This is a genomic window from Methylotenera sp. (genome assembly GCF_030653755.1).
Classification (GTDB): domain Bacteria; phylum Pseudomonadota; class Gammaproteobacteria; order Burkholderiales; family Methylophilaceae; genus Methylotenera.
Genome location: NZ_JAURYU010000028.1, coordinates 1 through 57671, shown reverse-complemented (window position 1 = coordinate 57671; position 57671 = coordinate 1). Strand labels below are relative to the sequence as shown.

The window sequence follows — 57671 nt, the reverse complement described above, 5'->3', positions numbered from 1 at the left end:
AACGGTTGGTTCACAAGATACGACTGGCGGCATGACGCGTGATGAGCTTAAAGAGTTGGCGTGTTTAGGTTTCAGTGCTGATTTAGTGATGCAAAGCTTCTGCCACACAGCCGCTTATCCAAAACCAGTGGACATTAAACTACAACACAGCTTGCCAGAGTTTATGAGCAGCCGTGGTGGCGTTAGCTTGCGCCCAGGTGATGGTGTGATTCACTCATGGTTAAATCGCATGGTGTTGCCTGATACTGTTGGCACTGGCGGTGACTCACATACACGTTTCCCAATCGGTATTTCATTCCCTGCTGGTTCTGGCTTAGTGGCTTTTGCCGCCGCCATGGGTGTAATGCCGCTTGATATGCCAGAATCTGTCTTAGTGCGTTTTAAAGGTGAAATGCAACCCGGCATTACCTTGCGTGACTTAGTAAATGCAATTCCTTACGCTGCTATCCAAGAAGGTACTTTAACCGTTGGTAAACAAGGTAAAAAGAACGTATTTAACGGTCGAATCCTAGAGATTGAAGGCTTGCCAGATTTAAAAGTAGAGCAAGCGTTTGAATTTGCAGATGCTTCAGCTGAGCGCTCCGCTAACGGCTGTACTGTAAAATTGAATAAAGAGCCAGTGATTGAGTTCCTAACTTCAAATATCGTGTTGTTACAAAACATGATTGATAACGGCTACCAAGATCCACGCACATTGCAACGCCGTATCGCCAGCATGCAAGCTTGGTTGGCTAAGCCTGAGTTATTAGAGGCTGATAAAGATGCTGAGTACGCACATGTGATTGAAATTGATCTCAATACGATTACTGAGCCATTAGTCGCTTGCCCGAATGACCCAGATGACATCAAACCATTAACAGCAGTGGTGGGCGATAAAATTGACGAAGTATTTATCGGCAGTTGTATGACGAATATCGGCCATTATCGCGCAGCAGCTAAAGTGTTAGAGGGTTCTGGTGGCATTCCAACACGTTTATGGATTGCACCACCGACCCGTATGGATGAAGCGCAATTGCGTGATGAAGGTGTCTATTCTGTATTCGGCGTAGCTGGTGCCAGAACAGAAGTGCCAGGTTGCTCACTATGCATGGGTAACCAAGCGCGTGTGGCAGATAAGGCGACCGTGTTTTCAACCAGTACGCGTAACTTTGATAACCGTATGGGTAAAGATGCGCGCGTTTATTTGGGCTCAGCTGAGTTGGCGGCGGTTTGTGCTAAATTGGGTCGTATGCCGACGCATGCAGAGTATTTGGAGACTGTAGGCAATAAACTTGCTAATACGGCTGAAATCTACAAATACCTGAATTTTGATCAAATGACGGATTACACGCCATCTTTGGAAGCACTTTCTAATGGTAAAAAAGTCATTCCGATTGCTGAGGCTGTTTGAAGTATTAATCTTTAATTACATTTGAAATCATTAGCCATGCTAGTTTGACACAAGGATATTGGTCAAATAGTATGGCCGATTTACGTTAGGCTCAAATAAAGTAACGGTATGATTTGGTTGATTTCAGCAAATGGAAAAATGTACGACCACGCAGGCTCATTCGCTCATTACGGGTCGATTGATTGGCGTCAAGGCAATTCCAAATACAGCATTGGCGATATTGTTTACATATACTGTACATCGCCAATTCAAAGAGTTAGATACAAGTGCCGAGTAACGGCAATTGACAAAAACTCATCAGAAATTCGAGATGATAAAGACTATTGGATTAACAAAGAAGAATATGAAAAGTCCTTAGATGGTAAGTTTCTCAATCTTGAACTAATTGAAGAGGTGGACTCAGAAAAGTTATCTCTTCCTTTTCTCCAAGAACATGGCCTAAAAGCTGCGCCTCAAGGCCCGATAAAGGTAAATGAAGCTCTTGAGTCATATATTTCATCAATTTTTAGCACAGCAAACGATGAATTTTTCCCAGAAACAATTGAATCTTCTCCCGAAATATTTGAAGGAATAAAAAAGCAAGTTTCTGTCAACAAATACGAACGCAGTTCTATTGCAAGAGCAAAGTGTATAGAGGCACACGGTCATTCATGCAAAATATGTAATTTTAGTTTTGAAGAAATTTATGGAGAACTTGGTAAAGATTTCATACACGTACACCATATCACCCCGATTCACAGTATTGGAAAAAACTACAAAATTGACTATGTGAATGACTTAATACCAGTTTGTACAAATTGCCATGCAATGCTTCACAGGCAAATTAATGGCAAATATCTCACCATTCAAGAACTCATCAAACTGATTAGCTAACAAGCCCCGTAGCCTTGTAGAGTGGCAACTTTTTTGCCCACGTACCCCCTCGCTAGCCCTGTAGGGTGGGCAAGTTGTTTGCCCACGCAACTCTAATCCGCACTAGCTAGCTTGTCGGTCTCGCCCGACAGGCGAGTTTCTTTCTTTTGTGTAGCCAAAAGAAAGAAACCAAAGAAAAGGCTACCCCATGCAGCTTGATTCCTTCGTTGCTTAGATTTAATGGGCAGCAAGCGGAAACTCGCTTTGCTCAAACAGCCGCTAGCTGAAAACCCCCATTAAACCTAAGCAACGAAGGCGCTGCAACAGGGGAATGGCTGGGGTAAGCCTGTAGCCCTGTAGGGTCTGTCACTTGTGACCCACGCGGTTGCACCGTAAATTATCTAGTCATAAGTGAATTACCACTATCGCATCACAAGCTATTTCGATTTGCTATTGCTAACGCACTTGCAAAGTCGTAGGTGAGCATGGCTGATTACTTTGGGTTTAGCAATTATCGAAAACACGGTTCAATGCTAAAATCATTCCATCCTAAACTACCTTGATTATCTCATGGACGAAAAACACATTTTTGATAGTGATATCATTAAGCCGCCGAAGCGTGACGCATGGAAATGGATGCTGCCGCTTAGCATTGTGTTGGTCGTGGTGGTTTTCGCCGCTTGGCACTTCGGCTGGGATGCAAAAGCAGTTACCGCGGGCATTTTGTTATTTGGCGTTGTCTCTAATGTATTTGTCTGGTTGCTAGGTGTGATTGGCTTAGTGCCTGTCATCGGTCCATTGGTAGTGAAGGTGCTAAGCCTATCCATCATTTGGTTGTTAAATGCGATAGGTTACATTGTTTCATTTGTCGCCATTAAGCGCGGTTATTCAAAAGATGTGCTCACCTACCGTGGGCTTACCATTGCATTAATTATCGGCATTATCATCGGTTATGTGCTTGGCCATTTTTTATAGGCTTGATTGTTAATCGTATGAACATATTAATGAATGCGTCTTGGATGCAAGCAGGGCTACAACGCGTACGCAGACTCACTGACTTTTTACCTGCGGTGTTCTTTGTGGCAGGTTTTGTGTGGGATGCTTTGACGATAGGTCGCAACGTTGCCGCCTTGGATTTATGGATATTTGCTGGGTACTTACTTTGCGCGGCATTGATTCTCTATTTAATCGGCCGACCTATAGCAATCGTAAATAGTGAGCGTAAGTTAGTGTCGGTTCTTAAAAGGCATTACACACCACGGCTACCTTATTTTTTACTTCAGTTCTTGTTTGGTAGCCTTTTCAGCGCCTTATTTATCTTATATTTTAAGAGTTCCAGCCATTGGCTTGCATGGATAATGTCTCTGTTTTTGGCGATGTTGCTGGTCGCCAATGAGTTTTTAGAGAGTGAATATAAGCGCTTTACGCTAAGTTGGTCTATGTTCGGTTTGTGTGCAATGTTACTGTTTAACTTTGCATTGCCATTCATACTCGGTAGCATTCATCCCGTATGGTTTTATTTAAGCACTTTGCTCGGAGCTAGCCTCGCTTTTTGGCTCTATAAAAAAACGCCTAATCATTTAGGTAGTATTAAACCTGTGGCGGTAATTGCGGCATTTCTCATGATCGCTTATGCGGTTGATATGATTCCGCCTGTGCCTTTGGTCAAGCGTGATGTGGTGGTCGCATTTGAATTAGAAAAAGCTAATGGACAATATCGGTTAACGCAGCAAGCATCACCTTGGTGGATGGTTTGGCGTAACACCAGTAATCATTTGGCAATGGTGACGGGTCAGCGAGTCTATTGTTTTTCTTCGATATTCGCACCACCTGGCCTTGAAGCAAAACTGTATCATCGCTGGCAGTATTACAATAAAAAGCAAGGCTGGGTAACGCAATCACGCATTGGTTTTGATTTATCTGGTGGCCGTTATGCTGGGTTTAGAGGATACACTTACAAAAATAATTTAGCTGAGGGTGATTGGCGCGTCAGTGTAGAAACTGAAAACGAAAAGACGATTACCGTGCACAAGTTCACTGTTCAATATGTAGAAACAGCACCACAGCGTGTGGTGCTGCTTTATTAGTGAGTTAGTGCTCTCTTGGCTGAGAAGAGTGTGACATAAGCTTATCAATATAAGCAATGGCCACAGCAGAAAGCACAAAGGTCATATGAATGATTGTTTGCCAAATCAATACTTTATCGGACAAGTTTTGTGCATTAATAAAAGTTTTCAGCAAATGAATTGAAGAGATGCCGATAATAGCTGTAGCAAGCTTTACTTTCAACAGGTTGGCATTAACGTGAGAGAGCCAATCTGGTTCATCAGGGTGGCCTTCTAAGTTCAAGCGTGAAACAAAGGTCTCATACCCGCCAACTATCACCATAATCAGCAAGTTTGAAATCATCACTACGTCAATTAAGCCTAATACAATCAGCATAATATCCGCTTCAACAATCTTGTGTGCAGTTGATACTAAATGAATTAGTTCAACGCCAAAAAAGAACACATAGACAGCCTGCGCTACAATCAAGCCTAAATAAAGCGGTAGTTGTAACCAGCGGCTACCAAATAAAATATTGGTCATAATGCTACCTTGTTTATACACGGTCGCATGTTGTTTAGTTTTTTCTTGCATAGTATGTAAAAGCCTTTAAATAAATAACATAATTCCAATTCTAAACCATTCGTACGTTGTTACCTTCGGCTTGCCTTGGTACAGCAGTGTCTTCGCCTCGTCGCCTAGACACGAATGATTTAGAATTTGGAATAAAACGTGTGTATTGTAGCAGTTTGAATGCGTATTTTTTTATTCAATCTGGCTGTCTAAAGTGAAATTTGCCGTTTCATCAAGCGCAAGTAGGTCTGTTAAAATTGGCATCGCTTCAGCTAAGGTTTTAGGTAAGGTCCATGGCGGGTTGATGATAAATAATCCGCTGCCATACATGCCAAAGCCTTCTTCTGAAGGCGCTTCAATAGATAAGGTCACATGTAGCCAGTCTGCTACACCTAGTGCTAATAAGTCATCTAACATTTCAGCTGGTTCTGGGCGCTGTAGTAACGGATACCAAACGATATAGGTGCCAGTAGAAAATCGTTTTAAACTATCTTTAATGGCTTCTACTACATATAGATAATCTTGTTTATCTTCATAAGGTGGGTCTATCAATACCACTGCACGCCGCGGTGGTGGAGGTAAGCACGACTTTAGACCTTTAAAGCCATTTTGCATTTCAACTTTAACTTGTTTGCCAAAGCCCTCAAAGTTTTCTGATAGCAGTGTGTGATCGTTAGGGTGCAACTCAAATAGGCGCATTCTGTCATCTGCACGCATATATGATTCAGCAACCATAGGTGAGCCAGGGTACAAACTCAGCGCACTAGCAGTGTTAAATGACTGAATCTGTGCAACGTAATCTGCTAAAGATTGTGGTAAGTTTTTAGCCGATAATAGTTTGCTAATCCCTTCTTCAAACTCTTGGTTTTGTGTCGCGTAGCCATCTTGCAGGCTATACATGCCAGCACCAGCATGTGTATCAATGTACCAGAATGGTTTGTCTTTTTGTTTGGTGTGGGCAAGCACTAGGCCTAATACGTAGTGCTTAAGCACATCGGCATGGTTGCCTGCATGAAATGCGTGGCGATAACTGAGCATAGAATGATTAAAAATAGTGATAAGCCGACATTATCCCAGATTTTTGGGTTAGCATTTAGCTTATGAATACATCCACTCAAAACAACCATGATGATCACGATCATTATTTTATTCCATTTTTACTCATTCTGATTTTTGCTATTGTAGAAGCCGTTGGTAGTTGGTACACGGGTTCGCTAGCACTTTTAAGTGATGCTGGGCATATGTTCTCTGATGTTGCCGCGCTAGGGCTGGCATGGATGGCATCTGTCATGAGCAAAAAGCCTAACGTTGCGCGACATCACTCTGGAGTCAGTTATGCTGAGTTGGTCGTTTCAGTCATCAATGCGATGACCATGTTGCTGGTGATTATTTTTATCGTGATAGAGGCAATTTCTAGGTTTAAACAGCCTCATCATGTGCAAGGCTTTGGTTTAATTGTTATCGCAAGTATCGGGCTAATTGTTAATCTAGTTGTTGCTAAGCAATTACATCACCAAGCACATGAGCATGGTGAAAGCTTAAATAATAGTGCGGCTTTTCTCCATGTGTTAGGTGATTTATTGGGTTCTGTAGCCGCAGTAGTGGCTGGATTAGTGATTTACTTTACAGGCTGGATGCTGATTGATCCTATTTTGTCATTATTCATTTCATTATTGTTATTGATGCTGACATTTAATTTAATGCGCGACATTTTGTTAACACTAAAAGGTCAACTGACTAAATATCACCAACATGCGCACGACCATCACCACGAGCATGGTCATCAGCACGACCATGTTCATTAGGCTGATTAATTGCAGATAGTCGGCTGGTTGGCTTTGTAAGCAGCGTTGGGTATCGCACTTATAGTAGACTGGATGAAGTGATCATTAAGAAAATCTGTGGTGCGTATCAAGTGTCTGAGAGATGCACTAAATTTTTGTAAACTAAAGGAGAATAAACCATGCCATACGTGAATATTAAATTAGCAGGGGAAGTAAGCCGCGAGCAAAAAGCGCAAATCGCTAAAGAAATTACCGAGACATTAGAGCGTGTTGCACATAAACCAAAATCTTACACCTACATCACCTTTGAAGAAGTTGCTTATGAAGATTGGGCGATAGCAGGCGAGTTGTTGGATGCCTAGATTTTAAGCCAAGATATTAGAGGTTTATTGAGAAATGTACTTTAGTTTGCATACATCTTGTTTAAATTATCATGTATATTCTTACCCGCTCAAATGAAATGGGCATATTTTTTTAATGATTAACATTTTGAGGTTTTTATGAGTAAATTTTTTACAGCAATGTTGGTTTCATTGTTTGCGTTTACCAACCAAGCATCTGCTGCGATTGACGAAACAATCCGTTTGAAAGAAACCATTGAAATTAATGCGCCAGCTGACAAAGTATGGGAAAAAATTGGTAGTTTTGCCGATATGAGCTGGCACCCAGCGATTGCTAAAACTGAAATCACTAGCGGTAAAGCCGATGAAGTTGGCGCTACGCGTGTATTAACTACACAAGATGGTGGCAAAATTAATGAAGTGCTCACTAGTTTTGATGCTGGAAGTAAAACAATGAAATACGAAATCACAGAGAGCGTATTACCAGTGCGTGAGTATGGTGCTACTTTAAAGATTAAAGAAAGTGCTGACGGTAAAACGAGCGTTGTTTGGAGCGCAAACTTTAAACGTAAAGACCCAGCTAACCCAGGCGCGGCTGGTCAAGATGATGCTGCAGCTAAAGCGGCAATTTTGGGTATTTTCAAATCAGGTTTAGAAAATATTAAAAAAATCTCAGAATAACTCGCTTCAGTAGTAACAGTGACGGTTAATATTCATCTTGTTATATATACCGTCACTGGTTTAAGCCAATTCAATTAATGGGCTGTTAAAATACGCTCATGTTCGACCCTAAACCCATCTTAAAGAACTTACCTAATTTGCCGGGCGTTTATCGCATGATTAACGCGAGTGACGAGGTCATTTACGTCGGTAAAGCCAAAGATATCAAGAAACGCGTTTCCTCTTATTTTAATAAGAACCTGCCAAGCCCGCGTACGCGGATGATGGTCAGCAATATCGTACGCATAGAAACAACAGTGACGCGCAGTGAAGCTGAAGCTCTGCTACTAGAAAACAACCTGATTAAGGGCTTGATGCCACGGTACAACGTGTTGTTTCGTGATGATAAATCGTACCCCTACATTACCCTGACAGGAGATGAGTATTCACGGTTAGCATTTCATCGTGGCTCGCAACGAAAGGGTAATCAGTATTTCGGACCATTTCCCAACTCAGTCGCCGTGCGTGAAAGTATTCAACTACTGCAAAAGGTGTTTAAGTTACGCACTTGTGAAAATACCGTATTTGCCAATCGTAGCCGTCCATGTCTACAGCATCAGATAGAGCGTTGCACGGCCCCCTGTGTAGGTTTTATCTCGGCAGATGATTATCGCAATGATGTGCATCAGGCCGCGATGTTCTTGCAGGGTAAAACAACAGAAGTAATGGATACCATCGCAGAACAAATGAATGTAGCCGCAACTAATCAAGATTATGAGCTAGCTGCCGTGTTTAGAGATCGTATTCAGGCGTTACGTCAAGTGCAGGCTAAACAGTTTGTCAGTGATTTTAATGTATCAGATGCTGATGTGATTGCTTGTACTGAGCTTCAAGGGCAGCATTGTATTAATTTGGTGATGATACGTGGCGGGCGGCATTTGGGTGATAGAAGCTATATGCCAAAGAATTCCGAAGGTGAAACTTTGGAAACCAGCATGGAAGCCTTTTTAACGCAGCATTATGTTGCGCAAAATACACCGCCACTTATTGTGGTTGGCATTAAAATTGAAACAGACCTGATTGAAGAAGTGTTGAGCGAGCAAGCGGAGCGTAAAGTAAAAATCAATACTAATCCGATTGGCGATAAACGCGTATGGCTGAAAATGGCACAAACAAATGCAGAGTTAGCACTAAGTCAACGCGCTGCAACCTCTGCTAATCAGGCTGCTAAGCTGATTGCGTTGCGAGAGGCACTGAACCTGCCTGACAGTACAGAGCGTATGGAATGTTTTGATATTAGCCACACCATGGGTGAAGCCACCGTCGCCAGTTGCGTTGTATTTGACCGTGGAGATATGCAGAATAGTGAATATCGACGCTATAACATCACAGGCATCACCCCTGGTGATGATTACGCAGCGATGCGAGACGTACTGACTAGACGTTATAAGAAAGTAGCGGCGGGTGAAGGTAAGCGTCCAGACTTGGTGTTTATCGATGGTGGTAAAGGTCAGCTAGGCGTGGCGATTGACGTCATGGCTGAAGTCGGGCTGGATGATATTTTACTAGTAGGTATTGCTAAAGGTGAAGATCGTAAACCAGGTTTAGAAACCATGATATTTTCAGATACTGGTGAAATGATTAACTTGGAAAAAGACAACAAAGGTTTACATTTGTTGCAACAGATACGAGATGAAGCTCATCGATTTGCCATTACAGGCCACCGTGCTAAGCGCGCTAAAGCGAGATTGCACTCGAGCTTAGAAGATATTGAAGGGATTGGTGCTAAGCGCCGTAAAGCGCTTTTAACGCGTTTTGGCGGTTTAGATGGCGTAAAAAATGCTAGTATTGACGAACTTGCCAATGTTGAAGGTATTAGCCAAAGTTTGGCTGAGAAAATATATGGTGAATTGCATTAAAGTAGTTGGTAATTAGTAATTGGCAATTGATGAGAATTAGTATTTTTTGAGATTAACTATATGACTTGTAATATCCCAACAATGCTGACATGGCTTCGTATCTTGTTGATACCAGTATTTGTCATTATTTTTTATTTACCCACAAATCCGCAAGATTTTGGCGCTATACCCGCACATTGGGTTAATTTAACGGCGACTGTTATTTTTGCAGTCGCTGCGTTCACGGATTGGCTTGATGGCTACTTGGCGCGGAAACTAAACCAAACCTCTTCGTTCGGGGCTTTTTTAGACCCAGTTGCTGATAAGTTAATGGTAGCGGCGGCATTGATAGTATTGGTCGAGTTTGAGCGCGTAGGTGCTGTTATCGCCTTAATTATTATTGGCCGTGAAATTGCGATTAGTGCATTGCGTGAGTGGATGGCAGGTGAAGGGCAGCGTAGCAGCGTAGGTGTTGCCATGATCGGTAAAGTGAAAACAGCCGTGCAAATGATAGCAATTTTATTTCTATTGTATTGGGATGGTATTGTGGTGGCGAATGTCGGCACGTTCCCCACAAAATTATTTGGGCAGGTGTTAATTGTCATCGCTGCATTTTTAACATTGCTATCAATGGCTTATTATTTGCGCGCCGCAATGCCAAAAATAAACCGACAATAATTTAATGAAAAATGCGCATCAAGTACTTGACGATATCCTCAAACCCTCTATAATGGCGCCTGTCTTAACGACACGCGGGAATAGCTCAGCTGGTAGAGCGCAACCTTGCCAAGGTTGAGGTCGCGAGTTCGAGTCTCGTTTCCCGCTCCAAATAATAAACGGCGAATGCTTAAATGCTTCGCCGTTTTAGTTTTAAAAAGTATGCCTCTTTGGTTTTATCATCAATGAATGTACTTCTGTTGTATGGTATATAATGCCAATATTGGCGCGATAGCAAAGCGGTTATGCCGCGGCCTGCAAAGCCGTTTAGGCCGGTTCGACTCCGGCTCGCGCCTCCAGTGTTTTGTAGTGGTTTTTGTATTAATTTGGCAGTTTTAATTGGTTTTAGTCAGGCGGGAATAGCTCAGCTGGTAGAGCGCAACCTTGCCAAGGTTGAGGTCGCGAGTTCGAGTCTCGTTTCCCGCTCCAAATATTAAAAAACGGCGAATACAGTGATGTGTTCGCCGTTTTTTTATGCAGTTAAACATTAGGTTTTTTTTTAATGTTTTTATTATAAATAATGACTGTTAAAGCCTATTAGGCGTTATTCAAATTCGCGATATTTCAGTCACAACATTTTTTTGATTGATGTATTTAGTGCTACGTCGATATGCATTAAAAATGGCTAATGTTAAACTACGAACAGTCTTAACGTTAAACTCCTCCTCTATGAATGAAAAACATATCAACCCAGCAGATGAAGTGATGTGCCATTGTAGTGGAACGACGCGTGCTGAAATGCAACGCCTATTCGAACAAGGCATGGACATGGACGCTATCTCCAGATGGACTGGGGCACTCTCAGGCTGTGGTGGCTGTGAGTGGGATGTCGCAGCATTTTTAAAGGAATTGTCTGAGCAAGGTGAGCGTAGTATTTGAAGTTTGCTGAAACAGATTTAAAGTTGATTTTAATCATTACGCCTTCATTAGTTAACACCTTTATCGATTCGTCTGTTTGCAAATAAAGTGCCGATTACTCTTATTGTAATGGCACGATGACGACACTGTGTATCGTCCAATGCTGGTCACCACCTGATTTTGCTTTTGAGCATCCTAGTGGGGTTGCTTCTGAATTAGGTAGTAGTATTTGTTTAGTATGATCGGGTGTCTGAACACTCATAAACCATCGATCAATCCATACATGTAAAGTGTAGTTTGTATTTGTATTTTTAATAGAAATTAGTTTGCCATCACTGATTGAACAATCGGCAGTTTCTGTTGCTAGAAATTGCACCTCTTGAGTCAGCGTGGTTTTATTTTCTTCACCAGCAATTAACTGTGTTGTATGAATAATACTTAAACAGCTAATCAGGATAGCCGTTGCTTTTGTTAACATGCTGATCACCCCAACTAAAATCTTATGAACTCTGCCGAGCTTAAATCTATAGGATTAGTTTTTTTTCTTATTGAGCTGGTATATCCAATACTTTGCACATATTGATCAGTACGGTTAATGATGTGTGTAAACGTAGTGTCAATTTCATTTATTTGCTCGCTTGTGCAATTGGCGTTGAAGTGATGAGTATCATTTGATGGGTTGATGAGTTTAAATCGTGCCATTTCAATATTGTGAGCGGCATCATATAAATGCTTTGGTGAGATGGTTTTTGTGAACTTGAACTCGTTCTCACCCCCATACGCGCTAACAAGCATAGTGTGCAAGCTCGTGATTAAGGGAAGGATACGGTCGCCTTGATATTGTTCATTGAAGCTTAATGATAATGCATCGACAGATTGTGATTGTCTGATTGCATCGAATTTCCAGCCAAAAGGACCTTCAAATACCCATTGGACTAGCTCCTCTGCGCTTACTTGTGTGCTTTTTAATAAGTCTTTTTGATTGCATTGATATAGCTGTAACATCAATTTTTTGAGGTCATCACTTTGTAGTTTGAATGCATCGCTAGCCTTTGGTGCGATAGGCAATAAATGATGTACTTTAGCTTTTTTAGCGGTGTTTTCCTGTTTTGTGTGTTCTGCAGCTAGGCATACCTGACTAGTCAGACATAGTGTGGTGAGTGCAGCTAAGCAGCGTATGGTCATGGTGAGTATTTTCAAGCATCTTGTTCTGCGAAATGTCGATTGATTTCCGTTGTGTCGAAATCTCTCCATTGTTGCAGGCTTTCTTCAAATGATTGGCTAGGCATGACACCAACAATGCCATCAATCACGATTTGATTTTTAATGGCAAGTACGCATGGTATTTGTTCAATATTAAAGTAAGAAGCAATTTCCTCATTGGTGTCTGTTTCCAACATGCAGAACATCACATCTGGATGTTTTAAAGCTACATTTTCAAAAGTATTTCTGAACATTAAACATGGTTCGCACCATTGTGCCCAGAAGTCGATAACGACAAAATAGTTGGATTCAATCACTGTTTTGAAGTTATCTTGTGTCAGATTAGTAATTGCCATGTTGATAGGCTGCCTAATTGGTTAGTGTTGGGGAACTCAATGTTTAGTTGAGAAACATCATATTGGTTGCAGCATCATTGATGAAGGTAATTTCAGCTTGTTTATAAGTGTTTTTTGAGTTGTATTTGACTAGGTTAAAGTAGTACCACATCTCAATTTCATCCTTCTTTAAATTAGCTGGGCCATTTGATTGGCCAACAATACTGTCTGCATTAGATGGTTTGACAGGTTTACTTTTTTTAGTTGGTTGGCCTAGTGTTTGCAGTACAAACGCTTTATTTTTACCCTTGAATGTTTGAATAAACTCCATTTCTTGGTAGGTGTTATTTGGTTTAGTGTTTTCTGCAAAGCTTACGTTGCTGAAAAAAATGCCGATAATCAGACTGGTCATTGCCAGCGTTAAAGATGTTTTTGTGTTTTTCAAAATGGTGGTCCTTTGATGGTTAATAATTAGGTTTTACTTTGCGTGACACCAAACTGAATGGCGAGATGAACAAGGTTTGCTGTTGTATGTACGTTAAGTTTTTGTCTAATTTGGGTTTGAATGTTAGCAACGGTTTTATAGCTGATGTTTAAACTATCGGAAATGATGCTGAGTGAGTTACCAGCCGCTAGTTGCCTAAATACCTCAAACTCTCTAGGGGAAAGCTTTTCTAAAGGCTTGTTAGCTTCATTGATTAAATCGATGGCGAGATGTTGTGCTAGTTTTTGCTCTATAAATTTGCCACCTTTCATGATTTTATCAACCGCTTCTAATAAAATATTGACGTCATCCGTTTTAACCACGTAGCCTTTTGCGCCAGCTTGGATTGCACGCATTGCATAGATGTTGTCATCATGCATACTGTAGATGAGTACTTTTGCATCTTTGCTACGCGCTAAAATTCTTTGTAATGCCTCTAGGCCACCTAGTCCTGGCATGTCTAGGTCCATGAGCACTAAGTTTGGCTGGTGTTCTTGCCATAACAATATTGCGGACTCACCGCTGGACGCTTCTGCCACCACGCGATAGCCCCATTGTCCGAGTAAGCTTTTTAAGCCTTGTCTTACTACTGCGTGGTCATCCACTAATAAAATTGTTTTATTCATTCATTTACCCCAAGTAATTCCTGTGACATTGATTTTTAATCGCTGTATTCATTTTTAAAAATTCTAAATAGGGATTTGCGCGCTGATGGTTACACCTTTGCTGATATTGTTTTTTGCAATAAAGGTACCATTCAGTGCATCTATACGTTCGCGCATCCCGATGATTCCCATTCCATGTGAAGTTTCTTCAGCTTTGAACCCAACGCCATCGTCGATGATTTCTATACATAGCAACTGACCACGTTCATTTGAGATTGATTTGAGCGAGATGCTTACATTTAGTGCGTCAGCATGTTTTGAAATATTGGTGAGTGCTTCTTGGATGAATCTATAAATAGTGATGTTAATTTGTTCTGTAAATAACGATGAACACGCTTCAACATTAATATCTAAGTGAATGTTAGGTTGTTGTTCGTGCCACTCTTTAATCAGTATGCTGATAGCTTCAGTGCAGTCTTGGCTACTGGTTGGGGCGGGCCTTAAGCGACGCATCAATGCTCTTGTCATTGCTTGGATATGGTCGGCATTGGCTAAAATTCTTTTTGCATAAAGGGACGTGGATGCATGCAGATTTTGATCTTTTTTACTTAAATTTAATGCAGATGCATCTAAACGAATCGCTAATAGGTATTGGCCAATATCATCATGTAAATCTCTAGCAAGATGTAGGCGTTCAACTTCTTGTATTCTTAATACATGTCTAGTGAGTGCTTTGTTTTGTACTAGTAATTGCATTATTTTTTCTTCTGCTAATGCGCGTAAGTGAATTTCCTTATTGAGTTCTACCATTCTTCGTCTTGAGAACCATGCCATCCCTAGCGCAATTAGCAAAAGTAAGAATGGGATTTCATCTAGTTGCAGATCTTCGTATTGTGCAAACCAATTGGTAAGTGTTTCTGCCAAGTTAACCCACAGTATGAGTACATATATCAGTGCAATCACGACTGCGGTAGCTACTGCATCACGTTGAGAGTCTTTACGCATTTTCCAAAATTCATTGATTTTCATAAGGGAGTTATTGTTCTGTAAATAGAGAATCTTGAATAGGGGAATAATTCCCGATGATATGTAATGAAGTAAATAACTAGTTACAAGATGTAACTGTAATGAGTAATTTCATTTTTCATCGGGAATGTTTCATCTTATTTGGAAGATAGCCAAGGCACATAATGCACCTCGCCAAATTGATAATCATGATGGCTTCGGATTTATGCGGTTTAACCAATTTATAGGGAGACGATCAATATGAAACGCAAAGTTGCTAACGTCAGCGTTAGTGCAGCAATCGGCGGTTTACTTGTTCTTGCAGCAGTGCAAACTGCTTTTGCAGATGAGGATTTAACCAAACGTGTGAATGACCCAAACCAATGGGCAACGCAAACTGGTGGATACAACAGCCAGCATAATAGTACGCTAGATCAAATTAATAAAAATAACGTCAAGAATGTAAAGGCTGCATGGTCGTTCTCAACCGGCGTGTTGCATGGTCATGAAGGTGCGCCACTTGTGATTGGTGACATGATGTATATCCATTCTGCATTCCCAAACAATACGTTCGCTGTTAATTTAAATGACCCGGGCAAAATTGTTTGGTCTCATAAGCCAAAACAAGATGCCTCTACTAAAGCGGTCATGTGTTGCGATATTGTTGACCGCGGCGTGGCTTATGGTGCTGGTCAAATTGTTAAAAAACAAGCAGATGGTCACTTGTTAGCTTTAGATGCTAAAACTGGTAAGGTGAACTGGAAAGTTGAACTTTGCGACCCTAAAGTTGGTATGACGTTTACGCAAGCGCCATATGTGGTTAAAGATACCGTGTTGATTGGTTGTTCAGGTGCTGAATTGGGTGTGCGTGGTGCTGTGAATGCGGTTGATTTGAAAACTGGTGCATTGAAATGGCGTGCATTTGCTACAGGTCCTGATAATGAAATTCGCTTAGCTAAAAACTTTAACGAACATAACCCTCACTATGGTCAATTTGGTTTAGGTACTAAAACATGGGAAGGTGACGCTTGGAAAATTGGTGGCGGTACTAACTGGGGTTGGTATGCATATGACCCTAAATTGAATTTGTTCTACTATGGATCAGGTAACCCTGCACCTTGGAACGAAACCATGCGCCCTGGTGATAATAAGTGGACGATGACTATTTGGGCTCGTGATGTCGATACAGGCGAAGCAAAATGGGGCTACCAAAAAACACCTCATGATGAGTGGGACTTTGCAGGTGTAAACCAAATGGTGCTGACTGATCAACCTGTTCAAGGAAAAATGACACCGCTTCTTACGCACATTGACCGTAACGGCATTATGTACACACTCAATCGTGATACAGGTAAATTAATTTTAGCTGACAAGGTTGATCCAGCGGTTAACGTGTTTAAGAAAGTTGATCTAAAAACTGGTTTGCCAGTGCGTGACCCAGAGTTTTCAACACGTATGGATCATAAAGGTACCAATATCTGTCCATCAGCGATGGGTTTCCACAACCAAGGTGTCGATTCATATGACCCAGAATCACGTACCTTGTACGCTGGTTTGAATCATATTTGTATGGATTGGGAGCCGTTCATGCTGCCATACCGTGCAGGCCAGTTCTTTGTTGGTGCAACGCTAGCAATGTATCCTGGACCTAGTGGACCGACTAAAACAGAGATGGGTACTGTTCGTGCCTTTGATACTGTGACAGGCAAGGTGAAATGGTCTAAGTGGGAAAAATTTGCGGCTTGGGGTGGTACTTTGTACACCAAAGGTGGCTTAGTTTGGTACAACACTTTAGACGGCCATATCAAAGCATTGGATAAAAACAACGGTAAAGAGTTGTGGAAATTCAAAATGCCTTCAGGTGGTATCGGATCTCCTATGACTTACGCATTTAAAGGAAAACAATACGTTGCAAGTATGTATGGCGTAGGTGGTTGGCCTGGTGTTGGTCTAGTGTTTGACTTGACTGATCCAAGTGCTGGCCTTGGTGCTGTAGGTGCTTTCAAAGAGCTACAAAATCACACCAACATGGGTGGCGGTTTGATGGTGTTTAGCCTTTAAACCAAAACGTTAGTTGAATTAGTCATTAGCTGAATCAGTAAGGTAGTGCAGGATGGGTGGTTGATACCTATCCTGCACTCACCCAAGGCTTATCCAAATGAGTTTCATGTATCACCTATCAGTTTATGTTTCATGATGTTTATTTGGATGTGTCCTGAATTTTTTAGCATGAGGAGTATTTTTTAGCATGAAAAATAAAAAGTTTTTGCGTTCTGGTTTTAAGTCTTTAGTACTTGGTGTTTTAAGTTTGTGGGCAGTGCAGGTGTATGCCGATGATTTGAACGTATGTGCAGGAAAAAATGAAATGCCTTTTTCTAATGATAAGAAAGAGGGTTTTGAGAATGATATTGCAGAAATAATCGCAAAGTCATTGAATAAAAAATTGAATTATGTGTACTGGGATGATCCGCGCTATGCCGTTGGTTTTTTCTTAGATAAGAAGAAATGCGATGTGGTACTTGGCGTAGATAGTACAGATCCACGCGTGCTTAAGACTAAACCTTATTACAAAACTGGTTACGTGTTTATTACTAGAGAAGATCGTGAAATTGATATTTCTTCGTGGAACGATGATTTATTGAAAGAGAGAAATTTCCGCATTGGTGTCATGCCAGATAGTCCAGGCAAGGTGATGTTGCTACAAATTAATCGATTTGATGACATGTTTGATTATTTTGCAGAGAAGCAAAAATACCAGTCTACACGTAATAAATATGTGAGGGTTGACCCACAAGAGGTTGTGAACGATGTGTCTAACAAATATATCCATGCAGCCATGCTGTGGGCGCCAGAGGCGGCACGCTATGTGAAGCAATCAAAAGAACCTTTGAAAGTACAGTTGGTGAAAGATGATGCAAAAAAATCTAATGGTGAATCTGTACAAATGCACTATGAGATTGTGATGGGGGTGCGTAAGGATGATGTGCAATTACAACAGGCACTTAATAAAGCCATAGACGAAAAACGCAGTGAGATTGAGTCAGTACTTAAGCGCGAAGGCATCCCGCTGTTGCCTATTTAACAAAGTTTCGCAGTTAATTAATACCATTTAGAAAATATGTAGAGGTCAAGATGTTAGTTTTATCTTTTAAACGTAGCCAAATTTCAGCATTCTGTACAGCCGCAGTGATGGCAAGTTTCTTATCAGCATGTCATGCCTCTCCACAATCTGCTGCGTCAGATGAGCAGAAGGGCACTGTAGCAAAAGAAGCGCTAGTTCACCCAAATCCAGAGTCCTTAGGTCCTGTTTTAGACTTTAGAGGGACTATTTCTGGAGAACCACTAGACTTTAATGATGGAAAGGGCGCTGACTCTCCAGCCGTTCAGGAGTTTAAAAGAACTGGAAAAAACCCATATAACCTGAATGAAAACGTGATTAAAAATGGTTACACATTGTTTTCAACAGCATGTTCAGGGTGTCATGGACATTTGGCTGAAGGAAAGCTTGGGCCTGCACTTGCCGACGATTATTGGACATACCCAGGCAATGCTTATGACAAAGGTTTTTTTGAGACGATTTATGGCGGCGGGCAAGGCATGATGGGACCACAAAAAGGATTGATTTCACAAGATGAGATTCTTCAAATCATGAGTTGGATTCGTAGTGTGTATGTCGGTGACCCAAAGAAAGCCAAGTGGAAAAAATAATTTAGATGGAAAAATTAAAGTGTAAAAGTAATTTTGTACAGGAAAGTAATCTTGATAGTTAGATTAAATGAACATAGCAAGACGCTCACTGGTGGCGTTTTGTTAATAGTGCAATTTCACCAGCGACCATATGACAAGGAGATTTGAATGAAACGAATTTTGACTTTAGTAGCAATCGCAAGTGCAATGGTTGCATCAGGCGCAGCTTTTGCATATGACGGCCATAACTGTAAAGAACCAGGCAATTGCTGGGAAGCTAAACCTGGCTACCCTGAAAAAATCGCTGGTTCTAAATACGACCCAAAACATGACCCTAAAGAAGTAGGTAAACAACAAGCATCTATTCAGGCAATGGATGCACGCAATGCCAAACGGATTGCTAATGCAAAAGCCACTGGTAAATTTGATTACGATGTAGATTAATCAATATTGATTGCGGGCCGATGTCTTATGGCATCGGCTTTTTTGAGGGTTATTTCAGTAGAGCCTGAGCAAACATACCAATGATAGAAGCTACCGAAATCACCTTTGCATTTATTCATAGCATTATTTAACTTTAGAGCGATATTCAATCAACATGATGCTTAACAATCATATTAATTTACCAGAGTGGCGTGAGCGCGCGATTCAATTTGAACAGTCACTTAATAGCGTTGTGCTCGGATTAGATAAACAAGTTAGAGCGTTGACGATTAGTATATTTTCCCGTGGTCATGTATTGCTAGAGGGGGATGTTGGTGTCGGTAAAACAACTTTATTACGCGCGGCGGCGCATTTGCTTGGTGGCGAGTATGAGCGGATTGAAGGCGCTATTGATTTAATGCCTAGTGACTTTTTATATCATGCGTATCTTGATGAAAAGGGGCAGCCAGCAGTTGCGCCAGGTCCTTTATTGCAGCATGAAGAGAATTTAGCTGTATTTTTCTTTAACGAAATTAACCGTGCTAGGCCACAAGCGCATAGCTTGTTATTGCGCTTAATGGCTGAGCGTAGCACGCAGGCATTTAATCGTGAATACTCATTTCCTCATCTCACTGTATTTGCCGATAGAAATCGCTTAGAGCGAGAAGAAACATTTGAGCTGCCTGCCGCTGCAAGAGATCGCTTCTTTATGGAAATCTCAGTTGAAGCGCCGAATGATAGAGACTTACAGCGTGAGTTGATGTTTAACGCACGTTTTCACAATGTAGATGTTTTGATTGATAGCTTACCTGCTGGGTTAGTGCCATATGCTGCACTTAATGAGGTGTCTGATGCAATTCAGTCTAGCGTTCGTGCGGAGTTAGCTTTGCAGGATTATGCCGTTAACTTGTGGCGTGCATTACGCGCGCCAAGTGAAGTAGGCATTGTTTTAGAAGATGTTGATGTTTCTAGATTAGTAGCTGGAGGTGCTAGCCCCAGAGGAATGGCGATGCTGATGCGTGCTGCGAGGTGCAGAGCATGGCTAGAGGGTCGAGACTACCTAACGCCTGATGATATTAGAGCGGTGTTTTATGAAACGGTAGCGCATCGCATATTTTTCACGCCAGCTTATGAGTTACGCCGTGAAAGTATCGCGCCACGCTTACTTAATTGCGTGTTAGATCAAGTATCTGCACCTTAAGTATTTTTTATTCATCAATCGGTTTCATCATTCAATTGAGTCATTTTTTATCCAGTGAATTTTACTATCGGCTAGTGTGGCGCTCTAGAAGCGTACAGCCAGGTAGCCATGCTACACGCACGTCTGGTGGAAGTGCTGATTTTCGTGGGTATGTACCATTTTTAGAAAATACTAATCCAAGGCGCATTGATTTACGTGCAAGTTTACGCACATTTCCTCAGCAACTGATGGTGCGTGCTTATTATGAGCGTGGTGCGATTGCTGTGTATGCCATACTTGATTTGTCTGCGTCCATACGGTTTTCAGGCAATTCCAATAAAACTCAGTTGATGGCTGATATCACAGCATCCATTGCATGGTCTGCACAACGCAATGGAGATGCATTTGGCATGGTTGCTTGTGATGATGAGATGAAAAGTGATTTGTTTGAAGCACCTTCGTATCGACGTGGCATTGCAGACGAGGTGTATGAAAAACTAATCAACATCAGTAGTTTAGCGCAGGTTGGAGCCAGTGCTCTGCCTCGCGCAATTACGCAGTTAAGAAGAAAACGGTCTCTAGTTTTTTTAATTTCAGACTTTCATTTAGATGAGCGCTTACTAAAAGAGACATTAGCCTCACTATCACCACATGATGTTGTGCCAGTCGTGCTATGGGATAGTGCAGAGTATCGTGATATTCCAAACTGGGGGTGGGCACGCGTGCGTGACTTAGAGACAGGCAATGATCAATCGTTATTTCTTAGGCCAAGCTTGGTGAAGCGAATTAAGGAATCTTATGCAATCCGACGTGCAGAGATTATTTCTAGCTGTTTATTGGCAGGGACACGCATGCCATTTTTTATTGAAGATCACTTTGATGTAGAAGCTTTGACACGTCATATGTTGGAGGCTAGTTAACAATGTCGAACGCTTGTATGCCTTTATATGGCTCACTTTTTATTTTAATCACTTCATTCGCTAATGCCTCAGATGAGCAAGATCAAATTAAAAATATCGAACATCAAGATCGTGCGGTTTTAGTGAAGTCCAACGTTGAGGAACTTGGCTACCGTGTTGGTGATATTGCGCATCAGACCGTTGAAGTGATTACACCAAAAGGGTATCGCTTAGATGAAACCTCAATACCAGCCATAGGTAAGGGGGCTGCCAATATAGAGTTACGGCATGCAGATTGGAAACAAACCGATTTTGCTAACGATACTCGTCACCACATTACTTTGGAATGGCAGGTATTTAGAGTGATGCAGGAGGCAAGATACTACGCTTTAAGACCATTGCATTTACAGTTTAAACAAAAGAAACGAGCTATCGCGATTGATATTCAACCAGCGCAAGTGTTGGTTTCATCTGTATTACCTTCGCAGATGAATAAAGAAACGATGGCGCTGCGTGCGGATATTAAACCTAAGCTTCACAATATATCAATCTATGTAGCAATGCTGGGGCTAGCCTCATTTACGTTTTTATTGACACTAGTCTATTTTATTTGGCACTTTGATTGGTTTCATTTGCGAGTGAGCAAGGCTCAGCCATTTAGACGAGCTTACCGTGAGATTAAAAGATTGAGCAAAGCTAACAGCGCTGAGATTGCAAATACCTTTAAAGCAATGGGGATTTTGCGTAGCGCTTTTGATGCCAGTGCAGAATTCACATTAACGATAGAGCGTTTGTCACTACTTTATCAACATTGCGCATGGTTACTACCTATGCAGCAGGACATTGAGCATTTTTATTTGGTTTCTGAGCTTGCATTCTTTGCAGGAGAACAGCCAAAGTTAAGTCTGATACAACTCAAAAAATTGAGTCATCAACTGATGCGTTTAGAGTCTATCTAAATCTTAAAATATATGATTATTGTATAAATGAGCGATTTTTTTCATCATTCAGGTATTGAGTATCCTTTGCTACTGATGCTGCTTCTTTTGGGATTATTCCCTTGGTTTGTACGCGGACATGAGTCATTCCCACATCCATCTTTGCTGAGCCTACCTAAAGATACGCTTTCAATTTGGGTAGAGCGCGTATGGCGTTTGCTCGGGTCGCTACTCATCATGTTTATGGTACTTGCTCTTGCTGGCATTTACTGGGGAGAACCAGTGGTTGAAAGGGTCGGTCGTGGCGCTCACATCATGATGGTGCTTGATAGAAGCGCGAGTATGAATGATGACTTTGCAGATAAACCAGCAGAAGGTAGTGTCTCTAAAATGGCTGCGGCGCGACGTGTATTACAAACATTTGTAGATAAAGGCCATGAAGATTTAATTGGCATGGTTACGTTTAGCACATCACCCATTTTAGTCGCACCGTTAGGTGGGGACAGAGAGGCTGTGAAGTCTGCCTTAAAGGCAACTGACGCTGGTGGGATGGGGTTTACTGCGATTGCGCGAGGGTTGGGATTAGCGCTGGATTATTTTGAAGGAAAACCTATGACAGGTTCCCGCGTTGTTTTATTAGTCTCTGATGGTGGTGCGCATTTGGATATGAAAACACAAGATATGCTACGGACTATGTTTGTTAGGCAGGGTGCTTCACTTTACTGGATTTTTCTGAGATCGGCGAATGGTGCCAGCTTATCTGCGCCACCAGAAGAGGGGCGTGAGGACGCTTATCCAGAGTATCACTTACATCAATTTTTTAGCACATTAGGGGTGCCATACAAAGCTTATGAGGCTGAAAGCCCACATGCTGTAGAGACAGCAATGGCGGATATTGCACGTTTGAAAAATCAACCTGTGCGCTATTTTGAGGCAGCCCCACGACATAATTTAGCAAGCCTATTTTATCTGCTAGCGTTGTTGTGTGGCTGTGGCTTATTTGCATTACATTTAACGGAGGTTAAGCAATGGCGCGCCACCTGAACATCATGCCATTGATGGTTGTTGTACTCATTGTTTCGATGGTTACCATTGTGATGACAGCTAGAGGTTTGTATTTAGCCAATCGCTATAACGACAATCTAAATAGCAATCGACTACATAATACCACTACACATGAGGCTGTTTTTGCAGATGCCTATCTATGGAAACAAAAAGCAAACGACCAAAAGTCATTAGCTTTATATGCCAGTATTACAAATTCAAAAGATACGAATATTGGTCAATCTGCGCATTACAACACCGCAAATATTTATTTAAGCCAAGCAACTAAACTACTTGATGATCATGGCTTAGAAGCATGGGATAAAGCCATGCCACTATTATCGTTGGCTAAAGAAAGTTACCGTGACGCATTACGCCTTAAACCAGATTGGATAGATGCTAAGTACAACTATGAACTAGCGCTCAGGCTATCTCCCATCATAGAGAGTCAGGGTAGAAAAGCATCTAAAGAAGATGAGGAAGAAAAAGACATGGGCGTTCCTCCCGATGGCTGGCCATCAATTCCTGGGTTTCCACGTGGTATGCCATGATAAGTTGGTGGCATAAGCTAGATATACGAGGTAAAGCATTATTGCTTGCAATCATATTGTTAGTGATTTGCTTATTTCAGCCACACATGAAGTTACCTAAACGTGTATATGACTGGTTGATTGTGCTTGACATCACACAAAGCATGAACGTGCGCGATATGCAGCTAAGTGAACGCTCTTTAAGCCGCTTAGTGTTTGCTAAAGAGGGTGTTCGCGAGGCATTACGTGCATTACCATGTGGTTCGCGGGTCGCGTTAGGCTTATTTACAGAGCGAAACACAACCACCATTACACATCCGTTAGAGGTGTGTACTCATTTTAGTGCATTAGATGAAACTGTTTCACGTTTAGATTGGCGTATGGCTTGGGCTGCTGACTCTTTTATTAGTCATGGCTTATTTGATGCGATTGCAAAAACTGCAAAAATTGATGACCAAATGAATATTGCATTCATCACTGACGGCCATCAGGCTCCTCCCGGAAACCCTGACTATATGCCTAAGTTTGAAGGTAAAGCCGGGCAGGTAAAAGGTTTAATCGTAGGGGTTGGTGGTTTAAAGCCAAGTTTAATTCCTAAGTTAGATGACAAAGATAATATTACTGGCTATTGGGAGTTAGATGACGTGCAACGATATGCAACTTTTGGCATGGCAAGAGTGCAATCAGCATTGGAAATGGAACAACAGCAAGCAGATGGAATGCACGGGCGAAACGCACCTCATGGTAGTGCCCCTACAGAAATTAATCATGCCAATCTTTCTGGACAAGATCAGGCTAGTTTAAAAAAATTGGCAAACGAAACAAGGCTTAACTACATAAATCTCCAAGAGGTTAATCAACTGAATGATGCATTTTCTAGCAGGAAAATGTCTGTATGGCGCATGGCAGATACTGATCTACGTCCATGGTTTGCTATACCAGCGATGTGCCTAATCATTTTATTTTTTATACCAGCTACCTTTTTAAACCAATTATTTCAACGTGTGATTAAGAGAAAGAGAAAATGAAGAGAATATATGCACTAATTTTGATGGCAGTTGCAGCACCAGCGATTGCACACGGACCAACCCCACAAAAAACTGATCAGTCTGCGCTGATTGGCGCAGCACCTGATGTGGTTTGGAAACTATTAAGTGAACCATGTGCGATTAAAGATTGGCATCCTGATGTCGTTGGATGTGAGTCAATAACTCCACTTAAGCGTACATTAGTACTAAAAAACGGTAGCAAAATTAACGAAGAAATTGATGAAATATTACCTAGCGAAATGAGTATTTCATATCGCTTGGGTGATATTGATATTAAAGCCTTACCTGTCAGTTCATTGACTGGGCGCCTCAAGGTAAGTGCTGATGGTGCTGGTTCTAAAGTGATGTGGGTGGCGCGTTATTATCGTGCTGATACAACAAACGAGCCTCCCAAAGGTCTGGATGATGAATCTGCATTAAATGCTGTCAACGCTTATGTTAAAGCCGCATTAGTTGGTTTAGAAAAGCCTGTACCAAAAAAGTGAAATCCCCTAAAGAATCAACAAAAGGGCAGGATTCTTGGTGGGGAAAATTTAAGCGCTTATTTAGTTAAAGTTGTTTAAAACTATCTGTGACATGAGTGAGTGAAATGCGCATTACCAATTTGATGCCTGCATTTAATCTTTCCTTAACATTAGCTGAAATTTTAGCTAGTGCATCTGAGCTGATAGCCTCTAATTTCTTAGGGCTATCAGATTAGCCTTTCTCACAAAAGGCATCACGTAATTTTCTAATACCTAGCGATAGCTCCTTTACATCTAGACTACCAAAACCAAGTCTAATTGCATGGACTTCTTGAGATGAGGCTGAGAAAAGCGTACCAGGTAGAATGCGTACGTTCTTATTTAGCGCATTTTTCTCTATCTCATTTATATTTAAGCCGTGATTAAGGCGTAACCAGAATGCAAGCCCTCCGCTAGGCTCATCAAAATTTACAAAATCACTTAACTGGCTATTCACTAGATTCATTAAGACATTCCGACGTTCGTTATAAATTTTAAATGTTCTGCGAATATGCCGTTTAATCTCGCCAGAGATCATCAACTCTGCAACCACTAACTCGGTGATTGAGTTGCCTTGTCTATCAATTAACATCACCTCATGCGCACACTGATCAATAAATGCTTTTGATGCAACGAGATATCCAACGCGTAGCCCAGGCGCGAGCACCTTGGATAGTGATCCTACATAGATAACTCTATCACCATGATTGGTGCTTGCCAGTGGAAATACTGGGCGATGCGAAAAGTGAAACTCGTGGTCGTAGTCATCTTCTACAATGGTGAAATCATATTGCTTGGCAAGCATGAGTAGTTTTAGTCTACGTTCTGCAGTCATAATGACGGTGGTAGGAAACTGATGGTGAGGAGTGACGTAAATGGCTTTAATGGGGAATTTTCTGCACAGTTTTTCAAGTGCGACCACATCTATGCCATATTTATCCTGACCTACGGTCAGGATTTTTGCACCACATGACTGGAATGCTTCCCTTGCAGGTGGGTAACTTAAATCTTCCACAACGACATAATCATCATGCTTGGTTAAAACGCGAGCAGCCAAAAAAATCCCCATTTGGCTACCGCGTGTAGTACAAACTTTATTTTCATCAACATTAAGACCTCTTTCCATATTGAGCATGGTCGCAATGGCTTGGCGTAACGCTATGGAGCCTCTTGGGTCACCATACCCAAGCTTATTGGCTTTTTTGGGGCCGAGTAATATATGCCTAAATGCACGCGAAAGCGTATCGCAAGGAATCAAACGTGTATCTGGAATCCCGTCGTTGAAATCAATCGTACTAGCAGAAGATGTTTGATATAAAGTTTGCGTACCTGTTGTATCTTCTGAGCTAGAAGCTATCTTGTCGTTTACTTGGCTGGCACTTTCCAAGGCAGTGAAGTTAGGTAAGTCAGCAGAAACAAAAGTACCCCTTCTGCTTTGTGTGGTAAGCCAGCCTTGAGCAATCAGTTCATCATATGCCAGCACAACGGTTTTTCTATTTACCTTGAGTTTTTCAGATAAATCCCTTGTGCCCGGCATTGCAGTTGACGGTGCAAGCCTACCTCTTTGAATTTCATCAATAATTTGTTGTGCAATTTGCAAATAAACAGCTAATCCAGAAGTGTGCGTAATCGTTAAGTTGAGACTCCATGAGCGAAGCATTTCTTATCCTTTACAACATTATTTAGCTGATAAAACGCATTGGAAAAACAAAAAACGGCTGTAATCAACCGAAATTTACAGAAAACTGGCTGATGTAAACCATATTGTAACTCTAAATTCTACTGGACCAGTTAGCTTATTTAAACTGGATGGTTCTTTGGTTTTTACATTCTGTTACATTGCATTCACTACTTGTTACAACGAAATTGAAAGTTTTGTAACCCTTAACTTGGTTCCACTCATTGAACCTTTTAACAACAATGGTTAGTAAAGGAATACTCATGTCACCACCACTAGATCATCAATTAACAGACTGGCGTAATCATGCTTTAAAGCTAGAAAATGAAGTTAAAAAAGTTATCGTCGGCCAAGATAAAGCCATTAGGTTAATGAATATTGCCATTTTTGCGCGTGGTCATGTATTGCTGGAAGGTGGCGTAGGTGTGGGCAAAACCACATTGTTACAGTCTATTGCACGATGTATTGGCGGTGCTTATGAGCGAATTGAAGGTACGGTAGACTTAATGCCGAACGATTTAATTTATCACACATATTTAGGTGAAGATGGTAGGCCAAAAATTGATGAAGGTCCTTTACTACGCGCAGGTGAAAATTTATCTGTTTTCTTTTTTAATGAAATCAATCGGGCCAGACCACAAGTACATGCCCTAATGTTGCGCGTGATGGCAGAGCGACATATTAGTGCCTTCAAAAAAGAATACCGGCTGCCACATATGGTAGTGTTTGCAGATAGAAATCAGGTTGAAAAAAATGAAACCTTTGAAATTCCATCAGCAGCACGTGACAGATTTATGATGGAAATACCGATTGAGATTCCAGAGGATCGCGAATTAAGAAAATCACTCATGTTCAATGTGAAGTTCCAACACGCTGAAAACCTGACCAAGCAAGTAGAGTCTAATGTACTGCAGTTTGATCAACTCAATCAATTTTCAGATACGCTACAAAGCCACATCAAATCAAGCCCAACGCTGGAAGATTACGCAATCGACTTATGGGAATCCACTCAGTCACCAGCCAAATTTGGCATAAAAATGGACAGCGTTGATGTGAATCGTTTAGTCCATACAGGTGCTAGTCCTCGTGGCATGGGTATGCTACTTAAGGCGGCTCGTGTCAATGCATGGTTGATGAATCGAGATAGTTTGTATCCTGAAGATATTCATGCCGTGTTTCATGAGTTAATTGCACATAGACTAGTATTTAACTCTATGTATGAGAACCGCAGAACTCAGTTGGCGCGTGAGTTTACAACACAGATATTAAACACTGTTGCTGTACCAGCACAGGCTAAAGCAGCATGATTCCAGCATACGCCAAACCATTCTCATATCAAATCCCCTGGAAGTCCAGCAGCATTCATGCTGGTGATCACCGAGGCTCCCAGCGCGGATTAGGGTTTGAATACAGGGGTAACGTCTCGCTGATTGATCATCCGGATGCTAGGCGCATGGATTTACGTCAGACCTTGCGAGACCCTTATGAGCAGATACAAGTTAAGTTGTTCAATCAGGATAATACGACGCCTATTTTTGCCGTATGCGACTGCTCAAGCTCAATGCAGTATAAGGGATATGTGCGTAAGCTTGATTTGGCAATGGAAGTCGCTGCATCTGTCGCTTATTCAGCGTTTAATGCTGGGGATGTATTTAGCTTCATAGGCTACAACCATGAAGTGCTTGAAGATTTTACTTTGCCTTTAAGTCATCACGTATACCAATCTTTTGAATTGATTGATCAGTTAAAAAATTACAAACAGATGCATATTGATGCTGATGGCATTCTAGAAGTGCCGCAATATCTTAGTCAGCATCGTGGGTTGGTATTTTGGATTTCTGATTTTCACATGCCATTAGAACTGCTTGAGCAGGCACTCAACGCAATGTCTGTGCATCAAATTGTTCCAGTAGTGCTTTGGGATGATCAGGAGTATAAAAAGCTGCCTAAGTTTGGGTTTGGCAACATGCTAGACCCCGAAACAGGAATGAGTCGCAGCATTTTCTTTAGAGATTCAGTGAGAAAGCAATTTGAAGCAGTGTTTATGAAACGTAAAGAACAGTTGGAAAACATCTTCGCAAGTTTTGATTACCAGCCAATTTACCTGAAAGAGTCCTTTAATGCTGAATTGATGTCTGAGTATTTTGAACAATTTATGGGCTAAGTAAGGCTTTTGCACACACCTTAAAAAAGATATTAAGAATCTATGAAAAATTTTAAAACCAAGTGTTATGTTTTATTAGGGATGTTTGCGATTTTTAACGGTGCTATCGCGCAGGAATCGAAAATATCTGAAGCTAAAATCATTAGTGTTATTAATCCATTACAGAGCCACAATATTCAAGTCGGTGATGTATTGTCTAGAAAAATTATATTAGACGTTAAGGCACCTTATCAATTATCACTACAAACATTGCCAATGAAGGGAGTAAGACATGACGATGTTGAGTTAAGTCAGATCAGCATTACTCAGTCAGCCTCTAAAGAGGGAATACAGTACAACATTGATTTGCGGTATCAGGTGTTTAGTGCAGTATTTGTGCCCAGCGTGTTGCAATTACCAGCAGAAAAATTTGCACTTACTGGGGGTCCGCAGGCATTGTCGGTTAATCTTCCTGCTTGGAAATTCTGGTTTTCTTCTTTAGCCCCAAAAGGGATGACTAAAGCAAGAGAAAACATGCATATGCAGTTTAAACCTACCCAAATTGATTTGCAGCAACATAAAAATAAGCTGATTGTTTTTACTGGAATCCTAATGGTTGGTTTACTAGGCTTGGTTTACATCAACGCAGATAAGCGCTGGTTGCCGTTTATGAATGGCGCTTTTGCTAAAGCACATCGAAAACTGAAGAAACTACCTAAAAATGCTGAGGGTGAGAAGCAAGCACTAAGTGATATGCACCAAGCATTTAATCAACTGCATGGTAGTAATCTCTTTGCAAATGAATTGAATAGCTTTTTGACTAAACATCCAGCATTTGTGAAACTCACAAAAGAAATTGAAGCGTTCTTTGAGCAGTCTAATCAAGCGCTATTTGCACAGAAAACTCAAAGTAGTGAACAGCTGATGGCTGACTTAATGGTATTAAGTCGTCGCTTACGTGATTGTGAACGGGGCGTTTGATGACATTACTTAACCCATGGTTTCTTCTGCTACTTCCACTCGCATTTGTGCCATTTTGGCTGAAAAGTCATCAAGGTCAGATGTATTCTTGGCTAGCGTTAGCGCCAGAAGATAGATTTTCAGAAATTGCTAATCACATTGTTAAAGCAATCATTACTTTACTGTTATTGAGTATTATTTTTGCGCTTGCATCGCCTCAAGGTGCAGAGAGAAAAATACAAAAAATTGGTAAAGGTGCCCAGACGGTATTGGTAATTGATCGTAGCGTGAGTATGGATAAGCCTTTTGCTGGGGACCCTACTAGCGGTGTGGCCACCGAAATCAAATCAGCGGCTGCTAGGCGTCTTATCACCAAGTTTATTAATGAACGCCCAGACGACATGATGGGGGTAGTCAGTTTTACAAACTCAGCTTTGTATAACGTGAAAATCACAAATAATCGAGAGGCCATTCACTCTGCTATCAAAGCGGCTACTAGTTCGGCATTGAATCAAACTAATATCGGCTCTGGAGTAACGGAGGGTATTGCCATGTTCGATAAGATTCAAAGCTCAGGCTCTCGTGCAGTGATTTTGTTGTCGGATGGTGCAGGGAAAATTAGCCCTCGTGTTAAGCAAAAAATTGCAGAGCAACTAACGGATAAAAAAATAAATTTGTATTGGATCGTGTTGCATGAGCCAGACCAAGTCAGCATTTTCACCAAGCAAAAATTTAGAGAGGGCGAGGTCACAAGCCTTGAGCTTCATAAATACTTTAGTAGCCTTAAAATTAAGTACAAGGCATTTGAGGCAGATAACCCAACGACACTGCAAGCAGCTTTGCAGTATATCGATTCAAAAGAGAAAAATGTCATTCAATATACAGTGACTGTCCCAGGGCATGACTACTCAAAAAACTTAATCATCATGGCATTGGTACTTGCCTTACTTATATTAATCATTAAAAATTTAAGGGTACACTCATGGCAAAATACATAAAAAACAGCAACCTTATATTTGGGCTGCTTCTTATGGCAGGTCTGATTGGGACCATATATGAAGCTTACCAATATAGAAAAATTTCATTGGTCAATCAGGCAATTGCGACTAATCAACAAATTAATGACAACGCCTTCCCATATCAACAAAAGTTTGCAGCAGCTTATGATCAGGGGAGTAAGCAAGATTATAAGCATGCAGTTCAGACTTATGGGCAATTGTTGGAAACAAACCCCTCTATGACTGAGCAGGCCAAAATACAATTTAACATCGCGAACAATTTATTTATATTAGGTCTTGTTCGCCGAGTGAATGAGGATGGTTCGCTGCAAGATGATGCAAGGTATGCCTATACGCAAGCCAAAATGGCCTACGAGCAATCGTTACGTTTAGATCCAACTTTGGGCTCAGTAAGGTTTAACCTTAGTTTGTTGCAATCCACTTTAGCCCAGAATACAAAAATAGCGCTTAAGGAACAGTCCGCAATGGAACTTAGCAACCTACCGATTGGATTGCCATGAATAAGCTATTCACTTGGTTTAAAAGTAACTACGAAACGGCTCTCTACATAGTGGCATCAGCACTATTATTGCTTGCTTTAATTAAGCCTGAAATTCAATTAAAGCAGGAAGTGCATAATTATCTGTTACTGGCAGATGTTTCACAAAGCATGAATGCTGAGGATGTAAAACTCAACAACCAAAATGTCAGCCGTATGGCATATACGAAGCACTTAATGACTAAAATTGTAGAATCATCACCATGTGGTACACATATCAGTGTCGGAGTTTTTGCATCAGACAATGTTGCTTTACTGATAAACCCTTTAGAGGTGTGTGAAAACTATGATGTGCTTAATGACACCATCGACCATATTGAATGGCGTATGGCGTGGAAAGGCGATAGTCGATTAACGATAGGCGTGCGCGCAGCTGCTACTTTATTTGACTCATTAAACACACCAGCAAAGCTACTTTTCTTTACTGATGGTGACGAAGCGCCAAAGCTTAATGTAACCATTAGGCAGAACCTAGATGGCGTACAAATAGGTAAACACGTGCTGTTCGTTGGTGTTGGGGGCAAAGAACATGTCGCTGTGCCACGCTATAATTCCTTAAATAAATGGGTGGGGTTTTGGCCATCAGGGGAGAATAATAGTACAGGTGGTGGTGTGAACTACACCGATACTAGTCAGGATGAGCCTGATCCTCAAGTTGCTTCCGCAGAATATGATCGTTACTTATCGAAGCTTGAGGATGAGCACCTTAAAGAGTTAGCAGCGGAAATTAAAGCGAGTTATATAGAAGGTAGCAATACGCCACAGTTTTATGAGTATGTGCAAGAGCAAAAACCTGCTGCTAGTTTTGTGACTGCATATTCAGTGCGATGGATATATTTAGTGCTAGCGATGATGTTGATATTGGCTACGTACATACCAAGCATGCTTAGACGCTAATTTAAATTAGCCACTATTCTCAAAGTTATTATTTTAGAAATTAAAAATTTGAATTGGTAAAATTATTACCATGGAAATTGAGCGTCTAAATCTTTAGAAAAATTTAGACGCTCATTAGAACATAAACTTCTAATCGTTAATTAACGACCTTGTTTTTATTATCAGAAGTCGTAACGAATCCCACCAAACACCTGACGACCACGGCCAACAGACATACCATCTACACGGCTTGCTAAGTATTCACGGTCAGTTAAGTTATACCCGCTCACAAAGTAAGTCGCTTTAGACCCCACTGGTTTGAAGTTCACAGAAGCGTTAAACAATGTATAAGATGGCACATCACCAGCTAAACCAGATAATGCAGCATCGACTGGATCTAACACTCTAGCAAAAGCATCAACTTCTTGCTTACTGATGTAAGTAGCGCCAATGCGCGCGTCTAACCCTACTGGATGTTGATAACCTACGCTAACAGATGCTAAATGACGTGGTGCATAAGGTAAACGATCACCACTGACAATACCACTGTCAGCATCTGGACCATCTTTCTTGAACTTCGCTGTGAAGGTATTGGTGTACGAACCTAATACATAGATATTATGCGCTGTGTTGTAAATTGTACCAAAGTCGATACGACCTCCCAATTCCAAGCCAGACATCTGTGACTCACCACCGTTCACAAACTCACCAGAACCGTTATTCACGACAATGTCGTCAAATTGAGTATGGAACAAGGTAGATGCGAAGCTTACCCCTTTGAAGTAGTTTGAACGCACACCGATTTCCCAGTTAGTGCTGGTTTCAGGTTTGGTTTTATCTACAACAGCAGAGTCAGGGCCATCAGCACGTAAATCACGGTCAGGACGTGGTGGCGCAAAGCCTTTATGCACACCACCAAAGAAAGTCGTATTGGCAATCCCATTCCAAGCAACCCCTAAACCAGGCAACACCTCAGTTTGGTTGTTAGTTAGTTTAGATTCAGGGTTGTTTTGCACTTCACCATCAGCACGTCGTACATCGGTCTTGATTTTAATATCTTCGATACGCACCCCTGGTGTAATGGCCCAGTCATTCACGTGGAACGTGTTTTGTGCGTAATAAGATTTAGCCTCAACTTTGATACCGATATCTTCACGTGATAACGAATTAGCCTGCGCATAAGATAGACTTTGGAATCTTGGGTCAGCACCACGGAACTGCCTTCTTCTAATGTCTTCTTCATGGTAACGGAAACCAAGCACTGCATCACTGTCGACACCAAATAAATTATGGCTCACATCTAAACGTGGCTCAATACCCCAGTAGTTATAGCTTCTAGGGCGATGGCGACCACCACACTGCTCTGCCGTAGCTTCGGTCAATTCTAAACCACTACATCTATCCATCACGGTAACACCCGTTGATTCGCCAGCGTCATCGTCGTCATAACCACCAGGTGCATCGGTCTGACGGAATGAACTACGGTATGAATGAGCATAGTACGCTTGAGTTGATAACTTCATTTTGTCATCAATTTGGAAAATATGTTGTAACTGTGCAGATTTACGCTCATGTTCAAAGAAGTCATTCTTGCCTGATGGCGCTTGGAATTTATCTCTTGCATAATCAACTTCACCCAAGCCTGTTTCAGACACGTGAGACTCTTCTTTGTAATAGCCAAGTTTAGCAATTAGAGTTTGACGATCCGTTAGATTTAACTGGCCTTTTAATGTGTATTCCTCTACATCAAAGTCGTGATTATCACGAATACCATCGCCTTCTTTTTTAATCGCGTCGACCATGATGCCGCCGCGTTCATTGCCGTAACCTACGTTGGCATGTAAGCCATAAAAGTCGTTATTACCACCCACTGCGGATACGCTACCTGCCAAGCCGTCTTTAGGAACTGGTTTAGTCACAAAGTTAATCATGCCGCCTACTGTTTGTGGGCCATAAAGTACTTGACCTGAGCCTTTAACGACTTCAATACGGCTAACACGGTCTAGCATAGGAATATAGTGAGAGGAAGGGTCGCCATAAGGAGCTAAGAATAAGGGCATACCATCTTCAAGTAACAGTGTGCGTGAGGTACGGCGTGGATCCATACCGCGGATACCAATATTTTGTGCTAAACCTAATGGGTCTTCATTTTGTACGACATTCACACCTGGTACGTTACTTAGTGCTTCTTTAATTGAGAAGGGGCGGCTTGCTTCAAGTTCTTTTTCACTGACAATATCGAAAGAGCCAGGCACTGACTCTAATTTCTCAGGCAAAATACCTGTTACTTCCACTTTGTCTAACTTAATCGCTTCTTTAGTTTCGTCCGCGTACACTGGTTGTATAAATACAAGCGGAATTAGGGTAGCTAATACTTTCTTTTTAAACATCATAATAATAAACCTCGGATTTACATGAGAGGTTGAATTATCCAGCTAAAAATACATGCAAATAGATGAACATATTCACGCTGACATATAGGAAAAAATCCCTATGTTTACAAAATGTGTTTTTAGTAAGATTGATAATAAGGAGATAAATACATAAAAATAATAAAATGATAAGTGTGCTAATTGAATTTTAGATTAGTCCTATACTAGGAGTGGTCAATTTCAGATCCGTAGTATTTTTTTCATTTTAAAGCTACGGCTGTATAGCTTGATACTCTTCGTTTGTCGATGATTTTAATAGGTGATGAATGAGTTGATTACAAAGGGATAAAATCCCAAGTTTAAAGTGGTATAACTCCCTAGGAGCATTGATATTGTTATTGTTAAACTGGGCACCAGTTAATCTCCAAATTAGCTAGATAAGTACCTTTTAAGCCATGTAGCCAAAACTACGTGGCTTTTTTTTATAGTTCGGGAGTTTCTCCTGTATCTGTTTTTGAAAATCTCATTAAAATGCATCGGTAACTTAATCTTCAACTCATATGAATCTTAAACTCAGACTTAATCTAATCATTACAGCATTGCTATTGTTAGTCATGTTGATTGGTGCATTGTTGATGATTCGCAACGCACGTGACGATGTACGTGCGGAGGTGGAGTCAACAGCATTGTTAGCACTGCACCTATTAGATGCTGAGATTCTGCACTACACCTCAGATTATGTGTGGTTAAACGGCGTTAATCCTAACAGGGCATCAATATTTAGATTGCAAAGTCTTGAGAATGTGCGTCATTTGCGCATTGACTTTTTTGATGCCAGAGGGAACCTTAGAGATAGTAATCGCCCTGTAGCTAAAGTAGATGAGTGGCCTGCCCCCCCATGGTTTTTAAACGCAATGGATGCCGTTTCTGAGACGATGCCTCCCATTAAAAGACAAATATTTGCTAATGGAAGAATATTAGGTGAGTTAGTTGTTACGCCTGACCCATCTTATGAGATTGCAGAAATCTGGAGTGACATACTAGGGATATTGGTATTGGTGTCCATCTTTTTCGTCGTGGTAAACGCAATGATTTATTGGGCAGTTGGGCGAGCGCTTCGCCCAGTTAATCGTGTGTTGGTTGCATTGTCGGAGCTAGAGCAAGGCAACTTAGATTCACGTTTGCCAAGCTTTACCTTGCCTGAACTGACCGACATAAGCGGTAAATTTAATGCAATGGCCGAAACGCTGCAAAACAGTATTAAAAGTAACCATCAACTAACGCAACAAATGATTAGCTTGCAAGAGGATGAGCGAAAAAGCCTAGCTCGAGATTTGCACGATGAAGTTGGGCAGCATTTAACCGCTATTCATATTGATGCTTCCACAATTTTACATGCTAAAACGATTGACGATGCGCGTGAAAGTGCCAAAGCGATTGATGTGGTGGCAAGGCAAATGATGAATATCGTCCACGGCATGTTGCAACGCCTAAGACCTGGCAGCTTAGACGAGCTTGGACTTAAAGCAGCCTTACAAGATTTAATTGATACTTGGGTGCAAAGAAACCGCAGTATTGCAGTAGATGTATCGCTCTCAGGTGATTTTGTCGGTGCTGATGAGACTGTGACGATTGCAATATATCGAATTGTTCAAGAGTGTTTAACGAATATTGCGCGACATTCAGATGCTACTAAAGTCGTCGTGAGTCTTCACCGAGAATCTGACGAACTCATATTAAGTGTGGAAGATAATGGCAAAGGGTTTAATCCAAAATTGGTTTCATCGGGCTTTGGTGTTGCTGGTATGCGAGAGCGCGTGCAGGGGCTGGGCGGTCATTTTGAACTCAACAGCCGAGTTGGTTTTGGTGTGCAAATTCAAGCGAAGTTGCCATTTAAAAAGAAAGTAATGTGATGAGTATTGGTATTCGTATTGTGTTGGTGGATGACCATGCCGTTGTACGGTCAGGTCTGAGGCGTTTGCTAGAGCAAAACACAGGCATGCATGTAGTAGCAGAGGCAGATAGTGGGGAGCAGGCATATCAGTTGTATGGTGAGCATTTGCCGGATGTTTTAGTGATGGACATGTCGATGCCAGGGATGGGTGGGCTAGAGTCGTTAAGAAGAATTCTGACGCGTTACCCATCAGCACGAATTGTTATTTTTTCGATGCATGAGAACGCTGCATTTGCATCACAGGCATTATCTGCTGGTGCGCGTTGTTATGTTGCAAAGTCTGGCGCAGCTGATGATTTGGTCCGTGCAGTTAAAGAGGCTTCTGCTGGTAGAGGTTACCTAAGTCCGTCAGTTGCACAAAATATCGTATTACAAACAATGTCTGGTGGCGAAGATCCTACACAGCGCTTATCTGCTAGAGAATTTGAGGTTTTTCGGATGCTAGCAGAAGGTAGCAATGTTGAAGATATCGCGTTAACGCTCAAAATTAGCCAAAAAACAGTGGCGAACTATCAAACCTTATTAAAGCAAAAGCTCGGAATATCTAGTCCAGTAGAGTTGGTCAGATTGGCAATGCGTCATGGCGTGATAGAGAGTTAAGCTAAGATATTTTTAGATTGATCCCTTGAGTTACCACCACCATCACAAGTTTTACCGATTAATTTTCGGCAGTTACCCTAATTTTGTATAAGGACGTTATATGAATCAATCTTTTTCGTTGCGGAAATTACCTCTGACATTGCTGTTTTTATTGTCTAGTCATCTTACCTTTGCTGGGTTTGATGAAGGTAAGGCTGCGATGCTAAGCCATGATTACACTAAAGCGATGCAAGAGTTTTTACCATTAGCTAAAAATGGTGATGTTAAGTCGCAACACATTGTAGGCATGATGTATGACGAAGGTCAGGGAGTGAAGCAAAGTTACGTAGATGCAGCGCTTTGGTATGAAAAAGCTGCGTTGCAAGGTGACTTAGATTCTCAGTATAACTTGGGTGTGATGTACGCACAGGGACAGGGCGTTGCAAGAAGTGATGAGAAGTCTGCCTCATGGTTTAACAAAGCGGCTGAAAAAGGACATGTACTTTCCCAATTTGCCTTGGGTAGAATCTATACCATAGGTCGGGGCGTAAAGAAGGATGATAAGGTAGCAGCAAAGTGGTATCGCAAGGCGGCTGAACAAAATCACTTTAAAGCCCAGTTGGTTTATGGACAGATATGCGCTGAAGGACGGGGTGTACCTAAAAGTGAAAAAGAAGCGGCTAAATGGACTCAAAAATCCGCAGAGCAGGGCCACATGAAAGCGCAATATGCCCTTGCACAAATGTATAGAGATGGCCGTGGCGTCATAAAGAATAATGCACTTTCATATGCTTTGTTTGATGTCGCAGGTCGCGATGGACATGGCGCGGCAGTTCAAGAGCGTGATGCGTTACTGAAGGTCGCGACGCCAGAGCAAATTGCACAAGGTAAGTTGCTTGCTTCTCAATGGGTTAAAGCTAGTCCCATCATAATATCAGAGGCTAACCCATTGAAATTAAAATAATTAATATCTTTATAGTCTCCATATTAAGGCCATCTAACGATGGCTTTTTTTATTTTAATATCCCAGTCCATGCAGGATTTTATCCCGACTATACGCAGGAACTCTTCTCATGTACTGCAACGCAACTTTGCCTATAGTGCTAACACGTAATCAACATGTAACTAGATGTAACACGTTGGATATGCAGTAGTTCCTAATAACCGAATCAATGGGGGATGTATGAAACAACCAAACTTTACATTACGCTCAGGTTTACTAGCTTTAGGTGCTTTGGCATTTATAGGGATGGTAGGTCAGGCGTCTGCAAATGAAGAAATCATCAAGCGCAGTAAAGATCACAATATGTGGGCGGCACCAGGCCAAAACTTAGCTTTGCATCGTCATAGCCAGTTAAAAGATATCAATACTAAAAACGTAAAAGACCTACAAATGATCTGGTCACAATCTTCAGGCACATTACGTGGTCATGAAGGTCAGCCAGTGGTCGTTGAGCATAATGGTAAAACCATGATGTATATGGTTTCAGGTTGGCCAAATATTGTGCAAGCGCTAGATTTATCTGATCCTGATCATCCAAAACAAATTTGGAACTACACCAAAAAAACTGACCGTGATGAATCAGCAGTGCCACGTGCATGTTGCGATACGATCAACCGTGGTTTGAACTACGCTGATGGTAAAGTGGTGTTCCATACCTTGGATGGCTTCTTGATTGCACTGGATGCTGCCACAGGTAAAGAAATTTGGGTAACTAAGCATGCGTTCCCAGAAAAAGGTGAAACACACTCAGGCCCTGCAATGGTGGCTGAAGGTTTAGTGATTGCTGGTTTTGGTGGTGATGATTTTGCTGCACGTGGTCGTACTGTTGCCTATGATCTAAAAACAGGTAAAGAAGTGTGGAAATGTCACAGCACAGGTTCAGATAAAGACCTATGTATGACACCAGAAACCAATAAAGCGAATCCACATTATGGTTTATATGGCCAAAACACTGGTTTAACTTACCCAGGCGATGAGTGGAAAATTGGTGGCGGTGCACCTTGGGCATGGTTTAGCTATGATCCAAAATTACGCATTATGTACGCAGGTACAGGTAATCCAGGTCACTGGTCTCCAGCTTACCGCTGCGGTGAAACAGGTGCAAACTTAACGCATGAAAAATGTAACACACCTGATCCAAAAACCAATGTAGGTAAATACGACAATAAATGGTCTATGACTATTATGGCGCGTAAGGTAGATACTGGTGAAATGGTTTGGGCATACCAAAAAACACCATTTGACCAATGGGATTATGACGGTGTAAACGAAAACATCTTGGTAGACAACTTGGTTGTTGACGGTAAAAAACATGATGCTTTAGTGAACTTCGACCGTAATGGTTTTGCGTATGTGTTAGATCGTAAAGACGGTACATTGTTACGTGCTCATAAGTTTGTGACTGTAAACTGGGCTGAAAAAGTTGACTTGAAATCAGGTCGTCCTGTTAAAGTTAAAGAGCATTCACCATTTGATCGTGATGTAAATACACAAGCTTGTCCATCTGCAATGGGTGGTAAAGATCAACAACCAGCAGCAGTTGATCCAAAAGAACCAAACTTGTTCTATGTCCCAACAAATAACTGGTGTATGGAAGATGAGCCACAAGAACGTACACATACACAACAAGGTACTGTTTATGTATTTGCAAACGTGTATATGTATCCTGAAAAACCAGGTGTGACTGGTAAGTTGAAAAAATTCGACGTAGTGACTGGTAAAACAATCTGGGAAGTATCAGATCCATATCCAAACTGGAGTGGTGTGTTGGTGACTGATGGTGGCTTAGCATTCTACGGATCATTAGGCGGTGATTTCCGTGCTGTTGATCGTAAAACAGGCAAAGTGTTATGGCAACGTAAATTGGCATCAGGCATTATCGGCAACCCAATCACTTACAAAGTAAAAGGCAAACAATATGTGTCTGTATGGACAGGTATCGGTGGCTGGATTGGTTTACCAGTAACAGCAGGCCTAGATATGGATGACAAGTACGGTGCAATTGGTGCAACAGCAATGGCTAAAGCAACTGGTCTTGATAAGATTCCTCAAGGCGGCACATTGTTCACTTTCCGTGTTGATTAATGGTTTGTTAAACAGAAGTTGATTTAAATAAATCAGTAGGTGGTGCTTAAGCATTGCCTGCTGATTTTTTCATTGATCAAATGTTTCTTAGGTTTGTTTGTAATGAATATAACGATACGTTCATTACAAACCAGCTTGCGCAGACAAGTGTATTTATCACCAATATCATCGTCAAAATTTTAGCAATATCTTCCAATACCATTTTATTTTAGAGGTTATCAAGCAATGTTAAAGCATTTAGCGCCTAAAAAAGTCATCCCAATCATTACGTTGTTAACGCTTGGAATGGCATCAAGCTCTACAGTATTTGCTAACAATGACAGCATTTTAAGAGTATGTGCAGACCCAGGTAATATGCCCATGTCAAACGATAAGGGAGAAGGTTTTTCTAACAAAATTGCCAAAGTCATCGCAGAAGGCATGGGTAAAAGTGTGACTTACTTTTATCGACCATACTTAAATAGGGGGCTAACTCGCCAAACTTTTGATAATAACGAGTGTGATGTTCTGATGGATATGACCCCAGACGATGAGCGCATGCTAACCACTAAACCGCTTTATAAAAGTACCTTTGTGTTGGCTTACAGAAATGACAAAGGCATCGATATAAAAGACCTATCAGACCCTAAGTTATTAAATGATTACAAAGTGGGCGTATTTCAACACTCTGCAATTCGTACCGTGCTACAAGAGAATGGTATGAATCGTGCAAACACAATAGTGCGCACCATTGCGCATGATGCTGATTTAAGACCAGAAAGACAACCGCACATGGATGTGCAGTTAATGCTTGATGGTCAATTTGATGTTGCAGCGATATGGGGCCCAATGGCTGGCTGGTATAAAACCATTAAAAAAGAGCCAGTCACAATTTTACCGCTTAATCGTCTAGAAGATAAAACACCTATGGAGTTTCCGCTAGCGATTGGTATGCGTAAAAACGCTAAAGATTTAAAAGCGCAAATTGAAGCAGTGATGCTCAAAGAGAAAGATAAAATCAAACAGATATTTGATGAATACGGTGTACCGTTAGTCGAATGCAATGAATGTGTCATTTCAGGTGATATTCCATCACATGGCCCATATCAGGCATTGGTAAGAAAAGCTTATGTGCCTAAAAGTTCTGACATTTCAACATTACCAGCATTGATAGATGAAGCGTTAAAACAGGGTTCTACCTTAGATAAAGAGCTACATAACGCCACAATTGCACGCGATGCGACAAGGGTTGAGTATTTGTTAAAGCGTGGTGCAAAAGTAAATGCTAGAGATGATGAAGGCAAGACGCCTCTAATAGTCGCAGTAGCAAGCGGAGATATTAGTTTAATCAGTGGTTTACTTGCTTATGGCGCAGATCCAAACGCACAAGATCATGATGGTTGGACCGCAGCCATGCATGCTGTGCGTTCAAACGAGCCAAAAATATTTCGCTTAATGGGGCAATATAAAGCTAACTACAACTTAGTGAATAGTGATGACATGACCGCATTAGCCATGGCTGTGATGAATAACAAAGCCAATGCAGCAGTCGCTATGTTAGACAACGGCGCAAAACCAGACTTTGCAATGGGCGCGGCTAAGTACAATGCATTGATGCTGGCTGTAAAAAAAGGCAATCAGCAAATGGCACAAACCTTATTGCAATATAAAGCTAACCCAAATGCTAAAAATACAGGTGGATTAACACCACTGATGATTGCAGCATTTTCTAATCACGACATGATTGTGTCATTGCTATTAAAGGCAGGCGCTAACCCTAAGTTTAAAGATGACCATGGAAAAACAGCACTCATGCTTGCCAAAGAAAACGATGCGGATAAAGCCATCGTGCAGTTAGAAAAATCAATTTAACCCTTAGTGATGAGGTGTAAGGACTAAATCCCAATGCTTATTAGGATTTAGTCCGTGAATGAAAGTTAGCTATTCATCGTTAAATGGCATGTTAGTCGCAAGAACATTTTGAAGTAGATTATTTTTTGAAAGGTTGTATATGAAGTTGCATCATTTATTGTTGATTCTGTCCCTCAGTTTTGGCCTGTTCTCTGCTACCGCCAAAGCCGCAGATGAGCCAGCAACGGCCGAACAGGCAATTGGTGCTGATGGCTTTGCGATTCCTCAGCAGAAGAAAAAATTAGGTGATGCACCACCTCCACCAGCAGATGCAATGACACCATTAGAGCGCGTGAAGATCACGCCGATTGGAGAGTTGAAAAATCCTTACAAAGATAATGCTGACATGGTGAAATGGGGGCAAAAGCGCTACATGGGCAACAGCTGTAATGGCTGCCACGGCGGCACGGGTGGCGGTGGTATGTGCCCACCAATCTCCAACGAAACTTGGGTATATGGTAGTGATGATGATACCTTGTTCCGCCTCATTGCATTAGGTAGTGATGAGTATATGAAACAAACAGGTAAAACACGCAAAGGCCGTGAAAACGTTGTTGGCCCAATGCCAGCTTTCGGCGGCATTATCAAAACAGATGATGAAGTGTGGAGAATCGTGACATTCTTGCGCTCTATCTATCGCGGTGACCCATCAAGAGCTGATTGGTAATTGAGTTCATGCCAATCTTTAGGGTGTTAATCAAAAGCTTGCCAGTGATCACCGGCGGTCTTTTTTTATGTGTCATGAATACGGCAGATGCTGAACCTCGTGCTTATATTACTAATCAGGGCGAAAATTCAGTGTCTGTCATCTCACTGATGACCAATCAGGTAATTTCAACAATCGTGACATCTAAAGCCCCAGTTGGGGTGGCGATTGATGACATAGACAATAAGCTATATGTGTCAAATGTTGAAGGTCGTTCTATTTCTGTCATCGACATGAAAACCAATCTAGTCTTAAGTGAAATCAAGCTGACCATTGCCCCTGTTGGTATTACTTTAAGTAAAAGTGGCGGTCAACTTTTTGTGGCAGATTGGTTTCATGATCAAGTGCTTGTGTTCGATACCACTACACTCAAGCAGACGGGTGAAGTCGCAATAGGAAAAGCACCGTCTGGTATGGTAGTGAGCCGTGAGGGCGCAACCTTGTATGTAGCCAATCGTGATAGTGACGATATTGGTGTGATTGATATACGTAGCCAAACGCTTGTGAATAAAATTTCAGTGGGTAAACATCCATTTGGGGTTGCATTAGGTGGAGATGGGAAAACGCTTTATGTCGTCAATGTTGAGAGTAACTCAGTCAGCATGATTGATACAAGAAAAGACATCGTCATTGCAACCATATCAGTAGGCGAGCACCCCTATTGCGTGACGACCAATGCAGATGGCACCCTAGCTTATGTCACTAATACTGGTGCCGACACAGTTTCCGTCATTGATACAGTGGCAAGAAAAGTCATCGCCACCATCCCAGTTGATGGTTTTCCTGAAGGCATTGCCTTTGATGCAAAAAGTAGTCGTGTATATGTCGCAAGTTGGATGGATAACGCAGTTTCTGTCATTGACGCAAAAACCAACAAAAAAATAAGCTCAATTCCCACAGGCTCACAAAGCCGCGCTTTTGGTCAGTTTATTGGCAACATTACCAATTAATCATATTTTTAAAATCAAGGAGCACTTTATGAAGTTAAGTCATTCTATGAAATCAGGGCATTACTTATTGGCCGCGCTATTAGGCATATTTTCTCTCAGTGCATCTGCTGATGTAGCCACTGCGCAGAAAATAGCAGATAAATATGCAGCTGTAGCCAAAACGGCTGACCCATCCTATGCAGGCCCATCTGCGGAAGAGGGTAAGGCATTTTTCAATCGTGAGGTGATTCAATTTAAAGGGGATGTGAACGCGCCAGGTAAAGCAATAGCATGTGCATCATGCCATACCGCAAATCCAGCCGATGCTGGCAAGCATATTGTGACTGGCAAGCCGATAAAACCATTATCACCACATGCTAATAAAAAGCGTTTCCAATCAACGCGTGAAGTGGAGAAGAACTTTACTAAACATTGTAATGAAGTAGTTGGCAGTGATTGTTCACCACAAGAAAAAGCTAACTATATTGCTTACTTGTTAACTGAAAAAACACCGAGCAAAAAATAACACAACATTAATACTTTTGTACCGTAAGGAAGATATTGACGCCTTACGTTGATATATGATTTTAAAGGAAAAATATGAAATATTTATTAGCTTTATTAGCAATCTGTACTATCCCATTAACCGCTAATGCTGCCAATGCACCAAGTCAGCAAAAAGTGATTCGTGAAGTAGTGATCAAAGCAAGCCCAGAAAAAGTTTGGACCCTAGTAAAAGATTTTGGTGCTATTCATCAATGGCACCCAGCCGTGGCAGAAACAAAGCTAGAAACACGTAAAGACGATGCTGGTGCAGATGAGCAACACCGCTTACTCACCTTAAATGGTGGTGGCACATTGCATGAAAAATTGATTGGTGTAACCGATAGCACCATGAAAATTGAATACAGAATTGTAGAAGGCGTGCTACCTGTCAGTGGGTATCGTGCAATTATGCAAGTAAAAGCTGGCCCTAATGCTGATGAAGCCACAGTGACATGGACAGGTCGTTTTTATAACAAAGCCAATAAAGTAGATGCGCCTGCAGGTGAAGATAACGCTACCGCTGTGAAAGCTATCGAGGGGGTTTATGACACGGGCCTAAATAATCTAAAAAAAGTACTTGAGGCTCAGTAGTTGCTAACTGAGCGTTGTACATTGCTAAGGATATATCAATGAAAAAGTTTTTGTTGTTACTTGTGGGGTTGAGTTTAATACCAATGAGTGCTTTCGCACATGGGCCAAGCCCGCAAAAAGTAGTAAAAGAAATCGTCATTCAAGCAGAGCCTGCAAAGGTTTGGAGCTTAGTGAAAGACTTTGCTGCGATTGGAAAATGGCATCCTGATGTTGTCAGTGTGAAAACAGATACTAGACCAGATGCAGAAACAGGAGCAGAGCTATTGCACCGTGAAGTAATACTAAAAAACGGAAATGGCTTCCTAGAAAAACTTCGTGAGGTAAATGATGCCAGCATGAAAGTTGATTACAAAATGTTGGAATCCAAAGAAAGCACGATTCCTGTTAGTAACTATCGTACCGTGATGCAAGTTAAAGCTGGTGCAACGCCACAAGAATCTATACTTACCATTACCGCGCGCTTTTATAACAAAGCGAACAGTATGGAAGCGCCACCAGGGCTAGACAACCCAACAGCAAACAAAGCAATTAACGAACTTTATGACGCAGCCATGGTAGGTTTGAAAAAATCCCTAGAAAATTAGGTGAAGAACATCAATTTTTTAAGAGACTATTTACCAACGTGATGGTTACGCGTATCAAAGCATTGATTTTAAAAGTTCTGCTATGTAGCCTTGTGCTGCTATCTGGTACTGTCAATGCTGAGCTATCAGCGCAAAATTGGCCGATGATTAAAGAACGTTTTTTTAATCATCGGCCAATTAATCCAACCAATTTAATACAAGTGATTGCACCATTAGGCGCTGAAAATGCAGCACAGGTGCCAGTGATGCTTAAAGTCAGCAATCAGCAGCAAGACCCTATCAAAAGCATTTATTTACTGGTCGATGCTAACCCAGTACCAATAGTTGCTCACTATCAATTTCCACTCAGTTTTAATACATTAGCGCTTAGTACCAGAATCCGTATGGAGAATGATTCGCACATTCGTGCCATTGCAGAAACCGAGAGTGGTGCACTTTTGATGGCAAGTACAATAGTGAATGCTGGTGGTGGTTGTGCTGGCACTGTTGCTGAAGATGAAGCCATTGTAAGGGAAAATGCAGGCAAAATTAAATTTCAACTAAACCCGCCTTATAAACCACAAGAAACAGCCTCTGCCACCTTACAAATCAAGCATCCTATGTACACAGGCTTGCAAAGCGATGCTAAAACCAAGCAATTAAAGCCAGCATTTTATATACAGCACGCTAACATTATGTTTGAAGAGTCTAGCGTCATGCAGGTAGATTTTAACGTGGGTACCGCTGAGAATCCGCATTTAACATTTAATTTTGATTTACCAACAACACATCATCAAGCCAATGTGAATCAAGTGCGCATTCAGTTATTAGATAATGAACGTAAATCTTTTAGTTATACGATTAACTTAAAGCCATGAGCGGGAATAACTCCCGATACTATTCGGGAGTTTAGGAATAGGGCATATGTCCAGTGCAAACTAAAATCGTAATTACTGTAATACGTGTGTTCACGCGATTACAAGCCCAATTTATTAAAGGTAAATTATGATTAAGTTAATCTCAGCACCAAGTCTTTTGCTCGTTACATTAAGTAGTATTGCCCAAATGGCAATTGCTTCTCCCTTAGCCTACGTACCTAACGAGAAGGACGGCAACGTATCTGTGATAGACACTCAATCAGATAAAGTGTTGTACAACTTACCTGCAAAAGGGAAGTTAGGTAATAAAATTCAGGCAGTTGCCATGGATCCAGCAGGACAAAAACTATATGTCGTCGTGCGTGATGATAATGCTGTCGCTATGATAGATTTAATGTCAAAGAAAGAGCAATTACGTATTCAGGTCGGTGATGAACCTGAAGGTATTAGCGTATCGCCAGATGGTAAAACATTAGCTGCATGCCTAGAGGAAGAAAATGCAGTTTCTTTTGTAGATTTAACCACATTTAAATTAACGCACACGGCAAAAACACAAGGTAAAAACCCTGAACACTGTGTCTATTCTCCAGACGGTAAATGGCTGCTAGCCAGCAATGAAGAGAGCGGTGATGTAGATGTGATTGATACCGCTAAACATGCATCAATCGCACTGATTAAATCTACCAAACACCCTCGTGGTATCGGCTTCTCACCAGATAGTAAACTAGCATACATTGCTAACGAGGCTGCCAATATCTTAGAGGTTGTAAATGTGGCCGACTGGAAAGTCATAAAAAAAATACCAGTAGGTTTGCGTTCAAATGGCGTTAAAGTCAGTGCAGACGGAAGCCGTGTTTATGTGAGTAACGGTGGTGATGGTAATGTAAGCGTGATTGATGCTAAAACACAAAAAGTGATTGCAACGATTTCAGTAGGTAAACGCCCTTGGAACATGGCGATAACACCAGACGGTAAAAAGCTTTATGTCGCTAATGGACGCAGCAACAGTGTTTCTGTGATTGATACCGAGAAAAACAAACATATTAAAGACATTGCTGTTGGCCAATTGCCTTGGGGAGTGGTGATTCATTAAACACAAACGAGCTATTTTGGTGGAATTACCACCAGCAACTTTGATGGCACCAACTTACTCCCGATAAGGTAGTCAGCAAATTATGTAGCCCTAGATGGAATAGGCTTAGTAATGAATAGACTCAGTAGGGAATATATTTAGAGATATTTGCACGAAGCTAAATTAAGCTCAATTTTGTATAAAAATACCAGCGTTCCGACATTCCCGCGAAGGCTGGAATCTAGGTGAGTCAACAGCTTGACTGGATTCTCGCCTTTGCTGAAATGACGATAGCGATATGGTTTTTGGTTAAATAAGCACTCGTGCAAAGGACTCATTTAGTAAGAATCGATAGAGATAAGGCCAATTTCGGCCTTATTTTTTTAGCCGTATATTTTAGAAACACGTAAAAAAAAGCCCGAGGTGTTTAGACCTCGGGCTAACTCGCAATCAATATATCAAGTTTCAACCTAGAATTGGTATGACAAAGTAACATCACATGAAATACCTTAGCGCAGTGGTGGGCGGGAAGGTAACTGAACATGCTAATATCTTTCAATACTTTGCATGGCCTAGGTCCAGCCCCCTCCCATAAAGCACATCAACGCTAATATTTGATACTGCAAAAGCTGTGCCAATATATTTTTATTACTCTCTGAGCGCTTTGCAAGCGGTGAAATATGGCTCAGTTTTTAACTAAAGTATCAAAACCCGCCATCTTCGATAAAGCTGTAATTAATATAACTGTTTGATTTAAATATATCTACTTTTCATAAGGCTGGCGAAATCATCAATTGTTAAGATTAATATTGCTTAGTTAAGAACGCGCTAATCTATACGTTCGCAGAGTATATTTATCAATGGATGTTTCTGTTAATAATAAGGTTGGTTGTTTTTAAAGAACCACTTGGTTGTTTATAACCAATTTTGATGGGTGATGACGTGAGTTTCCGATAAGTGTTTAGGAAATGGTCGCTAGGCATGGTTTTTGTAGGAGTGGCTATTAGCCACGAATAAAGTATCACCAACACTTACACGCATTAAGTTTTAAAACCCCAAATGCAAATATAGAAAAAACAGGGGATAATAAAACCACTATTCGCTGGACGCAAAGCCGCATCCTTTAGGTAAATTGCATGAGCCTTATTTTAGGCAGGTGCGTCAGTTCTTGAGTCAAATTATTGAACTTGCCTAAATAATCCAAGTTGAAATGAGTGGTCAGTACAAATGATAATAGGTAGTTAACTAGATGAGCCTCCCATTAGATGAGAATACTTAAGATGTATCATCAATATAAATCAGCCTCATTAAAATGCAAAAAAGCCCTCATTACGAGGGCTTAAAATTTGAGACTAGTTCAAACAGGCTAATATAAAAGCTTATTCTTTACCAATTTGATATAGCTCTTTGCTACTTTCAACGATTTTACCGCTAGTAGCGTCCACTTCAACCTTCATTTCACCATCTTTGGTTTTGATGTCGAATTCGTATGAAGCTGAACCATCAGGTTCAATTTCATATTCTGTTTCAACCACTTCACCTGGGAAAGCAGCAAGAGCTGTTTTCTTAGCATCTTCTTCAGAAACTTTAACTTTAGCCTTAAATGCTGGAACATCAGCATTCGCTACTTCTTCTTCAATTTCAGTGATTTTGCCAGTTTTGCTGTTGCACTCTACATCCCATGCTTTACCGTCTGCTGTTTCAATATCAAACTCATAAACAGGTACTTTGTCTTCAAGTTTGTACTCTACTTTAACGACCTTGCCAGGTTTTGCAGCAAGCGCAGCGCTTAAGCACTTTTCAATACCAACTTTTGATTTAGGGAAAACGGTCTCTGCCGTTTGAGCGTTGGTAGCAGCAAATGCGCCAACAATAATAGATAACATTGCGAGTTTTTTCATTTTACTTCCTTTCTAAGATGACCACTGATTTTGGCAACCAGTTTAGCCACCTGCCTAGGCACAGGCGGGTGCATTATAGCACTCATGTAATGTTATTAAGAGTGGAATATAATTTGCTTACTATTTTCATATTGTGAAAATAGTAAATTAATCGTCTGTCATGCACTGTTGTTATTGGGAGTTTACTTTTGGTGTTTAATATTACCTCTGCTTGAGGTCGACGTTTTATAATGTGTTTGGATGCGTTATTGTTGCGTATCATTAGGCTTATTATCATAATTAGTTTATAAGTTTTTGCGCTTGATTATGGTGTTTTAGAGAATATTATTACCTAACTTCAGTTACCTTCCTGATTTGAAGGCTGCAAGGGGGTAAACCGTAGAATATGCCGTTAGTCTAGTTGATCATGTGTCAATGTTTGTTACCTATAAGGCAAAGTCTAATAATTTTATAAGTTTGTCAATCATCCAAATGGTTAGGTGCTAATTTATCAAAGAAGTAATAGTATGAAGCGTTACTTGTGTTGTGGTAATCGCGTGATGCTTAGTAATTGTGTATATTGGTAACATAATGTAGTCAAAGTTGATTCTAAGAAAGTAAATTGATGCGTCAGGATGATGTGAGTCAGTTAACCAGCGAGAGTGTTGTTGATACGCTACTAGATAGTTTACTGTTAGTTTGTCGTATGCACGGCGTAGCGACTTCTCGTGATGCGCTTGTTGCGGGCTTGCCGCTTCGTGATGGCAAAATGACGCCTGCATTGGTGAAACGGTCTGCAAGCCGTGTGCATTTAGCAACCACCATTTTAAAAAAATCACTAGATAAAACAAGGCAAGAGTTCTTACCAGCTATTTTGCTGTTAAAAGATGATGAAGCTTGTGTGATTACCAACATTAATCTTGAGGCTAAGTTAGTTGGCGTTATTTACCCTGAGTTAGGTGAGGCTGAAGTTTCCGTACCATTAGATGATTTAATGGCAAGTAGTGCTGGATATTTTATTGTCGCTAAGCTTAAATTTACGTTCGATCAACGTGCGCCTACTGTGGGCAAGGTTGCTGTGCGGCATTGGTTTTGGGGTTCTTTAGCAGAAAATAGCCGTATTTATCGCGATATTATGGTGGCAGCGTTCGTGGTTAACGTGTTTGCTTTAGCGATGCCTTTGTTCACGATGAATGTTTATGATCGTATTTTGCCTAATCAGGCGACTGAAACATTATGGGTCATGGCTGTTGGTATTTCATTGATATTTATTGGTGATTTAGTCTTGCGTACAATGCGTGGCTATTTTCTTGACTGGGCCAGCACTAGAATAGATATTAAGCTGACTGCACGCATTATGGAGCAAGTGTTGGGTATTCGTTTAGAGCAAAGACCAAACTCAGTGGGATCTTTTGCATCCAATTTGCGCTCGTTTGAAACTGTGCGTGATTTTATTACTTCAGCCACGATTACCACCTTGATAGATATTCCGTTTGCTTTAATCTTTGTTGGCGTGATTGGTTGGATTGCTTGGCCGATGATTATTCCTGTCTTGTTGGGGGCGGTAGTCATTCTGATCTATTCATTTAGTGTGCAAACCAAAATGCATGATCTGTCAGAAACCATGTATCGCGCGAGTGCGATCAGAAATGCTACGCTAATTGAAAGTTTGGTGGGATTAGAAACGGTTAAGGCATTAGGTATTGAGGGGCAGATGCAGCGTAAGTGGGAGCATAGTGCACATTTCTTAACAGAAGTTTCTAGTAAATTACGTTTGTTATCCTCATCGATTAATAATGGCGCCACAACCATGCAGCAATTAATTACTGTTAGCTTGGTGATTCTTGGTGTTTATTTGGTCATCAATGGTGAGCTTACCATGGGTGGTTTGATAGCCTGTACAATGCTTGCCTCGCGCGCATTGGTACCAATTGCTCAAACCGCTGGGTTATTAACGCAGTACCACAATGCGGCAACATCTCTAAACTCTCTTGATGAAATCATGCAAAGGCCAGTAGAGCGTCCCGCAGATAGCACATTTCTATCTAGGCCCGTTTTTAATGGAGATATTGAGTTCAGAGAGGTTTCTTTTAGTTACCCTGGTGCCGAAACCAATGCACTGACTAAAGTATCGTTTAAAATTAAAGCAGGTGAGCACGTTGCGATACTTGGGCGTATGGGTTCGGGTAAGTCAACGATTCATAAATTGATTTTGGGGTTGTATCAGCCAACAGAAGGTGCTGTGCTGATTGATGGAATCGATGCGCGTCAAATTGATCCTGCTGAGTTACGCCGAAGCGTTGGTTATGTGCAGCAAGATACTCAATTGTTCTATGGTTCTATGCGCGAGAACCTAACGATTTCTGCACCACATGTGGATGATGCTGCTGTGATTGCAGCTGCGCATGTAGGCGGTATTGACGAGTTTGTAAACTCACATCCTAAAGGCTTCGATATGTTAGTGGGTGAGCGAGGCGAAACCTTATCTGGTGGACAGCGACAAGGTGTTGGCGTCGCACGTGCTTTTATAAATAAGCCAGCCATATTGCTACTAGATGAACCCACCAGCGCAATGGATCATTCAGGTGAGGACGCAATCAAAGTGCGTTTGGCTGAGCATACACACAATAAAACTTTGTTGTTAATTTCACACAGATCATCCCTTTATGCGTTAGTGAATAGAATTATCGTGATTGACTCAGGCAGAATTGTTGCGGATGGTCCGAAAGATCAAGTTACTGACGCATTGAGAAATGGCAAGATTGGTAAAGCGCTATGAGTGAAGATCTATTCAAAAAACTAGAGACAATTAATCGCTTTCTTAAAAGTCAATCTTGGCTAACAAAACCTATTTATTACTTTTTAGATAAATGGACGCCAACTGAAACTAAAGAGGATTTGCCTTGGCATGAAGAGGCTGACTTGGTGATTCTTGAGCAAACGCCAGTGAAAGCTAGGTTGCTACTGTATACGATTGCCGTGACCATGCTAATGTTAGTACTATGGGCTTTCTTTGCTAAAGTTGATGAAGTAGTGCGTGGCGAAGGCCGTGTTATTCCATCTAAGCAAGTTCAGGTGATTCAGTCTTTAGATGGTGGTATTGTTTCAGAAATTCTGGTGAGTGAAGGCCAGTCTGTTGCGGTTGGAACGCCACTTATTCGTATTGATGAGACGCGCGCAATTTCCTCACTGAGAGAGAATCAATCGCAATATTTAGCTTACTTGGCTAAACAGTATAGGCTAAGAGCTTTAGCTGAAGGTGCCAGCTTTAACCCGCCTGAAGAAGTGCGTAAAGAGGTCCCCGAGACTTACGACCAGGAATATGCGCTTTATAACTCAAGTAAAGACGAGCTGCAGTCTGCGATTGAGATCGCACGTGATCAGGTGGTTCAACGTGAGAAAGAATTGCTTGAGGTGCAGTTTCGTAAAGAGATTGCTGAAAAAAATTATGAGTCAGCCAAGAAAGAGCTTGCTGCTAACAAGCCTTTGTTATCCAGTGGCGCAGTGTCTGAAATTGATATTCTAAAACTAGAGCGAGAAACAAATAAAGCTAAGGGTGATATTGATCAGTCGCGTGCTCAAATTAGCCGAATTGAGAGTGCTATTGGAGAGGCTAGGCGTAAAGTTTCAGAGGTACAACAAACGTTTCAGAGTAAGGTACGTACCGAATTAAATGACATTACCGCACGTTTGAATAGCGTATCTGAGGTGAGTGTTTCACTTAAGGATAAAGTCAACCAGTCAACGCTGAAATCTCCTGTGAATGGTAAGGTGAGTCGTCTTTTTTATAATACAGTTGGTGGGGTGATTCAGCCCGGTAAAGAGGTGCTAGAAGTCGTGCCGACTGATGATGCTTTAATATTGGAAACCAAAATCCAGATTAGAGACATTGCTTTTATTAGTTTACTGCAACCTGCTGTAGTGAAATTGACGGCTTATGACTATACGGTTTATGGAACATTAGATGCAATTGTTGAAAATATTGCGCCAGATTCTATTGTTGATGAAAAAGGTAATGCCTACTACATTGTGCGTGTACGTACGCTTAAATCTAGTCTTGGCACAGGTTTGCCGATTATTCCTGGCATGGTGGCGCAAGTTGATATTATGACTGGTAAAAAAACCATACTTTCTTATTTATTAAAACCAGTTTTAAAAGCTAAGTCATATGCTTTTAGTGAGAGATAGATGCAGGATATATTTGTTAGTACCTTAACTGAACGTCTAAGTCATTGGGTTGATGCTTTTCCAGAATCAAAAATCGTCGCAGACTTTTCAAATCTTGCTTTGAAGTTGGATGCTACAACGGATGGTAATGATGAATTGGTGTTTTGGCTACATGTTAATCAAGAGGGATCTGCTTGGTTAAGTAACATGATTAGCAATATTACAAATCAGTTTAAATTCGCAAAAGTTATTGTGCTTGCAAATGCACCTAATCAGGCTGATTGTTTTTCTGCATTAAGCACAGGTGCTGTTGGCTATGCACATACTTATTCATCAGCTGCAATGTTGAGCGAAATTAAAACAGTGATAGGTCACGGCGGTTTGTGGTTAGGGCAGGAGTTGCTTCAAAGGTTGATTGAAACATCCACTAAACTAGTCAGTAATCAGCCTGCCTATGTAGATGGCTTACTTGCCCAATTAACTAGCCGAGAAAGAGATGTTGCTATTGAAGTGGCTAAAGGATTAAGCAACAAAGAAGTAGCCAGAGTCCTCAACATTACAGAACGTACAGTTAAGGCCCATTTAGCTGCAACCTTTGAGCGTTTAGGCGCTAAAGATCGGTTGCAATTGGCATTGATGCTCAATAAGCGCTAATTGCTCAAATTCGTATTTTTAAGGGTTGTAAATACTCTTGGATAAATTAGCGCTAATCGTTTTATTGTCAGATAGTCTAGGTTTTATGGGACTAAAGTGAAATACCTGGTCCAGTCATTCCATCAATTCCAATTAATTTTAGTGTACTAATCTCATCATCATTTTGCACGCCTTCGGCAATTGCAATCACGCCTATTGAATGTGCAATCATGCATAAGCCTCTGAGTAGTGTTTTATTAGCTTCGTTCTTATTAATGTCACGAATAACTGAAGCGTCAATCTTAATATAGTCTAAGCCAATATCATGTAACTCGCCTAAGCGTGAGATGCGTGTGCCCACGTGCTCGATTCCCACTTTGCATCCCAATGCTTTAACTGCAATGCAGAATTGACGGAATTCTGGAAAGTGATCAAATGCACTTTGTTCTGGTACTTCAAAATATAATTTGTTAGCCACTTGTGCCTGATTTTTAATACTAGTCATTGCAATGTCAATGAAAGCAGGGTTGCAAATGGCGCTGGCTGATATATTCAGGCCAATCGGCATTGCACCATTAGCGAGTGAGTTGATGGCTGTTTGCAATACGAGTTCATCTACACGGTTAATTAAATTTAACTTGTCTGCCCACGTGATAAACTCACCAGCGCAGAACCATTTACCATCGGTTGTGAGTTGTAATCTTACTGGTGATTCGTAATGAATCAACTCACCAACTTGATTAATCACTGGGTAGCTTTCAAGCTTGATTCTATTGTTATCTAAAGCCGAAGTGAGCAGGTTTTTCCACTCTTGTAGGTTGTGATCTTGATATTGGTGGAGTTCGCCAGAGTTAATCACATGTAAATTGTTGCTGCTTTCAGCACCAATGTCATCTAGTACGTGATGCACTGAGTTAATGAGGTTTTCAGCACTATCAGATTTGGTGACGCGAGTTGATATTGTAAGGAAGTTTACCGAGATATCCTGGCCTGTAATATTACTCATTTTTTCAAAAGCACTGTTAATGGTGGTGCCTAAGCTGTAGCAGTCTACAGGTTGGTTCGAAAATACTGAGAAATCAGCACCGCTAAGTCGGCTAGCTGAAAGCGCTGGATTCTGATTACATTCATGCTGTAGAGCATCACCTATTGTTTTTAATAGATGGTTGGTTTCTTTATAACCCAGTTTCTGATCGATTTCAGCAATGTTCAATATTCTAGTAATCACCATCACGCCATTATTAAAATATTCTTCATGGCTGATGCTTGCATTCACTTTTTTAACAAAATAATCATGGTTCATTAGGCCAGTTACATGGTCAAAGTTATTATCAAGTCTTAGCTGATCTAATCTTGCAGACTCTTCACTGACTGTTTTTTTAACTCTATTAGAGAGGGTGTTCATTGCCTTCACAACATCTTTAAATTCTTTTGTTTTAGGCACTTTGATCATGATGAATCTACTCTCGCCAATTGCCTTTGCCTGATTTACAACATCGTTAAGTGGTTTTAATATCTTTTTAAGTAACTGACCACCTAGGTAGCAACTAATCAGACCAATTAACAAGACCCATAATGCAATCTGTATAGTGGCATACCAAAGTTCTCTGTAAGCAAACGTTGAGTTACTTTCCAGTGCTAATGTACCAAACTGTGTCCAGCCATCTTGAATATCAGCAATACCAGGATCTACGTTGAGTGGGATTAAGTTGACAAACCAAGCGGGTGCGTATTTTTCGCTATTGCTATTGACGCGCTCACTTAATATGTTTCCGTTAGGGTCAGTTAGCTTGATGTATTGGTAATGCCCCGAGTCAAATTGAGCCGAAATAAGCAAATCTAAGATGATAGGGTCTTTAGGCATTTGCGTCATGGATAGCGCTAGCGTAACGGCATTATCATTATTTTTCATTTGCAGCTGTTTTTCTAAATATTGCTTGCCTGATAATGTGCTTAAAATAAAGCTACCACTCGATGCTAGGGCTAAAATTAAAATAATTGCTAGCCAAAGTTGCTTAATTAGAGACATAGATTCATCCTTACTTTCATTATTCAATACCATCTGCACGCATGCGCATTAAAACATCTCGCCATTTGGAGAGGTTAGATTCTGGGTTGGATTTTGGTTTTGTGCTGTTACCAATCCAAAGTCCTTTATCATTAAAGCTAAATACTGGTGATAGATCTTTACGGCTTGATGCGGAAGAGATATGTGGAACTAGATTATCTAAAATTAACGGGTCGGATTGTGGTGAAGCGTAGTAGCTTAATACCATGTGAGCACGAATAACTGTTCGGTTATTTTCTAACATTTCAGCTCTTACATAGACGAGTCTTAATTTATCGTTAGAGACTCCTGCCGCCTTTAGAAACACATATTTTGCAATGCTGAAATCTTCACAATCCCCAGCACGTAAACCCAAAAACTCCAGTGGTGTGGCCCAATAATCAGTTTGCCCCCAAACGTGGATATCTTCTGCAAAGGTGATTTTTCGATTAAAGAAATTATTAATCTGAGAAAGTTTTTCCGACTCAGGCGAATTTTTAAGAGTAGCAACGAGTTGTTGTAGTTCTATAAAATCGTCGTGAGCCTCATCACCGTACTTTTGTTTAGCAAAGGTTGCCAGCTTGTTGAAGTCATAACCTTCTGCCAAAAGATAAGTGAAGCAAAGTGGTAAGCACATCATCATCACGATGATGCAACATCGCAACATACGTGTATTAAATGATTGATTAAAGATAGCGACCACTCATACTCCAAAATTTAATGCTTAATTGAGACTCGTCCTCCCAAATATAATACCTTAACTAAACTTTATTTTTTAAACTATTAGGCCGCTTAATGCTTATTTAGCCTATTAATGACATATTGGCCATTAGTACAATATGCATTAGTTATCTCAAGGTGTTAAATGCTGTATATCGTATAAAAGCTTAACCGTAACATCTAATATTACTTAGGATATTAACATGGCATTAATCGGCAAAATTATCGCAATGACAGGTGCTGCATCATTAATTTCAAATAATGGTAATCAGCGTGACTTGAAATTAGGTGACAACATTCAAACTGCAGACACTATTAAAACTGGCGCAGGAGTTGAAGTGGATTTGCAGTTAGCCAATGGTCAGGTTATCCACATTGGTGCTGAGCAACTAATCGCTTTTGCTGACGAGCTTGTAGAAGCATTCGTGCCAGCATCATTAGATACTTCGGTTAATCTTGCCACAATAGATACTGTCGTTAAAGCAATTGAAGAGGGTAAAGATCTTAGTGATGTTTTGGAAGAAACCGCGGCAGGTCCTGGTGGTTCTTCTAACAGTTACGGTTTTGGTTTTGTTGATTTAGTCAGAATTAACGATGATCTTAACAACTTTAGGTTTGCTTATGAATTTGGTTCTGCAGCATCTGTTGATACCGCATTATCAGGTAATAGTTTTGCAGATATTATTAATCAAGTGAGCGAGGTCGGTGGTGATACTCCGCCTCCCCCAACGATAGGCGGCATTGAACCTGGCAACCCAGGCATCGCCGATGACAATGTAAACGAAGGCGTGAACCTGGTGTACAGCGTGACGGTGAACGGCACCAGCCTCAACCCAAC

At 41.1% G+C, this 57671-nt stretch carries 56 protein-coding genes and 3 tRNA genes (1 of these 59 running past the window's edge); 46 read left to right on the top strand and 13 right to left on the bottom strand.

Annotated elements, in window-relative coordinates:
- The 4 genes from acnB to Q7U33_RS05920 form a co-directional block, all read left to right on the top strand.
- Nucleotides 1-1390, top strand: partial view of a bifunctional aconitate hydratase 2/2-methylisocitrate dehydratase gene (acnB, locus tag Q7U33_RS05935; protein WP_304858704.1) — the 3' portion only. 1214 nt of this gene lie to the left of the window's left edge; only the last 1390 of its 2604 coding nucleotides appear in the window; its start codon lies off the left edge, out of view; the stop codon is at nucleotides 1388-1390.
- Between the two features lie 108 nt (nucleotides 1391-1498).
- Nucleotides 1499-2263 carry an HNH endonuclease gene (locus Q7U33_RS05930; RefSeq protein ID WP_304858703.1) on the top strand — a complete coding sequence of 255 codons (765 nt, stop codon included), beginning with the start codon at nucleotides 1499-1501 and terminating at the stop codon, nucleotides 2261-2263.
- Between the two features lie 549 nt (nucleotides 2264-2812).
- Nucleotides 2813-3217 (top strand): hypothetical protein, encoded by a 405-nt coding sequence (locus Q7U33_RS05925; RefSeq protein ID WP_304858702.1) that lies wholly within the window; start codon nucleotides 2813-2815, stop codon nucleotides 3215-3217.
- A gap of 17 nt (nucleotides 3218-3234) precedes the next feature.
- A complete protein-coding gene (locus Q7U33_RS05920) occupies nucleotides 3235-4329 on the top strand; it encodes a DUF2914 domain-containing protein (RefSeq protein ID WP_304858701.1) in 1095 nt (364 codons plus the stop codon).
- Nucleotides 4330-4333: 4 nt separating this feature from the next.
- On the opposite strand, the gene Q7U33_RS05915 is transcribed toward Q7U33_RS05920, so the two are convergent.
- A complete protein-coding gene (locus Q7U33_RS05915; RefSeq protein WP_304858700.1) occupies nucleotides 4334-4882 on the bottom strand; it encodes a TIGR00645 family protein in 549 nt (182 codons plus the stop codon).
- Nucleotides 4883-5053: 171 nt separating this feature from the next.
- Complete coding sequence (locus Q7U33_RS05910; RefSeq protein WP_304858699.1) at nucleotides 5054-5899, bottom strand: 23S rRNA (adenine(2030)-N(6))-methyltransferase RlmJ; 846 nt, start codon at nucleotides 5897-5899, stop codon at nucleotides 5054-5056.
- Between the two features lie 62 nt (nucleotides 5900-5961).
- Here Q7U33_RS05910 and Q7U33_RS05905 point away from each other — a divergent pair, with 62 nt between their 5' ends.
- The 9 genes from Q7U33_RS05905 (at nucleotide 5962) to Q7U33_RS05865 (ending at nucleotide 11140) form a co-directional block, all read left to right on the top strand.
- A complete protein-coding gene (locus Q7U33_RS05905) occupies nucleotides 5962-6666 on the top strand; it encodes a cation diffusion facilitator family transporter (protein WP_304858698.1) in 705 nt (234 codons plus the stop codon).
- A gap of 158 nt (nucleotides 6667-6824) precedes the next feature.
- Entirely contained in the window at nucleotides 6825-7007 is a 183-nt protein-coding gene (locus Q7U33_RS05900; protein WP_304858697.1) for a 4-oxalocrotonate tautomerase family protein, read from the top strand.
- 138 nt (nucleotides 7008-7145) lie between these two features.
- Nucleotides 7146-7667, top strand: a complete 522-nt coding sequence (locus tag Q7U33_RS05895; protein WP_304858695.1) for an SRPBCC family protein — start codon at nucleotides 7146-7148, stop codon at nucleotides 7665-7667.
- Nucleotides 7668-7765: 98 nt separating this feature from the next.
- A complete protein-coding gene (gene uvrC, locus Q7U33_RS05890) occupies nucleotides 7766-9565 on the top strand; it encodes an excinuclease ABC subunit UvrC (protein WP_304858694.1) in 1800 nt (599 codons plus the stop codon).
- A gap of 60 nt (nucleotides 9566-9625) precedes the next feature.
- Complete coding sequence (gene pgsA, locus Q7U33_RS05885; RefSeq protein ID WP_304858692.1) at nucleotides 9626-10222, top strand: CDP-diacylglycerol--glycerol-3-phosphate 3-phosphatidyltransferase; 597 nt, start codon at nucleotides 9626-9628, stop codon at nucleotides 10220-10222.
- 74 nt (nucleotides 10223-10296) lie between these two features.
- Nucleotides 10297-10372: transfer RNA gene (locus tag Q7U33_RS05880), tRNA-Gly, on the top strand.
- A 114-nt stretch (nucleotides 10373-10486) separates the two neighbouring features.
- Nucleotides 10487-10560: transfer RNA gene (locus tag Q7U33_RS05875), tRNA-Cys, on the top strand.
- A 54-nt stretch (nucleotides 10561-10614) separates the two neighbouring features.
- Nucleotides 10615-10690: transfer RNA gene (locus tag Q7U33_RS05870), tRNA-Gly, on the top strand.
- Nucleotides 10691-10930: 240 nt separating this feature from the next.
- Nucleotides 10931-11140, top strand: a complete 210-nt coding sequence (locus tag Q7U33_RS05865) for a (2Fe-2S)-binding protein (RefSeq protein ID WP_304858711.1) — start codon at nucleotides 10931-10933, stop codon at nucleotides 11138-11140.
- Between the two features lie 100 nt (nucleotides 11141-11240).
- On the opposite strand, the gene Q7U33_RS05860 is transcribed toward Q7U33_RS05865, so the two are convergent.
- The 6 genes from Q7U33_RS05860 to Q7U33_RS05835 form a co-directional block, all read right to left on the bottom strand.
- Nucleotides 11241-11597 carry a hypothetical protein gene (locus tag Q7U33_RS05860; protein WP_304858691.1) on the bottom strand — a complete coding sequence of 119 codons (357 nt, stop codon included), beginning with the start codon at nucleotides 11595-11597 and terminating at the stop codon, nucleotides 11241-11243.
- Nucleotides 11598-11611: 14 nt separating this feature from the next.
- Complete coding sequence (locus Q7U33_RS05855) at nucleotides 11612-12304, bottom strand: hypothetical protein (RefSeq protein WP_304858690.1); 693 nt, start codon at nucleotides 12302-12304, stop codon at nucleotides 11612-11614.
- An 11-nt stretch (nucleotides 12305-12315) separates the two neighbouring features.
- A complete protein-coding gene (locus tag Q7U33_RS05850; protein ID WP_304858689.1) occupies nucleotides 12316-12678 on the bottom strand; it encodes a co-chaperone YbbN in 363 nt (120 codons plus the stop codon).
- A 43-nt stretch (nucleotides 12679-12721) separates the two neighbouring features.
- Nucleotides 12722-13102, bottom strand: a complete 381-nt coding sequence (locus tag Q7U33_RS05845; RefSeq protein ID WP_304858687.1) for a hypothetical protein — start codon at nucleotides 13100-13102, stop codon at nucleotides 12722-12724.
- A gap of 26 nt (nucleotides 13103-13128) precedes the next feature.
- Nucleotides 13129-13767: a response regulator transcription factor gene (locus Q7U33_RS05840; protein ID WP_304858686.1), complete on the bottom strand. Its 639-nt coding sequence runs from the start codon at nucleotides 13765-13767 to the stop codon at nucleotides 13129-13131.
- 63 nt (nucleotides 13768-13830) lie between these two features.
- The gene (locus tag Q7U33_RS05835) at nucleotides 13831-14775 is read right to left on the bottom strand and encodes a histidine kinase (RefSeq protein ID WP_304858685.1); all 945 of its coding nucleotides are present in this window, start codon (nucleotides 14773-14775) and stop codon (nucleotides 13831-13833) included.
- Between the two features lie 237 nt (nucleotides 14776-15012).
- Here Q7U33_RS05835 and Q7U33_RS05830 point away from each other — a divergent pair, with 237 nt between their 5' ends.
- The 11 genes from Q7U33_RS05830 (at nucleotide 15013) to Q7U33_RS05780 (ending at nucleotide 24986) form a co-directional block, all read left to right on the top strand.
- Nucleotides 15013-16812: a methanol/ethanol family PQQ-dependent dehydrogenase gene (locus Q7U33_RS05830; RefSeq protein WP_304858684.1), complete on the top strand. Its 1800-nt coding sequence runs from the start codon at nucleotides 15013-15015 to the stop codon at nucleotides 16810-16812.
- Nucleotides 16813-16999: 187 nt separating this feature from the next.
- On the top strand, nucleotides 17000-17833 hold the full coding sequence (gene moxJ / locus Q7U33_RS05825; RefSeq protein WP_304858683.1) for a methanol oxidation system protein MoxJ: 834 nt from the start codon (nucleotides 17000-17002) through the stop codon (nucleotides 17831-17833).
- Between the two features lie 50 nt (nucleotides 17834-17883).
- On the top strand, nucleotides 17884-18459 hold the full coding sequence (moxG, locus tag Q7U33_RS05820) for a cytochrome c(L), periplasmic (protein ID WP_304858682.1): 576 nt from the start codon (nucleotides 17884-17886) through the stop codon (nucleotides 18457-18459).
- Between the two features lie 147 nt (nucleotides 18460-18606).
- The gene (locus Q7U33_RS05815) at nucleotides 18607-18882 is read left to right on the top strand and encodes a methanol dehydrogenase [cytochrome c] subunit (RefSeq protein ID WP_019899192.1); all 276 of its coding nucleotides are present in this window, start codon (nucleotides 18607-18609) and stop codon (nucleotides 18880-18882) included.
- A 154-nt stretch (nucleotides 18883-19036) separates the two neighbouring features.
- Nucleotides 19037-20062 carry a MoxR family ATPase gene (locus tag Q7U33_RS05810; RefSeq protein WP_304858681.1) on the top strand — a complete coding sequence of 342 codons (1026 nt, stop codon included), beginning with the start codon at nucleotides 19037-19039 and terminating at the stop codon, nucleotides 20060-20062.
- A 74-nt stretch (nucleotides 20063-20136) separates the two neighbouring features.
- Complete coding sequence (locus Q7U33_RS05805) at nucleotides 20137-20961, top strand: DUF58 domain-containing protein (protein ID WP_304858680.1); 825 nt, start codon at nucleotides 20137-20139, stop codon at nucleotides 20959-20961.
- A gap of 2 nt (nucleotides 20962-20963) precedes the next feature.
- Nucleotides 20964-21899, top strand: a complete 936-nt coding sequence (locus tag Q7U33_RS05800; RefSeq protein WP_304858679.1) for a hypothetical protein — start codon at nucleotides 20964-20966, stop codon at nucleotides 21897-21899.
- A 27-nt stretch (nucleotides 21900-21926) separates the two neighbouring features.
- Entirely contained in the window at nucleotides 21927-22922 is a 996-nt protein-coding gene (locus Q7U33_RS05795) for a vWA domain-containing protein (protein ID WP_304858678.1), read from the top strand.
- Nucleotides 22907-23473: a hypothetical protein gene (locus Q7U33_RS05790; RefSeq protein ID WP_304858677.1), complete on the top strand. Its 567-nt coding sequence runs from the start codon at nucleotides 22907-22909 to the stop codon at nucleotides 23471-23473. Before Q7U33_RS05795 ends, Q7U33_RS05790 begins: the two co-directional genes overlap by 16 nt.
- A complete protein-coding gene (locus tag Q7U33_RS05785; protein ID WP_304858676.1) occupies nucleotides 23470-24480 on the top strand; it encodes a vWA domain-containing protein in 1011 nt (336 codons plus the stop codon). The genes Q7U33_RS05790 and Q7U33_RS05785 overlap by 4 nt, the downstream gene beginning before the upstream one ends.
- Complete coding sequence (locus Q7U33_RS05780; RefSeq protein ID WP_304858675.1) at nucleotides 24477-24986, top strand: SRPBCC family protein; 510 nt, start codon at nucleotides 24477-24479, stop codon at nucleotides 24984-24986. The genes Q7U33_RS05785 and Q7U33_RS05780 overlap by 4 nt, the downstream gene beginning before the upstream one ends.
- Nucleotides 24987-25197: 211 nt before the next feature.
- Here Q7U33_RS05780 and Q7U33_RS05775 read toward each other — a convergent pair whose 3' ends face one another.
- Nucleotides 25198-26664, bottom strand: a complete 1467-nt coding sequence (locus Q7U33_RS05775) for a PLP-dependent aminotransferase family protein (protein ID WP_304858674.1) — start codon at nucleotides 26662-26664, stop codon at nucleotides 25198-25200.
- 281 nt (nucleotides 26665-26945) lie between these two features.
- On the opposite strand from Q7U33_RS05775, the gene Q7U33_RS05770 reads away from it, so the two are divergent.
- Genes Q7U33_RS05770 through Q7U33_RS05745 form a run of 6 tightly spaced genes read left to right on the top strand, consistent with a single transcriptional unit; the run spans nucleotide 26946 to nucleotide 32239 of the window.
- A complete protein-coding gene (locus Q7U33_RS05770) occupies nucleotides 26946-27989 on the top strand; it encodes a MoxR family ATPase (RefSeq protein WP_019899180.1) in 1044 nt (347 codons plus the stop codon).
- Nucleotides 27986-28846 (top strand): DUF58 domain-containing protein, encoded by an 861-nt coding sequence (locus Q7U33_RS05765; RefSeq protein ID WP_304858673.1) that lies wholly within the window; start codon nucleotides 27986-27988, stop codon nucleotides 28844-28846. Before Q7U33_RS05770 ends, Q7U33_RS05765 begins: the two co-directional genes overlap by 4 nt.
- A gap of 42 nt (nucleotides 28847-28888) precedes the next feature.
- Nucleotides 28889-29806 (top strand): nonribosomal peptide synthetase MxaA, encoded by a 918-nt coding sequence (locus Q7U33_RS05760; protein WP_304858672.1) that lies wholly within the window; start codon nucleotides 28889-28891, stop codon nucleotides 29804-29806.
- Entirely contained in the window at nucleotides 29806-30783 is a 978-nt protein-coding gene (locus Q7U33_RS05755) for a vWA domain-containing protein (protein ID WP_304858671.1), read from the top strand. Before Q7U33_RS05760 ends, Q7U33_RS05755 begins: the two co-directional genes overlap by 1 nt.
- Entirely contained in the window at nucleotides 30768-31304 is a 537-nt protein-coding gene (locus Q7U33_RS05750) for a hypothetical protein (protein ID WP_304858670.1), read from the top strand. Before Q7U33_RS05755 ends, Q7U33_RS05750 begins: the two co-directional genes overlap by 16 nt.
- A complete protein-coding gene (locus Q7U33_RS05745) occupies nucleotides 31301-32239 on the top strand; it encodes a vWA domain-containing protein (protein ID WP_304858669.1) in 939 nt (312 codons plus the stop codon). Before Q7U33_RS05750 ends, Q7U33_RS05745 begins: the two co-directional genes overlap by 4 nt.
- 161 nt (nucleotides 32240-32400) lie before the next feature.
- Here Q7U33_RS05745 and Q7U33_RS05740 read toward each other — a convergent pair whose 3' ends face one another.
- The gene (locus Q7U33_RS05740) at nucleotides 32401-34611 is read right to left on the bottom strand and encodes a TonB-dependent receptor domain-containing protein (protein ID WP_304858668.1); all 2211 of its coding nucleotides are present in this window, start codon (nucleotides 34609-34611) and stop codon (nucleotides 32401-32403) included.
- A 539-nt stretch (nucleotides 34612-35150) separates the two neighbouring features.
- Between Q7U33_RS05740 and Q7U33_RS05735 the strand changes: the two genes are divergently transcribed.
- The 12 genes from Q7U33_RS05735 (at nucleotide 35151) to Q7U33_RS05680 (ending at nucleotide 47407) form a co-directional block, all read left to right on the top strand.
- Nucleotides 35151-36503 carry an ATP-binding protein gene (locus tag Q7U33_RS05735; protein ID WP_304858667.1) on the top strand — a complete coding sequence of 451 codons (1353 nt, stop codon included), beginning with the start codon at nucleotides 35151-35153 and terminating at the stop codon, nucleotides 36501-36503.
- The gene (locus tag Q7U33_RS05730) at nucleotides 36503-37144 is read left to right on the top strand and encodes a response regulator transcription factor (RefSeq protein WP_304858666.1); all 642 of its coding nucleotides are present in this window, start codon (nucleotides 36503-36505) and stop codon (nucleotides 37142-37144) included. The genes Q7U33_RS05735 and Q7U33_RS05730 overlap by 1 nt, the downstream gene beginning before the upstream one ends.
- A 100-nt stretch (nucleotides 37145-37244) precedes the next feature.
- On the top strand, nucleotides 37245-38087 hold the full coding sequence (locus tag Q7U33_RS05725; RefSeq protein ID WP_304858665.1) for a tetratricopeptide repeat protein: 843 nt from the start codon (nucleotides 37245-37247) through the stop codon (nucleotides 38085-38087).
- Nucleotides 38088-38306: 219 nt separating this feature from the next.
- Nucleotides 38307-40211 (top strand): PQQ-dependent dehydrogenase, methanol/ethanol family, encoded by a 1905-nt coding sequence (locus tag Q7U33_RS05720; RefSeq protein WP_304858664.1) that lies wholly within the window; start codon nucleotides 38307-38309, stop codon nucleotides 40209-40211.
- Between the two features lie 225 nt (nucleotides 40212-40436).
- Nucleotides 40437-42062, top strand: a complete 1626-nt coding sequence (locus Q7U33_RS05715) for a quinoprotein dehydrogenase-associated putative ABC transporter substrate-binding protein (RefSeq protein WP_304858663.1) — start codon at nucleotides 40437-40439, stop codon at nucleotides 42060-42062.
- A 139-nt stretch (nucleotides 42063-42201) separates the two neighbouring features.
- Nucleotides 42202-42768 (top strand): c-type cytochrome, encoded by a 567-nt coding sequence (locus Q7U33_RS05710; RefSeq protein ID WP_304858662.1) that lies wholly within the window; start codon nucleotides 42202-42204, stop codon nucleotides 42766-42768.
- A gap of 8 nt (nucleotides 42769-42776) precedes the next feature.
- Complete coding sequence (locus Q7U33_RS05705; RefSeq protein ID WP_304858661.1) at nucleotides 42777-43757, top strand: YncE family protein; 981 nt, start codon at nucleotides 42777-42779, stop codon at nucleotides 43755-43757.
- A 28-nt stretch (nucleotides 43758-43785) separates the two neighbouring features.
- Nucleotides 43786-44262 carry a DUF1924 domain-containing protein gene (locus Q7U33_RS05700; RefSeq protein ID WP_304858660.1) on the top strand — a complete coding sequence of 159 codons (477 nt, stop codon included), beginning with the start codon at nucleotides 43786-43788 and terminating at the stop codon, nucleotides 44260-44262.
- Nucleotides 44263-44336: 74 nt separating this feature from the next.
- Nucleotides 44337-44873 carry an SRPBCC family protein gene (locus Q7U33_RS05695; protein WP_304858659.1) on the top strand — a complete coding sequence of 179 codons (537 nt, stop codon included), beginning with the start codon at nucleotides 44337-44339 and terminating at the stop codon, nucleotides 44871-44873.
- 38 nt (nucleotides 44874-44911) lie between these two features.
- Nucleotides 44912-45457, top strand: coding sequence for an SRPBCC family protein (locus Q7U33_RS05690; RefSeq protein WP_304858658.1), 546 nt, complete (start codon nucleotides 44912-44914; stop codon nucleotides 45455-45457).
- Between the two features lie 41 nt (nucleotides 45458-45498).
- A complete protein-coding gene (locus Q7U33_RS05685) occupies nucleotides 45499-46314 on the top strand; it encodes a quinoprotein dehydrogenase-associated SoxYZ-like carrier (protein ID WP_304858709.1) in 816 nt (271 codons plus the stop codon).
- Nucleotides 46315-46441: 127 nt separating this feature from the next.
- Entirely contained in the window at nucleotides 46442-47407 is a 966-nt protein-coding gene (locus Q7U33_RS05680) for a beta-propeller fold lactonase family protein (protein WP_304858657.1), read from the top strand.
- Between the two features lie 1358 nt (nucleotides 47408-48765).
- Here the strand turns inward: Q7U33_RS05680 and Q7U33_RS05675 are convergent.
- Nucleotides 48766-49287: a PepSY domain-containing protein gene (locus Q7U33_RS05675; RefSeq protein ID WP_304858656.1), complete on the bottom strand. Its 522-nt coding sequence runs from the start codon at nucleotides 49285-49287 to the stop codon at nucleotides 48766-48768.
- A 604-nt stretch (nucleotides 49288-49891) separates the two neighbouring features.
- Between Q7U33_RS05675 and Q7U33_RS05670 the strand changes: the two genes are divergently transcribed.
- Genes Q7U33_RS05670 through Q7U33_RS05660 form a run of 3 tightly spaced genes read left to right on the top strand, consistent with a single transcriptional unit; the run spans nucleotide 49892 to nucleotide 54087 of the window.
- Complete coding sequence (locus Q7U33_RS05670; protein ID WP_304858708.1) at nucleotides 49892-52045, top strand: type I secretion system permease/ATPase; 2154 nt, start codon at nucleotides 49892-49894, stop codon at nucleotides 52043-52045.
- Entirely contained in the window at nucleotides 52042-53454 is a 1413-nt protein-coding gene (locus tag Q7U33_RS05665) for an HlyD family type I secretion periplasmic adaptor subunit (protein ID WP_304858654.1), read from the top strand. Before Q7U33_RS05670 ends, Q7U33_RS05665 begins: the two co-directional genes overlap by 4 nt.
- Entirely contained in the window at nucleotides 53455-54087 is a 633-nt protein-coding gene (locus Q7U33_RS05660; RefSeq protein ID WP_304858652.1) for a response regulator transcription factor, read from the top strand. It abuts the gene before it with no gap.
- A 91-nt stretch (nucleotides 54088-54178) separates the two neighbouring features.
- Here the strand turns inward: Q7U33_RS05660 and Q7U33_RS05655 are convergent, their stop codons facing one another.
- Entirely contained in the window at nucleotides 54179-56095 is a 1917-nt protein-coding gene (locus Q7U33_RS05655) for an EAL domain-containing protein (protein WP_304858650.1), read from the bottom strand.
- A 19-nt stretch (nucleotides 56096-56114) separates the two neighbouring features.
- On the bottom strand, nucleotides 56115-56753 hold the full coding sequence (locus tag Q7U33_RS05650) for a transglutaminase-like cysteine peptidase (protein ID WP_370651990.1): 639 nt from the start codon (nucleotides 56751-56753) through the stop codon (nucleotides 56115-56117).
- A gap of 283 nt (nucleotides 56754-57036) precedes the next feature.
- Between Q7U33_RS05650 and Q7U33_RS05645 the strand changes: the two genes are divergently transcribed.
- The coding region (locus Q7U33_RS05645; RefSeq protein ID WP_304858647.1) for a retention module-containing protein at nucleotides 57037-57671 on the top strand (635 nt) is incomplete at its 3' end.

Excerpts from the sequence above, each read along its gene's own strand:
- Q7U33_RS05930 (WP_304858703.1), top strand. The coding sequence starts at position 1,499 with ATGATTTGGTTGATTTCAGCAAATGGAAAAATGTACGACCACGCAGGC.
- Q7U33_RS05925 (WP_304858702.1), top strand. The coding sequence starts at position 2,813 with ATGGACGAAAAACACATTTTTGATAGTGATATCATTAAGCCGCCGAAG.
- Q7U33_RS05920 (WP_304858701.1), top strand. The coding sequence starts at position 3,235 with ATGAACATATTAATGAATGCGTCTTGGATGCAAGCAGGGCTACAACGC.
- Q7U33_RS05915 (WP_304858700.1), bottom strand. The coding sequence starts at position 4,882 with ATGCAAGAAAAAACTAAACAACATGCGACCGTGTATAAACAAGGTAGC.
- Q7U33_RS05910 (WP_304858699.1), bottom strand. The coding sequence starts at position 5,899 with ATGCTCAGTTATCGCCACGCATTTCATGCAGGCAACCATGCCGATGTG.
- Q7U33_RS05905 (WP_304858698.1), top strand. The coding sequence starts at position 5,962 with ATGAATACATCCACTCAAAACAACCATGATGATCACGATCATTATTTT.
- Q7U33_RS05900 (WP_304858697.1), top strand. The coding sequence starts at position 6,825 with ATGCCATACGTGAATATTAAATTAGCAGGGGAAGTAAGCCGCGAGCAA.
- Q7U33_RS05895 (WP_304858695.1), top strand. The coding sequence starts at position 7,146 with ATGAGTAAATTTTTTACAGCAATGTTGGTTTCATTGTTTGCGTTTACC.
- uvrC (WP_304858694.1), top strand. The coding sequence starts at position 7,766 with ATGTTCGACCCTAAACCCATCTTAAAGAACTTACCTAATTTGCCGGGC.
- pgsA (WP_304858692.1), top strand. The coding sequence starts at position 9,626 with ATGACTTGTAATATCCCAACAATGCTGACATGGCTTCGTATCTTGTTG.
- Q7U33_RS05865 (WP_304858711.1), top strand. The coding sequence starts at position 10,931 with ATGAATGAAAAACATATCAACCCAGCAGATGAAGTGATGTGCCATTGT.
- Q7U33_RS05860 (WP_304858691.1), bottom strand. The coding sequence starts at position 11,597 with ATGTTAACAAAAGCAACGGCTATCCTGATTAGCTGTTTAAGTATTATT.
- Q7U33_RS05855 (WP_304858690.1), bottom strand. The coding sequence starts at position 12,304 with ATGACCATACGCTGCTTAGCTGCACTCACCACACTATGTCTGACTAGT.
- Q7U33_RS05850 (WP_304858689.1), bottom strand. The coding sequence starts at position 12,678 with ATGGCAATTACTAATCTGACACAAGATAACTTCAAAACAGTGATTGAA.
- Q7U33_RS05840 (WP_304858686.1), bottom strand. The coding sequence starts at position 13,767 with ATGAATAAAACAATTTTATTAGTGGATGACCACGCAGTAGTAAGACAA.
- Q7U33_RS05835 (WP_304858685.1), bottom strand. The coding sequence starts at position 14,775 with ATGAAAATCAATGAATTTTGGAAAATGCGTAAAGACTCTCAACGTGAT.
- Q7U33_RS05830 (WP_304858684.1), top strand. The coding sequence starts at position 15,013 with ATGAAACGCAAAGTTGCTAACGTCAGCGTTAGTGCAGCAATCGGCGGT.
- moxJ (WP_304858683.1), top strand. The coding sequence starts at position 17,000 with ATGAAAAATAAAAAGTTTTTGCGTTCTGGTTTTAAGTCTTTAGTACTT.
- moxG (WP_304858682.1), top strand. The coding sequence starts at position 17,884 with ATGTTAGTTTTATCTTTTAAACGTAGCCAAATTTCAGCATTCTGTACA.
- Q7U33_RS05815 (WP_019899192.1), top strand. The coding sequence starts at position 18,607 with ATGAAACGAATTTTGACTTTAGTAGCAATCGCAAGTGCAATGGTTGCA.
- Q7U33_RS05810 (WP_304858681.1), top strand. The coding sequence starts at position 19,037 with ATGATGCTTAACAATCATATTAATTTACCAGAGTGGCGTGAGCGCGCG.
- Q7U33_RS05800 (WP_304858679.1), top strand. The coding sequence starts at position 20,964 with ATGTCGAACGCTTGTATGCCTTTATATGGCTCACTTTTTATTTTAATC.
- Q7U33_RS05795 (WP_304858678.1), top strand. The coding sequence starts at position 21,927 with ATGAGCGATTTTTTTCATCATTCAGGTATTGAGTATCCTTTGCTACTG.
- Q7U33_RS05790 (WP_304858677.1), top strand. The coding sequence starts at position 22,907 with ATGGCGCGCCACCTGAACATCATGCCATTGATGGTTGTTGTACTCATT.
- Q7U33_RS05785 (WP_304858676.1), top strand. The coding sequence starts at position 23,470 with ATGATAAGTTGGTGGCATAAGCTAGATATACGAGGTAAAGCATTATTG.
- Q7U33_RS05780 (WP_304858675.1), top strand. The coding sequence starts at position 24,477 with ATGAAGAGAATATATGCACTAATTTTGATGGCAGTTGCAGCACCAGCG.
- Q7U33_RS05775 (WP_304858674.1), bottom strand. The coding sequence starts at position 26,664 with ATGCTTCGCTCATGGAGTCTCAACTTAACGATTACGCACACTTCTGGA.
- Q7U33_RS05770 (WP_019899180.1), top strand. The coding sequence starts at position 26,946 with ATGTCACCACCACTAGATCATCAATTAACAGACTGGCGTAATCATGCT.
- Q7U33_RS05765 (WP_304858673.1), top strand. The coding sequence starts at position 27,986 with ATGATTCCAGCATACGCCAAACCATTCTCATATCAAATCCCCTGGAAG.
- Q7U33_RS05760 (WP_304858672.1), top strand. The coding sequence starts at position 28,889 with ATGAAAAATTTTAAAACCAAGTGTTATGTTTTATTAGGGATGTTTGCG.
- Q7U33_RS05755 (WP_304858671.1), top strand. The coding sequence starts at position 29,806 with ATGACATTACTTAACCCATGGTTTCTTCTGCTACTTCCACTCGCATTT.
- Q7U33_RS05750 (WP_304858670.1), top strand. The coding sequence starts at position 30,768 with ATGGCAAAATACATAAAAAACAGCAACCTTATATTTGGGCTGCTTCTT.
- Q7U33_RS05745 (WP_304858669.1), top strand. The coding sequence starts at position 31,301 with ATGAATAAGCTATTCACTTGGTTTAAAAGTAACTACGAAACGGCTCTC.
- Q7U33_RS05740 (WP_304858668.1), bottom strand. The coding sequence starts at position 34,611 with ATGATGTTTAAAAAGAAAGTATTAGCTACCCTAATTCCGCTTGTATTT.
- Q7U33_RS05735 (WP_304858667.1), top strand. The coding sequence starts at position 35,151 with ATGAATCTTAAACTCAGACTTAATCTAATCATTACAGCATTGCTATTG.
- Q7U33_RS05730 (WP_304858666.1), top strand. The coding sequence starts at position 36,503 with ATGAGTATTGGTATTCGTATTGTGTTGGTGGATGACCATGCCGTTGTA.
- Q7U33_RS05725 (WP_304858665.1), top strand. The coding sequence starts at position 37,245 with ATGAATCAATCTTTTTCGTTGCGGAAATTACCTCTGACATTGCTGTTT.
- Q7U33_RS05720 (WP_304858664.1), top strand. The coding sequence starts at position 38,307 with ATGAAACAACCAAACTTTACATTACGCTCAGGTTTACTAGCTTTAGGT.
- Q7U33_RS05715 (WP_304858663.1), top strand. The coding sequence starts at position 40,437 with ATGTTAAAGCATTTAGCGCCTAAAAAAGTCATCCCAATCATTACGTTG.
- Q7U33_RS05710 (WP_304858662.1), top strand. The coding sequence starts at position 42,202 with ATGAAGTTGCATCATTTATTGTTGATTCTGTCCCTCAGTTTTGGCCTG.
- Q7U33_RS05705 (WP_304858661.1), top strand. The coding sequence starts at position 42,777 with ATGCCAATCTTTAGGGTGTTAATCAAAAGCTTGCCAGTGATCACCGGC.
- Q7U33_RS05700 (WP_304858660.1), top strand. The coding sequence starts at position 43,786 with ATGAAGTTAAGTCATTCTATGAAATCAGGGCATTACTTATTGGCCGCG.
- Q7U33_RS05695 (WP_304858659.1), top strand. The coding sequence starts at position 44,337 with ATGAAATATTTATTAGCTTTATTAGCAATCTGTACTATCCCATTAACC.
- Q7U33_RS05690 (WP_304858658.1), top strand. The coding sequence starts at position 44,912 with ATGAAAAAGTTTTTGTTGTTACTTGTGGGGTTGAGTTTAATACCAATG.
- Q7U33_RS05685 (WP_304858709.1), top strand. The coding sequence starts at position 45,499 with ATGGTTACGCGTATCAAAGCATTGATTTTAAAAGTTCTGCTATGTAGC.
- Q7U33_RS05680 (WP_304858657.1), top strand. The coding sequence starts at position 46,442 with ATGATTAAGTTAATCTCAGCACCAAGTCTTTTGCTCGTTACATTAAGT.
- Q7U33_RS05675 (WP_304858656.1), bottom strand. The coding sequence starts at position 49,287 with ATGAAAAAACTCGCAATGTTATCTATTATTGTTGGCGCATTTGCTGCT.
- Q7U33_RS05670 (WP_304858708.1), top strand. The coding sequence starts at position 49,892 with ATGCGTCAGGATGATGTGAGTCAGTTAACCAGCGAGAGTGTTGTTGAT.
- Q7U33_RS05665 (WP_304858654.1), top strand. The coding sequence starts at position 52,042 with ATGAGTGAAGATCTATTCAAAAAACTAGAGACAATTAATCGCTTTCTT.
- Q7U33_RS05660 (WP_304858652.1), top strand. The coding sequence starts at position 53,455 with ATGCAGGATATATTTGTTAGTACCTTAACTGAACGTCTAAGTCATTGG.
- Q7U33_RS05655 (WP_304858650.1), bottom strand. The coding sequence starts at position 56,095 with ATGTCTCTAATTAAGCAACTTTGGCTAGCAATTATTTTAATTTTAGCC.
- Q7U33_RS05650 (WP_370651990.1), bottom strand. The coding sequence starts at position 56,753 with ATGATGTGCTTACCACTTTGCTTCACTTATCTTTTGGCAGAAGGTTAT.